At 43.6% G+C, this 47058-nt stretch carries 37 protein-coding genes, 1 pseudogene and 1 CRISPR repeat array; of the genes and pseudogenes, 22 read left to right on the top strand and 16 right to left on the bottom strand.

What is annotated here, in order from left to right; translation table 11 throughout:
* The first annotated feature begins 16 nt into the window (after positions 1–16).
* Positions 17–635: a CRISPR direct-repeat array (repeat unit 37 nt; unit sequence GTTTCCAACTAATCCGATTTAACCCAATCGGTAGGGA).
* Between the two features lie 445 nt (positions 636–1080).
* Together AC5JM2_RS06840 and mnmG are read right to left on the bottom strand one after the other, a co-directional pair.
* Complete coding sequence (locus AC5JM2_RS06840; RefSeq protein ID WP_495834152.1) at positions 1081–1593, bottom strand: hypothetical protein; 513 nt, start codon at positions 1591–1593, stop codon at positions 1081–1083.
* A gap of 385 nt (positions 1594–1978) precedes the next feature.
* Complete coding sequence (gene mnmG, locus AC5JM2_RS06845) at positions 1979–3898, bottom strand: tRNA uridine-5-carboxymethylaminomethyl(34) synthesis enzyme MnmG (RefSeq protein WP_495834153.1); 1920 nt, start codon at positions 3896–3898, stop codon at positions 1979–1981.
* Positions 3899–4083: 185 nt separating this feature from the next.
* Here mnmG and AC5JM2_RS06850 point away from each other — a divergent pair, with 185 nt between their 5' ends.
* The 10 genes from AC5JM2_RS06850 (at position 4084) to AC5JM2_RS06895 (ending at position 16867) form a co-directional block, all read left to right on the top strand.
* Positions 4084–4962, top strand: coding sequence for a D-alanyl-D-alanine carboxypeptidase family protein (locus AC5JM2_RS06850; protein ID WP_495834154.1), 879 nt, complete (start codon positions 4084–4086; stop codon positions 4960–4962).
* 96 nt (positions 4963–5058) lie between these two features.
* Positions 5059–6426, top strand: coding sequence for an ATP-binding protein (locus AC5JM2_RS06855; RefSeq protein ID WP_495834155.1), 1368 nt, complete (start codon positions 5059–5061; stop codon positions 6424–6426).
* Positions 6427–6481: 55 nt separating this feature from the next.
* Positions 6482–7057: a TIGR04376 family protein gene (locus tag AC5JM2_RS06860; protein ID WP_169268718.1), complete on the top strand. Its 576-nt coding sequence runs from the start codon at positions 6482–6484 to the stop codon at positions 7055–7057.
* A 1023-nt stretch (positions 7058–8080) separates the two neighbouring features.
* Positions 8081–9229, top strand: coding sequence for a glycosyltransferase family 2 protein (locus AC5JM2_RS06865; protein ID WP_495834156.1), 1149 nt, complete (start codon positions 8081–8083; stop codon positions 9227–9229).
* 77 nt (positions 9230–9306) lie between these two features.
* Positions 9307–11097 (top strand): ABC transporter ATP-binding protein, encoded by a 1791-nt coding sequence (locus AC5JM2_RS06870; protein WP_495834157.1) that lies wholly within the window; start codon positions 9307–9309, stop codon positions 11095–11097.
* Between the two features lie 18 nt (positions 11098–11115).
* A complete protein-coding gene (locus AC5JM2_RS06875; RefSeq protein ID WP_495834158.1) occupies positions 11116–12330 on the top strand; it encodes a glycosyltransferase family 2 protein in 1215 nt (404 codons plus the stop codon).
* Positions 12327–13673, top strand: a complete 1347-nt coding sequence (locus tag AC5JM2_RS06880; protein ID WP_495834159.1) for a glycosyltransferase family 2 protein — start codon at positions 12327–12329, stop codon at positions 13671–13673. The genes AC5JM2_RS06875 and AC5JM2_RS06880 overlap by 4 nt, the downstream gene beginning before the upstream one ends.
* A gap of 2 nt (positions 13674–13675) precedes the next feature.
* Entirely contained in the window at positions 13676–14698 is a 1023-nt protein-coding gene (locus tag AC5JM2_RS06885; RefSeq protein WP_495834160.1) for a glycosyltransferase, read from the top strand.
* A gap of 71 nt (positions 14699–14769) precedes the next feature.
* The gene (locus AC5JM2_RS06890) at positions 14770–15534 is read left to right on the top strand and encodes a class I SAM-dependent methyltransferase (protein WP_495834161.1); all 765 of its coding nucleotides are present in this window, start codon (positions 14770–14772) and stop codon (positions 15532–15534) included.
* A 1-nt stretch (position 15535) separates the two neighbouring features.
* Positions 15536–16867, top strand: a complete 1332-nt coding sequence (locus AC5JM2_RS06895; RefSeq protein ID WP_495834162.1) for a glycosyltransferase family 4 protein — start codon at positions 15536–15538, stop codon at positions 16865–16867.
* Between the two features lie 210 nt (positions 16868–17077).
* On the opposite strand, the gene AC5JM2_RS06900 is transcribed toward AC5JM2_RS06895, so the two are convergent.
* The gene (locus AC5JM2_RS06900) at positions 17078–18595 is read right to left on the bottom strand and encodes a beta-barrel domain-containing protein (protein ID WP_495834163.1); all 1518 of its coding nucleotides are present in this window, start codon (positions 18593–18595) and stop codon (positions 17078–17080) included.
* Positions 18596–18698: 103 nt separating this feature from the next.
* On the opposite strand from AC5JM2_RS06900, the gene AC5JM2_RS06905 reads away from it, so the two are divergent.
* Positions 18699–19097, top strand: coding sequence for a four helix bundle protein (locus AC5JM2_RS06905; protein ID WP_495834185.1), 399 nt, complete (start codon positions 18699–18701; stop codon positions 19095–19097).
* Between the two features lie 13 nt (positions 19098–19110).
* On the opposite strand, the gene AC5JM2_RS06910 is transcribed toward AC5JM2_RS06905, so the two are convergent.
* The 6 genes from AC5JM2_RS06910 to AC5JM2_RS06935 all read right to left on the bottom strand — a co-directional run bounded on the left by AC5JM2_RS06910 (position 19111) and on the right by AC5JM2_RS06935 (position 25624).
* Positions 19111–22065, bottom strand: coding sequence for a peptidase domain-containing ABC transporter (locus AC5JM2_RS06910; protein ID WP_495834164.1), 2955 nt, complete (start codon positions 22063–22065; stop codon positions 19111–19113).
* Positions 22066–22203: 138 nt separating this feature from the next.
* Positions 22204–23022 carry a peptidylprolyl isomerase gene (locus AC5JM2_RS06915; RefSeq protein ID WP_495834165.1) on the bottom strand — a complete coding sequence of 273 codons (819 nt, stop codon included), beginning with the start codon at positions 23020–23022 and terminating at the stop codon, positions 22204–22206.
* A gap of 536 nt (positions 23023–23558) precedes the next feature.
* Positions 23559–24170: a calcium-binding protein gene (locus AC5JM2_RS06920; RefSeq protein ID WP_495834166.1), complete on the bottom strand. Its 612-nt coding sequence runs from the start codon at positions 24168–24170 to the stop codon at positions 23559–23561.
* A 149-nt stretch (positions 24171–24319) separates the two neighbouring features.
* Positions 24320–24565, bottom strand: coding sequence for a glycosyltransferase (locus AC5JM2_RS06925; RefSeq protein ID WP_495834167.1), 246 nt, complete (start codon positions 24563–24565; stop codon positions 24320–24322).
* Between the two features lie 30 nt (positions 24566–24595).
* On the bottom strand, positions 24596–24844 hold the full coding sequence (locus AC5JM2_RS06930; protein ID WP_495834168.1) for a hypothetical protein: 249 nt from the start codon (positions 24842–24844) through the stop codon (positions 24596–24598).
* 54 nt (positions 24845–24898) lie between these two features.
* The gene (locus tag AC5JM2_RS06935) at positions 24899–25624 is read right to left on the bottom strand and encodes a calcium-binding protein (protein WP_495834169.1); all 726 of its coding nucleotides are present in this window, start codon (positions 25622–25624) and stop codon (positions 24899–24901) included.
* A gap of 403 nt (positions 25625–26027) precedes the next feature.
* On the opposite strand from AC5JM2_RS06935, the gene AC5JM2_RS06940 reads away from it, so the two are divergent.
* Positions 26028–26309, top strand: coding sequence for a hypothetical protein (locus tag AC5JM2_RS06940; protein ID WP_495834170.1), 282 nt, complete (start codon positions 26028–26030; stop codon positions 26307–26309).
* Positions 26310–26438: 129 nt separating this feature from the next.
* Here the strand turns inward: AC5JM2_RS06940 and AC5JM2_RS06945 are convergent, their stop codons facing one another.
* Positions 26439–26702, bottom strand: a complete 264-nt coding sequence (locus AC5JM2_RS06945) for a hypothetical protein (RefSeq protein WP_495834171.1) — start codon at positions 26700–26702, stop codon at positions 26439–26441.
* A gap of 331 nt (positions 26703–27033) precedes the next feature.
* On the opposite strand from AC5JM2_RS06945, the gene AC5JM2_RS06950 reads away from it, so the two are divergent.
* The 4 genes from AC5JM2_RS06950 (at position 27034) to AC5JM2_RS06965 (ending at position 30468) form a co-directional block, all read left to right on the top strand.
* Complete coding sequence (locus tag AC5JM2_RS06950) at positions 27034–27957, top strand: DNA polymerase III subunit delta' (RefSeq protein WP_495834172.1); 924 nt, start codon at positions 27034–27036, stop codon at positions 27955–27957.
* A 647-nt stretch (positions 27958–28604) separates the two neighbouring features.
* Positions 28605–28862, top strand: coding sequence for a reverse transcriptase N-terminal domain-containing protein (locus AC5JM2_RS06955; protein WP_495834173.1), 258 nt, complete (start codon positions 28605–28607; stop codon positions 28860–28862).
* Positions 28863–28874: 12 nt separating this feature from the next.
* Entirely contained in the window at positions 28875–29828 is a 954-nt protein-coding gene (locus AC5JM2_RS06960; RefSeq protein WP_495834174.1) for a reverse transcriptase domain-containing protein, read from the top strand.
* A 28-nt stretch (positions 29829–29856) separates the two neighbouring features.
* On the top strand, positions 29857–30468 hold the full coding sequence (locus AC5JM2_RS06965; protein ID WP_495834175.1) for an HNH endonuclease: 612 nt from the start codon (positions 29857–29859) through the stop codon (positions 30466–30468).
* 237 nt (positions 30469–30705) lie between these two features.
* On the opposite strand, the gene trxA is transcribed toward AC5JM2_RS06965, so the two are convergent.
* Entirely contained in the window at positions 30706–31023 is a 318-nt protein-coding gene (gene trxA / locus AC5JM2_RS06970; RefSeq protein ID WP_210619209.1) for a thioredoxin, read from the bottom strand.
* 151 nt (positions 31024–31174) lie between these two features.
* Between trxA and fabG the strand changes: the two genes are divergently transcribed.
* From fabG to AC5JM2_RS06985, 3 genes are all read left to right on the top strand, one after another.
* Positions 31175–31939, top strand: a complete 765-nt coding sequence (gene fabG, locus AC5JM2_RS06975; RefSeq protein ID WP_495834176.1) for a 3-oxoacyl-[acyl-carrier-protein] reductase — start codon at positions 31175–31177, stop codon at positions 31937–31939.
* A gap of 184 nt (positions 31940–32123) precedes the next feature.
* Positions 32124–32966 (top strand): YaaW family protein, encoded by an 843-nt coding sequence (locus AC5JM2_RS06980; protein ID WP_495834177.1) that lies wholly within the window; start codon positions 32124–32126, stop codon positions 32964–32966.
* Positions 32948–34384: an O-antigen ligase family protein gene (locus AC5JM2_RS06985; protein ID WP_495834178.1), complete on the top strand. Its 1437-nt coding sequence runs from the start codon at positions 32948–32950 to the stop codon at positions 34382–34384. Before AC5JM2_RS06980 ends, AC5JM2_RS06985 begins: the two co-directional genes overlap by 19 nt.
* Before the next feature lie 371 nt (positions 34385–34755).
* Here AC5JM2_RS06985 and AC5JM2_RS06990 read toward each other — a convergent pair whose 3' ends face one another.
* From AC5JM2_RS06990 to AC5JM2_RS07005, 4 genes and pseudogenes are all read right to left on the bottom strand, one after another.
* Entirely contained in the window at positions 34756–36249 is a 1494-nt protein-coding gene (locus AC5JM2_RS06990; protein WP_495834179.1) for a protein kinase domain-containing protein, read from the bottom strand.
* Between the two features lie 69 nt (positions 36250–36318).
* Positions 36319–36624, bottom strand: a complete 306-nt coding sequence (locus AC5JM2_RS06995; RefSeq protein ID WP_495834186.1) for a hypothetical protein — start codon at positions 36622–36624, stop codon at positions 36319–36321.
* Positions 36596–36994: an amidohydrolase family protein gene (locus AC5JM2_RS07000; protein ID WP_495834180.1), complete on the bottom strand. Its 399-nt coding sequence runs from the start codon at positions 36992–36994 to the stop codon at positions 36596–36598. Before AC5JM2_RS07000 ends, AC5JM2_RS06995 begins: the two co-directional genes overlap by 29 nt.
* Positions 36976–37331: pseudogene (locus tag AC5JM2_RS07005) on the bottom strand (glutamine synthetase); the annotation flags it as partial. The pseudogene AC5JM2_RS07005 and the gene AC5JM2_RS07000, both read right to left, overlap by 19 nt.
* A 393-nt stretch (positions 37332–37724) precedes the next feature.
* Here AC5JM2_RS07005 and glgP point away from each other — a divergent pair.
* Positions 37725–40298, top strand: a complete 2574-nt coding sequence (glgP, locus tag AC5JM2_RS07010; RefSeq protein ID WP_495834181.1) for an alpha-glucan family phosphorylase — start codon at positions 37725–37727, stop codon at positions 40296–40298.
* Between the two features lie 31 nt (positions 40299–40329).
* Here the strand turns inward: glgP and AC5JM2_RS07015 are convergent, their stop codons facing one another.
* Positions 40330–41118: a DUF429 domain-containing protein gene (locus tag AC5JM2_RS07015; RefSeq protein WP_495834182.1), complete on the bottom strand. Its 789-nt coding sequence runs from the start codon at positions 41116–41118 to the stop codon at positions 40330–40332.
* 274 nt (positions 41119–41392) lie between these two features.
* Here AC5JM2_RS07015 and AC5JM2_RS07020 point away from each other — a divergent pair, with 274 nt between their 5' ends.
* A complete protein-coding gene (locus tag AC5JM2_RS07020) occupies positions 41393–43597 on the top strand; it encodes a caspase family protein (RefSeq protein WP_495834183.1) in 2205 nt (734 codons plus the stop codon).
* Between the two features lie 197 nt (positions 43598–43794).
* Positions 43795–47058: nSTAND1 domain-containing NTPase (locus AC5JM2_RS07025; RefSeq protein ID WP_495834184.1), on the top strand; the 3264-nt coding region annotated here is incomplete at its 3' end.

A 47058-nucleotide genomic window follows, 5' to 3' on the forward strand; every position in this document is an offset into this window, starting at 1 on the left:
CGGTGCAGTAATCAAGGTTTCCAACTAATCCGATTTAACCCAATCGGTAGGGTTTCAGTGCGGAAAAGGTGTCGGTGCAGTAATCAAGGTTTCCAACTAATCCGATTTAACCCAATCGGTAGGGTTTACACTGGGGGGGGTATAAAACCTCTGAGGGTGAAGTTGTTTCCAACTAATCCGATTTAACCCAATCGGTAGGGATTTACATACCATTTAGTCTATTGTCAGAAGCTTATCGTTTCCAACTAATCCGATTTAACCCAATCGGTAGGGAACAAATCCAGCAAAATGTTGGTCAGATGCTTGGCGTTTCCAACTAATCCGATTTAACCCAATCGGTAGGGAAGCAAATGACTAACAATAAGGAAGATCAAGCAAAGCGTTTCCAACTAATCCGATTTAACCCAATCGGTAGGGCTGCAATTATAGCCTCTGTTAAAGCTGTAATTGCGTTTCCAACTAATCCGATTTAACCCAATCGGTAGGGAATGGTTGTCTATTACCTCTCCTAGCACTTCAATTTTAGTTTCCAACTAATCCGATTTAACCCAATCGGTAGGGAGAATCGAAGCTGGTATTGGAATGGATCTACAAGAACGTTTCCAACTAATCCGATTTAACCCAATCGGTAGGGAGTTCGTCTAGCAGCCCTTATCCAGTAAGGATTCCAGCCGCCAAATCGACGCACCTCTGAAATGATTATACATCTTCGAGAAAAATTGGTCAAACCACACACCTCAAACCCGCTCCCTGTAAGCAATCGACGCACCTCAACGAAAAATATAGGCTTTCGGGGTTTTCCCGAGGTGCGTCGATGAACGACTCAAAATCCCCCCCAATCTCCTCAAACTTAGATAACACAAGAGTTCACCAGAGGTTAGGGAGATTCTGAAAACTTTGTCAATACTTTAGATCATATCCTTATACTTACCCACATCACTTGACCCACCCCGGTTTTGGCAACAGGCAAAACTGGGGTGGGTCAAATCAGCGTGGAACATTAAGATCTGATAATCCCCAAACTGTTAGCGAAGCGGGACGCAGTCCATTCTGGCGACTGACGCCTTCGTACTTTGTTAATCAATCCGCCAACTGTACGCACTTCTGTATGTGCGGCTGCAGTAGGCTTTGCTGGAATGATTTGAAAACGAAACGATTGAAGAGTCCAGAGTTTGCTACCCAAACAATGCTAGCAGCGGCTAACCCTGCGGTGACTCCCATCAAAAGCGCTATGCCTCTTCTGCGTTTTGATTTTTTGACTCGTTTTTTTATTAATTTGGGAACCCCTGAAGTCCCGACTCCAACTGGATTCAATGGATTGTTTCTAGGTTGCGCCCCTTCGTGTATAAGGCTAATGAGTGTTTCTGGGATTGCACTTGGCGGCGTTGTAACTGTTGGTATTTGAGGAATCTCTTTTTGAGGCAATGGTGTTTGGGAAGGCAAGCGCTCAGAACGATCCAAAATGAGATTAAGATCAGCGAAGAGTTCATCCATCAAGCCATCAGCATAGGTTTCTATGGACCAGGGTTCGTTAGCGATGAATTCTTCGGATTGTTCTGGAAGAATGAGATAGGTATTGGCGTTTTGTGACATGGCGTTCTTGACTACTAACTCCTAGCAAGATAATTATTGTTCCCCCTGTGTCCGCGAATAAAAACCTGAGATGAAACCCCTCGAATCTCTCGTGTTAAAACAGTTACCAGTTATCAGTTATCAGTTACCAGTTACCAGTTACCAGTTACCAGTTATCAGTTACCAGTTATCAGGTAGGAAACGGACTCGTCCACCCCTTGTTCACTGTTTACTGTTCCCTGTTCCCTGTTCCCTGTGAAATATTACGAGTAGATTTCAGGTAGATTTGAGATTCTAATTTAATATGTAGACTTTGAATGATGTCACGGTGTTAATGTCATGTCATCTATCATACTAGTCTCTTGAGATTTCACCTATAACTATACTCGCTCTTTTGGAATTGTTTTCAAGCCAACACCGAAAATTCCTTCCGAGATTTGGTTTTATGCAATTCTAGATAAATTAATAAAGCATTCACATCCGCTGGATTCACCCCACCAATACGAGCTGCTTGCCCTATTGTCAATGGTTTCACCTTGGTCAGTTTTTCCCGCGCTTCTTTAGAAAGAGTTTCAATCGCTTCGTAATTTAAGTCTGCAGGTAACTGGCGGTGTGCTTGACGGGCAATTTGGTCAATCTGATTTTGTTGTCTTTGCAGGTAGCCAGAATACTTGATGTCAATTTCTGCACCTTCTTTTTCCGCACGTTCAAGATTGGGGTTTCCCAGTCCGTATGTGTTGAGATCTACGTAATGAAATCCCGGACGCCGTAACAAGTCAGCTAGGGTAATTGAGCCTTTGATTGCTTGTTGGGTGGTTTGGGCGATCGCCTGCCCAATTTCATCATGTTCCTTCACCCGTGTCCCGTACAACCGTTCTTTTTCCGCTGCAATCTTTTCTTGCTTACGAGTAAAAAGTTCCCAACGTCGGTCATCAATTAAGCCGATTTCCCGTCCCAATGGTGTCAACCGCTGGTCGGAATTATCGGAACGCAGTATCAATCTATATTCAGACCTGCTGGTGAGCATACGGTAAGGTTCCCGTAAGTCTTTGGTACACAAATCATCAACCAATGTACCGATGTAACTTTGCTCACGGGCAAAAACAATCATTTCCTGACCGCGAGCAAAGCGAGCAGCATTAATTCCAGCAACAAGCCCTTGAGCTGCTGCTTCTTCGTATCCTGTTGTGCCGTTAATCTGTCCTGCGCAGAACAGCCCTTCTACCTTTTTCGTCATCAGCGTGGGATAACACTGAGTCGCAGGTAAATAATCATACTCCACTGCATAAGCTGGGCGGAGCATAACGCACTTTTCCAACCCAGTCAGACTCCGTAACATGTGGAGTTGCAAATTTTCCGGCAATCCTGTAGAAAACCCTTGAATATAAAGTTCAGGAATATCTCTTCCTTCAGGTTCAATAAAAATTTGGTGGCTTTCTTTATCAGCAAAGCGGACTATCTTATCTTCTATACTGGGACAATAACGTGGTCCTTTGGCATCCACCCATCCGCCGTAAACTGGTGAAAGTTGCAGATTTTCCTGAATCAGGCGATGAGTTTCCGGCGTCGTGCGGGTGATATGACAAGGAAGTTGTTCCCGTTCTACCCAAACTTCTGGGTCAAAGCTAAACCAACGGATATCTTCATCCCCTGGCTGTGGTGTCATCTTACTATAGTCAACAGACCGCTTGTCTACCCGTGCCGGGGTTCCTGTTTTCAGTCTTCCTGTTTCAAACCCCAAGCGATTGAGAGTTTCCGTCAAACCAACAGCAGCAAATTCTCCAGCGCGTCCCGCCTCCATCGACTTGTTACCAACCCAAATCCGTCCTCCCAAGAACGTCCCCGTCGTCAAGATAACTGCTTTGCACTCAAACGCCACACCAAAATATGTTTGAACACCAACGACTTCATCGTTTGCGCCCAACACCAAATCTGTGACCATTCCTTCGCGGATAATTAAGTTGTCTTGGTTCTCGACAATAGCTTTCATTACCGCTGCATATTCTCTTTTATCTGTTTGAGCACGCAACGCCCAAACAGCTGGTCCTCGCGAAGAATTGAGAATCCGCTTTTGCAAATAAGTCCTATCTGCAACCTTGCCAATTTCCCCACCGAGTGCATCCACCTCGTGAGTCAACTGGGATTTGGCTGGACCACCCACTGCTGGGTTACAGGGTTGCCAAGCAATTTTATCCAAGTTAAGTGTCAGCAGCAAAGTTCGACAGCCGAGGCGTGCGGTAGCAAGGGCGGCTTCACAACCAGAGTGACCTGCACCGACGACGATGACATCATAAGCGTCTTGGAATTCAATAGTGTGCATGGTCATACTTTAAACAAGCATATAGTCAATTTCAATATTAGCTGATACAGTGCTTGCATCGCTGAAAACTGAATATGAAAATGTCAGATAAATCACTTTGTTCTATCTACGTTTTTTTGTTGTTAGTAGAGTGATATACAGCTAATATAGCAACCTTAATGAGGGTATACCTACCGAGCGCGAATATGAAAATGAGAAGTTTTTTAAAGAAGGCATTTTTTTACATTCTGATTGCTTTTCTTTCTTGTGCATTAGTCGCCAGTCATGGAATAAGCCGCGACAAGTTAATGGCAGAGGTTCCAAATCCGAAAAATTGTATCACAACTCCATCTTTAGAGAATAACAGAGTGTTAACTCAATCTTGTACAAATCTTCCTCAAACACTCATCTCTCCAACTCCTATAGCGCCATTTACTCCCAACCAAAACTTAACTGAAAAAGAGCGATTTTTATCAGCCGTTACAAATAAGTTACTAACAATTCCGACTCCCCATACATTTGAATATGTACTATTACGCGCTTATGGCTCAGTATTTGTCAACCAAGATCCGCAAATTAAACTGCCACCAAAAGTTCTCTTTACTAACGACCAGGAAACAAAACAATTTCAATCGACTTTAACACTAACTCAAGTGAATAATACGAACCAGTGTTATTTACAAAAGTCAGCAGCAGAAGCTTTCAATCAAGCACGTTCACAAGTACAAATCCCTTTAAAATCAGGTTATGGTGCTAGTGATTGTAGTCGCAGTTTTGCCACTAATTTGAGATTTTGGCAAAAATATGCAAATAATAAGACTTTAGAACAAGTGCGTCAAGGAAAAGAAACAAAAATCCTTGGTCTAGTTGCACCACCTGGAGCATCACAACATCTTTGGGGCTTAGCTATTGATTTGAGAGTCACAAGTCTTGCACAGAAACAGGCTCTCAATCAATATGGCTGGTATCAGACTGTAGAGAATGATATACCCCATTGGACTTATATAGGTTTACCACCTGAGAAATTGACTGAGTTTGGGTTTCAAAATAAAGTTGTAGAAAATGTTACTTATTGGTTAACACCACTATAATTAAAATTAAGCTTTGTTAATTCATAAAATGGTCAGTACAAAAGTGTCATGTCGCCAAAATCGATGCAGAAATAACCTGATAAGATACTAGCTGTTGTGGAACACGAGAGAGAACGACTAAAAATACTTTATCAGTATGAAATACTCGACACGCCTGCCGAAGAAGACTTTGATGATTTGACTAAATTAGCAGCACAGATTTGTCAAACCCCAGTGGCGTTGATTACTTTTGTAGACGCATACCGACAATGGTTCAAATCGAAGGTTGGTATGGAAATTACGAATGCCCCACTTGAGGCTGGTTTCTGCCCGTTGACTGTGCAAAAAGGTGATACGTTAATCATTCCAGATACTTTAGCAGATCCACAATTTGCCAAGAATCCAGTCGTTGTCTCACCACCTCACGTTCGGTTTTATGCAGCAGTACCCCTGATCACAAAAGAAGATTATTCCATAGGAACACTCTGTGTACTCGACTTTGTACCGCGTCAACTCGAACAAAAACAAATTGAAGCACTACAAATTCTCACCCGTCAAGTGATGGTGCGATTGGAGGAAGGGCTTTTGACTCGTCGGATGACTCAAAAAACTCAGCACTTAGAGCAAAGTTTAAAAGAACTCACTCACACACAAACCCAACTGATGCACAACGAAAAAATGGTCAGTTTGGGTCACCTAGTTGCGGGAATTGCGCATGAAATTAACAATACACTCAATTTTATCTATGCTAATTTGCCTCACGCCAATCAATACACACAAGATTTGCTGAGCTTAATTAAACTTTACCAGAAATACTATCCCCATCCAGTGGTGGAAATTGAAGCTGCAACAACGGCGATTGACTTCAACTTCATTGAGGAAGACGTATCCAAACTTATGTCTTCAATGACAATTGGAGCTGAGCGCATTCACCAAATTGTCTTACAATTGCGGAACTTCTCACGGGTCGAGCAAGCCGAAAAAACAGCGGTGAATATTCACGAGGATCTTGAAAATACATTGTTGCTCCTTGGACACCGCCTAAACGGTAGATTAGATTATCCGAAGATTACAGTTATAAAACAGTACGCTCACCTGCCTGAAATAGAATGCTATCCTGGGCAGTTGAACCAGGTGTTGATGAATATTCTGACTAATGCAATTGATTCCCTTCGCAGCAATCTCAAGTCAACGATAAACGACCAGCCTACCTTTGACTGGAATCCATGCATTTGGATCACAACGGAAGCTTTAGACTCTGATTATGTTGTGATCCAAATTGCTGACAACGGAGGAGGTATGACACAGAAGACACGCGAAATGATTTTTGACCCATTCTTTACTACAAAACCTGTCGGTTACGGTACAGGTTTGGGTTTGTCGATTAGCTACCAAATTATCAACAAGTGTGGCGGACAATTGACGTGTGTTTCAGCACCAGGACAAGGTGCTAAGTTTGTCATCAAAATGCCAATTCGTGCTTGAATTTCCTTAATCATTATTACAATGAAAGAAGCACCTAACCTCTGGAGTTCTAGCAGTGGGCTTATTTGACGATTTTAATCGGTTTTTGGAAAACCGTTTGGAGGAATTCTTGCGCAATAATCCGCATTTGGAGCTAGAAGCGCTGTTGGAGCAGCTGCGCGAGCAAGAGGAAGACACGTTGAAGCTGATTGCAGATTTACAATTGCAGGAGAAGCGATCGCAAGAGCAAATTCTCTCCACTGCTCAAGAAATCCAAAGGTGGCATATCCGTGTAGAAAAGGCAAAATCTCTGAATAGACAGGACTTAGCGGCGGCTGCAGCACAACGAGAAGCCGCACTCTTGCGCGAAGGAAACCAGCTTTGGGGACAAATGCAAGGAGTGAAAGAACGCATCACCCAAGCCAAGGAACTATTGCGCAAAATTCAACAACGGCGGCAGGAAGTGCAAGCCAAAGCAGCCCAAGCTCAAACAGCCCGTGCTAAGACGAAGGCGCAGCAGCCCTCAGAAACTAGCGGTTGGTGGGGTGCCACTAGCGGCTCTTTTAGTGGACATGACGATTTAGAGGAGAAGTTTCGCCGCTGGGAAACTGAGGAAGAGTTAGAACAAATGAAGCGAAAGATGGGGAAATAATCGGAAAAACACTCGTAGAGCTGTTGTTGGTTGGAGCAATTACAGTATCGGAGTAAAAAGCCCATCCCCTTTTAGCTTCTTCGTCGTAAGCCCCACACCATAGCTGAAAGCTTGGTGCTGGGATATAAGGCGGGGGATACTGGATTTCACATCCGTTCCGTCTCAAACACTACAGGACGTATCAAAGCGCGTAGACCTAGCTTTTAAGCGTTTTCTTGCTGGAGGCAGTAGCGGAAAACGTAGTGGACGCCCACGTTTTCAAAACTCTGCGCGCTACCGTACTTTGAGGATTGAAGGACAAGCTATAACTGTCGAAAGAATAGAGAAAGACTGGTTGTTCTTATCAGTTTCAAAGCTAAAAGGTTGGCTGAAGGTAGGTTTACACCGTTCTTTAGCGGATGGGTTCATTCTCAAAAACATGTTGCTTACCAAGAAATCTGATGGATGCAGTGTTGCATGAGCAAGATTACTTGGCAACTTCAGAAGGGACTAAGCTACCTTCCTTAAAGTCATTCAGGAAATCTGAGAAACGGCTAGCGCTAGTTTCGCGACGCAAAGAAAACAAGACAAAGGGCACTAAAGCGCGTCTAGAGACTGGAGATGTTGGGTTTCACTCCGTTCAATCCAACCTACCGAATAGTAAGGATTTTGAGAATTCGCCAACAGTATCCTTTAACGCAAATGGAGAGGTGGGAGGATGTCAACACCTGTATTTCTTTTTAACTTTTATGATATTAGTATTACTATATATAGCAATCCGTGCAGGAGTTGTAAAACTATTTGTTGAGGTGGGGAACGCTTAATAGGGAACGCTTAACAGGGAAGAAGAATGTACGAATGTGCTTTGTTTTTTCACAAATGAAATAGGACTGCTATAGTATACATATCTACCTCGCGCCTTATAAGTAATATTGGCGTTAAAAAGTATTTTTTGTTACCAGGAATCAGTCAAGTATTTATCTAGTGTGGGTTTCAGCCTATGTTGTTAACCCCTCAGTGGTCATTTGCAATAATCAGAAAAAAATGAAGATTGATTTCTCCTTGGTATCTGTGATCATTCCCGCTTACAACGCAGAGGCTTTCATTGGTCAGACATTGAAATCTGTCTTATCTCAAACTTACAAAAACATTGAAGTTTTAGTTGTTGATGATGGTTCACTAGATAGAACTGTTGAAATTGTAGAATCTTTTGCTGAAAAAGATAGCCGTGTCATTTTAATTAAACAAGCAAATGCAGGGGTAGCGGCGGCTCGTAATTTAGCCATTGAAAAATCTAAGGGTGAATATATCGCTCCAATTGATGCTGATGATATTTGGTATCCCCAAAAACTAGAAAAACAAGTGCAATGCATGTTAAAGGCAGACCAATCTGTAGGATTAGTTTATGCCTGGTCAGCGTTTATTGACGAAGAGAATAAAATTATTGGAGAATACACTTCTTTCTATTATCTGAATATTCCCAGCATAGAGGGATTTGTTTACCCAGCGATGATGTTCACGAACTTGATAGGCAACGCTAGTGTTCCTCTAATTCGCCGTTCTTGTTTTGATAAAATTGGCTTTTACAACTGCAAGCTTAAAGAGCAAAATGCTCAAGGTTGTGAGGATTGGGATATTTACCTGCGTATTGCTGAATGTTATCAATTCCGCGTGGTGCCAGAGTTTTTAATTGGTTACCGTCAGGTAAAAGGAAGTATGTCTAAATCTTATCAGTCAATGGCAAAGTCTTACGATTTGGTCATGGCAAATTCAAAGAAACGGCATCCAGAAATTCCTATTTATATATACAATTGGTCTGCAAGTTCTTTTTATACTTACGTTTTAGATAGAAGTCGAGAACATGGAGACTATTGGAGTACTTTAGTTTGGCTATACAAAGCTATAAAATTAGACTATTCCCCGCTTTTACAAACGTGGGTGTATAGATGCTTTTTTATATGTATTCTGCAATTCGTAGCTAAACCTCTAACATCTTTGATTTTGCCAAAGCATTTTTCTTGGTTACAGGTTCAAGAAAAATTTAAGTACCATAAAGATACAGATATCAATCGAGACACTACACCTGCTGAGATCCAGAAAAAAATACACAAGCCCCAACAAATTCCCTGGAAACCACACGCCAGAATTAGGTGGCGAAGATGGTTATATATTGTGCAGCTTTGTCAGAATTGATCTGAGAGTGAAAACACCAAAGTTACTTCAACAGTTAGTTCATCATTTATTAAACCTTCGGACAAAAAAGTTACATCATGAAAGCGAAGGTAATTAAAACGTTATTGCCATTACTAAAACTATATCCTTGGGCAATTCCAGCAATTGTCACTTTAGGGATATTATCCTCTCTTGCTGAAGGATTGGGGATTAGCTTATTTATTCCGCTTCTACAAAGTTTGGATACAAGCACTCAAACAGCTAGTAGCAATTTTTTAGTCAGGTATCTCAATCGAATATTTATAGACGTTTCACCTAACAGCCGTCTGATAATTATTGCTTTGTGTGTTGTGGGTAGCATTGTTTTGAAAAACTGCCTGGCTTATGGCAACGGAATTTTGTTTGCTTGGTTAAATTCGCGAATTGGTCATCGATTGCGTTCGGGAATTTTTCAGCAATTTTTGAGTGTCAGCTATAGTTTTTTAGAAAGTAACGAATCTGGGAAGTTGATGAATATTCTGGCTAGCGAAACATGGCGAACTAGTCAGGCTTTAGCAACTTTTGTAGGATTAATTATCACGACCTCCACGATTACTGTTTATTTGGTTATTTTGTTGCTTATTTCATGGCAACTTACTCTACTCGTTTCTATTTTGATGGTGCTAATTTCCCTAGGTATCCAGTTTATAACGCGTTCTGTAAAAACCTTGGGTGAACAAGCAGTAGAGGCTAATTCTACTCTTGCTACCCGAATGTGGGAAGGGTTTGCCGGGATGAAGGTGATCCGAGCTTTTGGGCGTGAATTTTATGAGCAAGAGCGTTTTAACACGGTATCAAAAAAGGTAAGTCGTACTTTTTTTAAACTCGATGTACTCTCTGGCTCTGTCGGTCCTTTTTCTGAAGTTTTATCGGTTATTCTATTAATGTGTATTTTGGTAATTGCACTGTTGCAAGACCGAAGTTATCTACCTACTTTACTGACTTTTATTTTTATCCTCTATCGCTTACAGCCGCAAGTGAAGCAGTTAGATAGTGCGCGTGTTGGTTTGATGGCTTTGACAAGTGCTGTAGATGAAGTCATGTCCCTTTTAGACGACTCTGATAAACCTTATATCCGCTCTGGTCATATTCCCTTTAACAGTTTGAAGCAAGGAATATATTTAGAAAGAGTAAGCTATAGTTACAACTCTGAAGAAAAACCTGCCCTGCAAGATATTTCAATTTGTATTCCCTCAGGTAAAACCACTGCTATGGTAGGTCGTTCGGGTGCAGGTAAATCAACATTAATTGGCTTAATATGCCGTTTTGATGATGTGACATCCGGAAAAATTTATATTGATGATTATTCCTTACAAGAATTACAATTAACTGACTGGCGCAATCAAATTGCCATTGTTAGTCAAGATGTCTACATGTTTAGTACAACAGTGCTGGAGAACATTGCTTATGGTCGGTTAGATGCTACAGAAAACGAAATTATTGCAGCTGCAAAACTGGCGAATGCCCATGAATTTATTAGTCAACTTCCCCAAGGTTATGACACGAAGGTGGGCGATCGCGGACTTCGCCTCTCTGGAGGACAGAGACAACGCATTGCCCTAGCCCGCGCTATTGTCCGCAACCCACAAATTCTGATTCTGGATGAGGCAACGAATGCTCTTGATAGTATTTCCGAACACTTGATACAAGAAGCCCTCAACACCCTCAGTCAAAATCGTACAGTGATTGTCATCGCCCATCGTCTATCTACCATTGAACAAGCCGATCAGATTATTGTGCTAAACGAGGGACAAGTTATAGAACAAGGTAATCTTCAACAGTTACTCTCGCAAGACGGAATATTTACTCAACTTTATAACTTGCAATACCGCAATGCTCAGACTTTTTGAAAGCTAGATAAGCGTTTTATGCCCTACACCATCATCGAAATTGAAGTCACCCAACCTTTCCCTACTATACTACTAAAGGAAAGTGATATAGGTATTGGGTTGATTGTGCGACGTAAAGATAAGCCCATCGGCTTTTTAATGCAAGCACTACCAGTAAAAAGCGTGCTTTTCCCAGAAGATTTAGCGCAATTAATTACCAAAGAAGTCGGAACTAAACTACTTCAGGAAAGTATACGAGAAGAATTGATACCTCCTGCTGTCAATTTGGTTGAGTTTCCATCACTTACAGTCGCAATTTGTACTAAAGACCGTCCGGAAAATTTGGCTCGCTGTTTACAATCTTTACTAAATTTACAAACGTCAGTTTCCAAATTAGAAATTTTGGTAATCGATAATGCTCCTTCTAATGAACGCACCCAAGAATTGGTAGCATCATTACCAGGCATACACTACGTTATTGAACCAAAACCAGGTTTGGACTTTGCACGAAATCGCGCTTTGCACTCAGCAACCGGTGAGCTTTTAGCTTTCCTCGATGATGATGTCGTTGTAGATCGGAAATGGCTAAAAGGTCTCATGGAAGCATGGGCAGAAAATTGCGATGCTGCTGCTTTTACAGGACTGGTGTTACCTTATGAGTTAGCTACAGAAGCGCAAATTTTATTTGAACAAAGAGGCGGCTTTCGTCGCGGCTTTGAGAAAATTCGCTATGGTCAAGTTTTAGCTGGGAATCCCTTGCACCCCTGTGGAGCAGGAATCTTCGGCGCAGGTTGCAATATGGCTTTTCACCGAGAAATTTTACTCAAATTAGGCGGCTTTGATGAGGCTCTTGATACAGGAGCACCCCTTCCAGGCGGTGGCGATTTGGATATTTTTTATCGGATAATTCGAGCAGGTTATCCACTCGTATACGAACCTCAATATTTGGTGTTTCACCAACATCGTCGGGAATATGAAAAACTGCTTCGCCAATATTGGACTTGGGGTTTGGGCTTCATGGCTTTTGTGGTTAAGTCCTACCAAAGTGATCCTGGACAACGTTCTCAGTTGCGCCGTCTTGTCTGGTGGTGGATCAAAGACCAGTTGAAGCAATTTAAAGATAGTTTGAGGAGCCGCCATGTCTTACCTCCAACAATGATTTTAGCTGAATTTTGGGGTGGTATTTTGGGACTATTAGGGGAATATCCCCGCTCTTTAAGGCGTATTGAGCAAATTAGGAGGAAATTTTCGTGACTACTTTTGCTCCCTATAAAATTCTGCACATTAAGCTGAGTGAAGGTATCCCCACACTAACTGCTGAAGCAAAGTATCAAGGTATATATGCGGTTTTTTGGTGGTATGACATCCCCCTTGGTCATCAGGAAATTCCAGCAAATGAGTTGCCAATGTCTGCACACTCACTGTACAACCTGGTTGTGCAAACGATTACTCCAGCAGTGGGCGATCGCCTTTTAGACCACGGTTTCAAAGCACCTTTACCTGTCATTTCTGAAAATCCTTCACGGGATACACCTGTTGATTTTCACGCTTTGATGGCATTGCAGCAACCGCTCAAGCAACTGCAAGAACAGTGTTCACAGCCTGTAAGTGGTTCTGTTTCCGTGATAGTCTGTACGCGCAACCGACCAGAACAGTTAGCGCAATGCTTGCGATCGCTTTCATCTTTGTCTCAACGTCCAGAACAAATCTTAGTTGTAGATAATGCTCCTGCTGACGATGCTACACGTCAGGTGGTTGCCCAAATGTCCGGTATTGAGTACATCTTAGAACCCCGTCCGGGGCTAAGCGTAGCCCGTAATACTGGTATCCGCCACAGTACAGGCGACATTATTGCCTTTACTGATGATGATGCGATCGTACATCCTGACTGGAGCATGCGATTGCAGCAAGGCTTTAATGACTCTAAAGTTATGGCTGTTACTGGGTTAATGCTACCCGCAGAACTAGAAACAGAAGCACAATTAATTTTCCACAAAGGTTCTGCTGGTCCCGGTTGGGGATACCGCGCCCTCACTTTTGACACTCAGTTCTTTGAGGAGATGAAGCACCGAGGTGTCCCCGTTTGGCGTATTGGTGCAGGAGCGAACATGGCGTTTCGGCGCAAGGCTTTTGAGCGAGTAGGGTACTTCGACGAACGGCTCGGAGCAGGCGCTTCCGGATGTAGTGAGGATTCAGAATTCTGGTACAGAATTCTCGCTGATGGCTGGATTTGTCGCTATGAACCAACAGCTGTCATTTACCACTACCATCGCAGTGACTTAGATAGCTTAAAATACCAAGCATATCAATATATGCGCGGTCATGTGGCAGCACTTTTAGTGCAGTTTGCTAACTACAAACATTGGGGCAATCTGCGTCGGCTGTTGATCGCTTTGCCTAGGTACTATGCAAAGCAGCTTTTACGCGAGATCAAAAGAGGTTTTAAACCCAGGCACAGTTCACTATTGTCGGAGATTGCCGGTTGTCTAGCTGGAGTCAAGTTCTACATTGACAACAAGAAGGCTCCAGCTTGGCACGTGCTCCCCAATACACCAAATCATCACCAGAATACAGAGAAAATCAAGTTAAAAGCATAAGCATGTCTAATTTATTACCCCAAGAAATTGATAATTATGTATCTATCGATCTGGTTATCTGTACCTACAATAATGCGGCGCTACTGGATCGAGCATTAACAGCAATTTCAGAACAGCAAGTTCCAACTAGCGTTAAGTGGACTGTTCTAGTAGTCAATAACAACTGCACGGATGAAACCTCACAAGTTGTGGACAGATATATCCAATCTCAGAAAATACCATACCTGTCTACAGTCTTTGAACCAAAGCAAGGTTTGAACCATGCACGCCATTGCGGTGTTGAGAACACCACTGGTGATTGGATTGCTTTCGTTGATGATGACTGTATGTTAGACGCAGACTGGGTAGCCGAGGCAGCCAAATTTGCCTTCTCACATCCTGAGTGCGGCGCGTTCGGTGGCAAAGTCATTTTAGATTGGGAAACACAACCTCCGGCTTATGTGTTGAAGTATGGATACTCATTTGCCCAACAGGATCATGGCATGAGTGTTACACAACCTAATTGTTTAGTAGGTGCGGGATTAGTGATTAACAGAAAGGCAATTTTAGATACCCAGTGGTTGAACAAGCAGTTTTTGAGCGATCGCATCGGTAAAAAGCTGGTATCTGGCGGAGATGTCGAAATTGTTTTACGAATCCGCAGTGCTGGATATGATATTTGGTACAATCCTGCCTGTAAATTAATGCACTTCATTACCGCCAGACGTATTGAACACAAATACCTTATTAATATCAACTACGGTCTAGGTATCAGCCAGCTAATGAGTAATACTTTAGTCTGGCATAGTTCATATTTTAGTTGGTTGTTTGAGTCAGTATTTTCAACTTTTCTATCTTGCCTTGATGTCCTCAAGCAAGCTTTAAAAATAGCAGTGGGACGTGGCTATATGGAGGGCGTAGAAATTCCCATTGTCTGGGCTTTTGTACGCGGCAAATGGGCAGGAATAGTAAGAATTATTTGCATGGACATGCAAGAACGCCGCTCCTTATTAGGAGCCGCTAAATTAGCATCCTCAAATAATTAAAAAACCAAACACATTTTGCCTGAATTACCCAATTCTATGTCCAAAATATGAAATCAAAAAATCTTAAAAATATGCTCACTGTATCACAAAAATTCAATCAAGCTGGCAAAGCACCTTTAGGAGAATTTCTCGCTTGTAATCCTTTTCCTGAACCCTTAACGATAGGTTTCTTTTACCGGGAAAAAATGCGTGCTATTCACCGCATAACTCCTGATAAATCTTTTCAAGACATTCTAGAAGTTGGGGGTGGTCAAAGTGGTTTAACTGCTTTGTTATATCCTCAAGCACAAATTACTAACATAGATTTCAATCCCGAATACGCTCAATCACCCTGTAATCAGCAGGAAAGAGTACGCTTTGTGTGTGGTGATGCAACTGCTTTACCTTTTGCAAATCAGTCCTTCGATGCTGTGACAATGTTTGACCTTTTAGAACATGTACCAGACGATAAAAAGGCAGTATCAGAGGCTTTGCGAGTTTTGCGTCCTGGTGGTTTTCTCCTAATTAGTACTCCCAATGAAAACTGGCGGTTTCCCTACTACAAATTAATGAAATCTATCTGCCCTAGTGAAACAGATATTATGGCGGAATGGGGTCATGTCCGACGTGGCTACACTTTAACAGAACTCAAGGCTTTAATAAATTTGCCATGTCAGCAGTCTGCCACTTTTATCAATCCTCTCACGGTTTTGGGTCATGATATTGCATTTTCCAGCTTATCTTATCGTTGGCGTAAATTGTTATGTAGAATGCTTAGCCCGCTGACATGGATGAGTTATTACTTGCACAAACCACATTTCAAAGGTACAGAAACTGCGTCAACTTGGCAAAAATAAAATGAACACCCAGCCACAACCAGCGATCGCTTTACTACATTGGGGCGACTTAATTGAAGATTTTTTGGATAGCATTGGTGTTTCTTTCGAGGCGTTCTGCAAAGAGATGACAGGCGGCTGGTTGTTCGGATACATTGAGGCTTTGAAGCTGGCTGGTGTGCGGACAGTATTGTTTTGTATTTCCGCTCATGTCACTGAACCGATGCGCTACATTCACGCGCCTACAGGTGCGACTATCTGTGTATTACCAGTTCCCAAGATTTATCAAGTTATTCGTCGTCCGATGCTTAACCCCTATGGATGGACTGTTAAGGATGTTTTCGGGGATGTGCATGGAGTTCGTCAGCGCTTGTATGCAGTGCTAAGGGATGTAGCTCCTTACTTGGCTACACCATTAATCGAACTAGCCCGTGAACTGCGACGCGAAGGTTGCCAAGCTATTCTCTGCCAAGAGTACGAATATGCTCGCTTTGACGCTTGCGTATTGTTGGGGCAATTGATGCGTTTGCCAGTGTTTGCCACTTTCCAAGGAGGTGACTTTCAACTCTCGCGCTTGGAACGTCCTTTGCGCCCTCTCACAATACGGGCTTGCGCTGGTTTGATTGTGGCTACCCAAACCGAGGTGCAGCGGGTACAGTCCCACTACGGTGTACCATCTGCAAAACTGGCACGGATTTTTAACCCAATAGATGTAGCGAATTGGCAGGCAATTGATCGTGCTGAAGCTAGGGCAGCGCTAGGCATCCCACACGATGCTCAGGTAGTAGTATGTCACGGACGCATTGATATACACCGCAAGGGATTGGATATTTTACTAGAAGCATGGGAACAGGTTTTGCGTGATAGCTTCGCTGCTGCGCGGAGCGCAGATCGCCCTGAACGAGACTTGCGACTGGTGCTTGTAGGAACAGGTACTGATGCAGACAAGTTGCGCCAACGTATTGCCCAGATGCAACTGTCGGGGGTGATGTGGAGAGATGAGTATGTGCGCGATCGCACTACAATTCTACGTTATCTGTCGGCTGCTGATGTTTATACTCTCTCTTCTCGACATGAAGGTTTTCCCGTAGCGCCTATCGAAGCTATGTCCTGTGGTTTACCCATAGTAGCAACTGATGCGCCTGGAGTAACCGATATCCTGGAGGGTGGCGAAGCGTCGGGGGGGTTAGTGGTACCGCGTGGCGACTCAATGGCGCTCGCTTTAGCCCTCGCTCGTGTCCTCGACAACGAAACTTGGCGACACGAACTCAGCAAGCGTGCGCGGTGTCGGGCAGCGGAGTGCTTTTCCCTTGAGGCAATTGGCAAGCAACTGCGTGACTTTTTAATGAGTTGAGGAATCTGAGGTGACTGACAGCACCCTCCGGGTATCTCCTAACTAATACCATTTTGGATTTTGGATTTTGCGAAAAGTTTGAGCGGAGGTTTCCTCCGCTCAAAGCTTTTCAAGACGGATTTTGGATTGTAAAAGACTTACTGGTAATCGCTTTTAGCTTTTCATCTGTCGCATTCTTTTTTCAAATTGGTATAAGACAGTGCTATTGTTTCACCGAATGAACTTCAAGCTTTCAGCTTTTTGCATAAAGAAATCAGTGAAGATACTCATAATAGTGCGCTGACGCAATTTGATATTAGCATTAATTGACATACCTGATTGCAGTGGGAGTTGACGGTCATGAATCAACACTGTTTGTCTATCCAAGCGCACTTTTGCAGGAAAACGGTAGAAATTATAAACTTGGTCTGGAGGTAAAGCATCTGAACCAATTGAAATGAGCTCGCCCTTGATATCACCATACTGTTGGAAAGGAAACGAATCAATTCTCACATCGACATTCTGTCCTTCTTTGACAAAGCCGATGTCGCGGTTGGTGATGTAGACTTTGGCAACTAAGTTATCTTTAGGAACAATTTTCAGAATTGGTTCGCTAGAGTTAACCACAAATCCTGGAGTCTTGGCTTTGAGTTCAAAAACAGTGCCCTCCACCGGAGAGGTTATTTTCTGATATTTCAAGGTAGATTGCGTCTGACTTATTTGGCTGTCAATCTCGTTGATTTTTTTTTGGTTTTCTAGAATTACCTTGGTAAGTTGGCTGTCAATTTCAGCGATGCTCTTGTCATTTGCCGTCATTCGTGACAGTATGTCTTCTTTGGATAAAGCCTCAGTATTACGAAGTTTTTCTTGTGCCTGAGTAATTGCTAACTTTAATTGCTGCTGTTCTCTCGTCAATCGGACAACCTCTGCCTGGGATTTGAGAACTTCCTGCCGCTGTGTCAAGAACCTCATCCGGGGTAACGCGCCCGCTTTCATCACCGGTTCCATATCGTTGAGAATTTTTTGATTAATTGCCAGCACATCTTTAGCACTGGCTAACTCTAACTGGTTTTGGCTCAATTTATCTTGCGTCTTTTCCTTTTCTAACTGAGTGTCAGCCAAGCGCGAACTGAAATCCAACTGGCGACTTCGCAAGCGCAATTGTTGATCTTGAGTTAGAACAACTCCTGTAGTAGAACCGTTTAACTGCGATCGATAAACCTGATTTTCAGCAACTATTGCGGCGCGACTCTGGGTTAAGGAGGCGATTTCTGGTCGAATTTTGAGTGTTGCCTCATGGTTGAAGATTGGTGAGACACGCTGCGTGAGATGGCGGCGGTAAAATTCGTTTTCTTGCAGTAAGGCGGCGCGATTTTTTTGGAATGATATAAGCTGTGCCTGTGCCGTGGTTTGTTCTAGGCTAATCAGCAGTTGACCTTTCTTGACTTGCTCACCATCTTTAACGTGAATCAGCTTGACAACACCACCAACAGGAGCCTGAATATCGGTGACTGCACCTTGTGGTTCTAGCTTACCACTAGCGGGAATTGCCTCATCAATTTTAAACACCGATGCCCAAATGACTGTAAAAATGGTAACACCAGTAATTCCCCAGGCGATAGTTCGTGACCAAATAGGAGATTGTTCTAGAATAACAGGCTGGTCAAATTGAGGGAGGGAGGGAGGGGAAGAGGGGGAGGGAGGGAGTGAGGGTGTAGGGGAATTAGCTTTTCCATTATTAATGCTCATATTTTGCCTTGTTTTTATGAAGAGTAAGTGTGGAATTGAGGAAGTTATCTTGATGAATTTAAGAATGATGCGTACAGTAGAATTTGTTAAGAATGAAATAAAAATGATAAGAACATCTATAAAAAATCAGAATGATTTAGAGGTTTATAACTTAGCATTTGAAGGAGCCATGAAAATTTTTGAATTATCTAAAAAGTTTCCTGTTGAAGAAAGATATTCTATGACTGATCAAATTCGTCGCTCGTCACGGTCTGTCTGTGCTAATTTAGCGGAAGCATGGCGTAAGCGTATGTATGAAGCTGCATTTGTAGCCAAGTTAACCGATTCTTCATCTGAAGCAGCCGAAAGTCAAACATGGATTGAATTTGCTGTTAAATGCAATTATTTAGATGTTGAAGCTGGACGAGAACTCTACAAAATCTATAATTCAATTCTCGATATGCTAGTTTCAATGATTCACAACTCACATCAATGGATCATCCCTCCCAATAACAACAAATAACTCCCTCTTTCCCTCACTCCCTCCCCCCTGCCTCTTGTTGCTGATACAAACAGTAGTAATAACCTTTGAGCGACATTAATTCTGCGTGGGTTCCCTGTTCCACCACTGCGCCTTGATCCATCATCAGAATCACGTCGGCATTGCGGATGCTACTTAATCGGTGAGTTATAAAAAACACTGTAATGTCTTTGAAGGCTGACGCCAAGTTGCGGCAGACTTGTGCTTCTGCATTGTAGTCTAAAGCGCTTGTGGCTTCATCAAGGATAAGCAATTGGGGATTTTGCAGGACGGTGCGGGCGATCGCAATCCTTTGTCTTTGTCCCCCAGAAAGCCCTGAACCCCGCTCACCCACAGATGTGTTGTAGCCGTTGGGCAATGACATGATAAAATCATGAGCATAAGCAATCTTGGCAGCAGTAATAATCTCTTCATCACTAGCATCAGGATACGCTAAAGCAATGTTTTCTCGCACTGTCCCGTCAAACAACAAGGTATCTTGTAGCACCATCCCAACCTGACGCCGCAAAGAATAAAGTTCCACTTTGCTGATGTCGTAACCATCTATCAAGATTTTCCCTGACTTGGGTTCATAAAGTCTTTGTAGCAATTTTAGCAGTGTACTTTTCCCAGAACCACTTTGACCGACAACGCCTACAAAGGAACCAGCAGGGAAATCTAGGTTAATGTTGGTCAGTTGCAAAGGAGCATTTGCACGAAAGCCGAAGGAGAGATTTTCGTAGCGGACGTTCCCTTGAATGGCAGGCATAAGGATATTTTGACGTTCACCTTCTGTTTCTTGGGGTGAGTCGAGAATATCGCTGAGACGTTCTAGAGACAGGGCAGTTTCTTGGAAATTTTGCCATAGTTGCACTAAGCGTAGCAGAGGGCTGGTGACATAGTTGGAAATGATGCGAAAAGCGATGAGTTGTCCTAAGGTGAGTTGCCCGTTGAGGACAAGATATGCTCCCACCCACAGCACCAATAGACTGGAAAGTTTATTGAGGAAATTGCTTAAAGAACCAGCAGTCGTTTGAGTAGAAATAGTCTTGAAGCCAGCACTGATATATCGGGCGTAGCGTTCTTGCCATTGCCAACGCGATCGCATCTCCAAATTTTGCGCCTTGACTGTCTGCATCCCCGCCATCACTTCCACCAAGTAGGAGTGTGTCTCGGCGTTGCGTTCGGCTTTTTCATGCAACTGTCGCCGCATGACTGGAGAAACCAACAGGTTTAACAAGGCAAACAGCGGTACTGTTGCCAGTGCGACTAAAGACAGCAGCCAGCTATAAATCCCCATCACAAAGATGTAGATCACTGAAAACACCGCATCCATCACCACCGTTAAAGCCGTACCTGTCAAGAAAGAACGGATGTGTTCGAGTTCATTGATTCGCGTAGCCAAGTCGCCCACGGGACGACGATCAAAATAAGATAAGGGCAGACGCAACAGGTGATTAATGACTTCAGAACCTAGCGATAAGTCAATGCGGTTAGTAGTATCCACAAACAAATGAGTGCGGACATTAGTGAGTACCGCTTCCACCACCGACACCACAATCAAAAAGATACCAAAAACTGTCAGGGTATCGGGGCTGTTACCAACCAGCACTTTGTCGATAATCACCTGTGTCACCAAGGGATTCACCAATCCAAAAATTTGCACCACGATAGAAGCAATTAGCACTTCAATCAATACCTTACGGTGGCGACGTAATGCAGGCACAAACCACGAAAGACCAAACCGCGACTTAGGCGTTTCTTTTGTCGGTTGCAGCAGCAGCACTTCGCCTGCTTGTCCCCAGGTTTCGGCAAAGTCTCGTGATTTGCGGCGTATCAGTCCCATTTCGGGAACCGCGATTAATAATTCCTGGTTGCTGGTTTTGTAGATGATGGCAAAACTATCTTGCCAGGAAATCATCACCGGAGGTTGCAAGCGGCTGACAGCAGATGCGGGAATCTTGACTATTTGGGTTGTCAACCCCATCAACTCTACTACTGCAGCGCAAAATTGCAGAGATATACTGCTGCTGTGTTCATACTGTTTTGTCACAACCCGTCGCAGCATATCTCGGCGGAAAGGAATATTAAAATACTGACTCAACATTTGGAAACATGCCAAGGATGCATCCACCGGACCTCGTGCCCGAATATAGGGGTATTTTGTCCCTTTAGACTGCTTGGCTGATTCTGGTTTTGTGGCAATCTCTGGGGCGTAAGGAATTTCTCCTAGCCAAGAATCTGCTGTTATTAGCGTTGCTGGGCTTTCTGGTAGTGCTGGGAACAAAGATTTGGGTAAACCCACCAGACGCATAGTTGCGTTGAGGTACAGTTTGGGGTTGCTATCCAACTCTAAACAGCTACCTACCGGAAACTCAGCCAGAGAATCACTGCTAACCAGCCACAGCCGTTGGGGGTCTAATGGCCTTTTGGATACTTTCCCCGCACCAAGTGTGAGCACAATAGCATCTTCCCAAGCAGTTCGCGATAGTCTAACTAAATCAGTTTTGCCATCAGCCCGCCGACTCAGTTCTTCGCCCAACAATTCATGCACTTCTACTAAAGCTGCATTTTGGTGCAACGCCTTTGCAAAAGCCGACTCCTGCTTGAGGAGACTGAGAAAATCGGCGATCGCGAGATTAAAGCAAATTACTTCTGTGGAGGCGATCGCTGTTTCACAAGCTACAGCCCGCACATGACTCACCCAACCCACAACTTCTCCTGGTTGCAGCAACTTCAAAGTGTCAGGTTTTTCTGTGCGCTTGTCGAAGCCTAAGAGGCGGGCTTGTCCAGAGTAGATAATGCTAATCTGCTCAGGCATAGCTTCCCGTGTTGCTATCACTTGTCCCATGCGATAGCGTAAAAATTGTACTTTTGTTAATAGATTTTCTAATACATTCTCAGGTAGATGTTTGAAAGGAAATACATCTGTAAAAAATTCTTTAATATCAATAGAAGTATTTGTGATCATATTCAACACGAATTTTTTAAAATCTCTCTTTATACCAATTTGAAAAAAGAATGCGACAGATACACAGTTTCAAACCCTCGTTATCTTAAGCTTTCTTAATTTTGAATTTTGAATTGGTATTACTACCCCTGCTCGCTTCTAGGCGGCGATGCTCCCTCCGGGAGGTGCGCCAGGTGCGTTCGCAGATTTTGCCTGTGGTTGTTTGCGAGTTGTTCCCATCCAAGCTTTGTCTGCATCTGGCAATTGGTTAATTTGTTCTTGCAGCCAGCCTTCAAACAATTCCCGTAACAAACGCTGGCGCATAAATGCGTCTAACTGTACGGGAATAAATTTTTCTAAGCGTACAATCACGAAACACTCACTAAAGGGCGCGGGATGCCAAAGTTGTCCTGGTTGACTGACTTGGAGTTGCTTTGCTAAACCTGGGTGTAACGTCCCTAATTCAACAGGTCCAATGAGTCCGCCTTTTTCTGCTTCTGGTCCAGTGGAGTAGTTGTGAGCAAGTTCTGCAAAGCTTTGCTCACCACCTAGAATGCGAAAATACAGCTCTTGGACAACGCCTGCGTCTTGGGTTCTAATCATGGAATATATAACTTGATCAAGCTGCTTTTTGCGCTGGAGAAAGTAAGATTCCAGTTTGTGTCCCCAAGTCGCCCGCTGGAATTTCTCAATTCTTAATCTGCGGGTTGCTAATGCTTGGAATTGAGGATGGTTAATACCGTAACGTTTGAGCCATGCTTCGTGTTCAGCGGCGCTATTTATTTGATGCTGTTTTAAGAACTGCTGACAAGCGGCAGCTGTTTCTTCTCGGGTGCAGGTTATGGATGCAATGGCACCTTCAATAATCATCTCCCGCAACAGTTGTGGCAGCATCTGATATTGAATGAGCAGAGGAATCAGTTCCTCACCAGTCATAGTCTGATTACCAATTTCTAGCGCATAACCCATATCCTGCATGACTCCTTCATAATGTAAATTTAACTGTTGCTTGTTGTCTTTTTAATGACTTTTTAAGGATTTGCTGGTGAATCAAGCGATTTTTTACAAAAACTACAATCTTTGTCTAAATACAGCCACTGTTGGTCAATAAGTGGTACCATATTATCTATAAAGTCAGCTCTTCCTTACAAAGGTGTGAGTTGATGTGTATTTAGGTAAGTTTTGGTTCAATCAGAGGGTAAACCTCTGATTTGAACCTTTCTAGACCTGTTAAAAGTTTATTGGCAATTCTCTGTCGCTGTGCTTCAAGTTAAGATTCAAGAGAAAAAGGTTGGGTATCCCTAAATCTTTTTTACTGTAAAACAAGTGTATAGTGTGTAACTCTTGATATCGTCACAGAATTGCATACTTTCACTATTACCCAGGAAATTTATTTCTGAACGCATAGTTAGGATGAGTACAAATAGTGTAAGGAAAATCCATTGTAGAAGCGCGGCGATCGCCGCGCCCCTAGGTTGTCAACCTAATGAACAGAAGTTGACATCAACATGGCCTTAAACCAGAGCAATATCGAGACTGGTTAAGAAACCAGCTGGCTTGTTCTCAATGGTAGCGAATTGAGTTCCTTGGAAGGACAACGCACCATTGTTGGAGTTGTAGCTAAACTGGCTGGTGGAACTCGCGCCAAACCCAGATTTAGAAATTTGGATTTTGTCGCCCTCCACGTAGCTAAAGTCTTTGATGATGTCAATGCCTTCAAACTTGGAGTTGAAGACAAATTTATCTGCGCCAGCACCACCCCAGAGGTGGTCGTTACCATAACCACCTTCTAAGGTGTCGTTGCCTGCTTCACCATATAGCTTGTCATTGCCAGAACCACCGTTGAGGTAGTCATTACCGTTGTAACCATACAGGGTGTCGTTTCCGGCTTCCCCGTAGAGTTTGTCGTCACCTGTCCAACCGTCTAGGGTGTCGTTGCCGTACCAACCATACAGGGTATCGTTGCCAGCGCCGCCATCAATGTAATCGTCACCGTACCAGCCATCTACGTAATCGTTGCCGCCCTTGGCGTAAACCTTGTCATTGCCACCCTTGGCGTAAATTGAATCAGCGTACTCGGTGCCATTGAGTGTGTCGTTGTACTCAGTACCGTTGATGATCGCCATGTGAGTTTCTCCTTAAAAATGTGACGTTAATGTGTTACTAGGTAAGTTGCGGTTCAATGAGAAGTAAGCTTTCGATTTGAACCTTCATTTATCTATTCACTCCTAGTTCGAGTATTTACGCAACTCTCTGAAAATCTTTACATTCCTTATCATTTTTGATTCAGCCATTGCAAATGCTGTGGCAGTAATTGAGCTAAGGCATAATTTTCTTGGATAGTTTTTCTTGCCTTAGTTCGTATTGAGGACATATAGTCCGGATGATTGAACACTTCTTCTAAGCGCTCAGCAATTTCTTGGGGAGAAAAAAAGTCTACCAACAGTCCATTACTTCCATCTTTGATAACTTCCGTGACTGGAGAAGTTTTATACCATAAGTCCTGTGGACTTGCCCTCAAGGGCGCGGTAGCGTCTTTGAAGAAGAGGGTTCAGTCTTGTGTTGTGCCTGATAAGAAATCCAGCAAAGTGCCGTAATAAATAACTATCACAACGACTATGGCTTTTGCCGCTATCTGCAAATTGGACATTTGTGTAGCAGCAAAAGCCTTGGCTTGTATGAAGATTGGGGTAGTGACAACCATAATTGTTCCCTTTGTTGCTATTTGTAGAGGCGCAGCGATCGCCAAGAGCAGTGAGTTTCCCCCAATCTGCCTTTGGGCGGCTCCTGGAGGGAGCAACGCTGCGCCCCTAGGTTGTCAACCTAATGAAGTGAAGTTGACATCAATAGCCTTTTAAACCAGAGCAATATCGAGACTGGTTAAGAAACCAGCAGGCTTGTTCTCGATGGTAGCGAATTGGGTTCCTTGGAAGGACAACGCACCATTGTTGTAGTTGTAGCTAAACTGGCTGGTGGAACTAGCGCCAAACCCAGATTTAGAAATTTGGATTTTGTCGCCCTCCACGTAGCTAAAGTCTTTGATGATGTCAATGCCTTCAAACTTGGAGTTGAAGACAAATTTATCTGCGCCAGCACCACCCCACAGTACGTCATTGCCATAACCACCTTCTAAGGTGTCGTTGCCTGCCTCACCATACAGGGTGTCATTGCCATAACCACCGTTGAGGTAGTCATAACCGTAGTAACCTAACAGGGTATCATTGCCGTCACCGCCGTAGAGATGATCGTCACCGTTCCAGCCGTCTAGGGTATCGTTGTCTGCCTCACCATACAGGTAGTCGTTACCGTCGCCACCATTGAGGTAGTCATTGCCAGTCCAGCCTAAGAGAGTATCGTTGCCAGCCTCACCATACAGGGAGTCGTCACCTGTCCAGCCATCGACGTAATCATTGCCAGCGCCAGCGTAAACGATGTCATTGCCACCCTTGGCGTAAACGATGTCATTGCCAGCTTGGGCGTTGATGGAATCATTTCCGTCAGTACCATTGATTACAGGGTAGAATTTTCCATTTTGCCAGGTACCGTTGTCGTTATAGGGAGTACCGTTAATAACAGCCATGAGATTTTCTCCTTAAAAAATGTGATTTTGACGTGTAACTAGGTAAGTTGTGGTTCATTCAGAGCTAAGCCCGTGATTTGAACCTTGATTTACTTATCGGAGGTTGTTCGGAGTTTTACGCAAATCTTCAAAAATTTCTTTTGTCTTTTACGTAATTTTCCTTGATCCCTCATTTACTTATTCAGGGGTTGTTTGGAGTTTTACGCAAATCTTCAAAAGAAATTTCTTTTATCTTTTACGTGATTTTCCTTGATCCCTCATTTACTTATTCAGGGGTTGGTAGAACAATTACGCAAGCTTTGAAAAACATTTACATTTCTTGACAAAATTTTCCTATGGAGCACACGAATGCCAAGTTGCTACTTTAAGCGGTAATAAACTAAGCTTTCTTCACTGATAAGCTATGCCCAAATTTAATTACAATCAATTGATAGCGCCATTTCCGGATTTGAGGCAAAATCTTTACAACTGTTTTGAGCAGCATACTGACAGTATTATGGATTTGCTTGATCCTAAATCGGGGAACACGAAGCGCGAGTTCTATCGCCGAGTTATCATTAAATCCCTGCAGAATCCAGGAAAATCACCTGGTCGAATCCAAGGTCAGGTTCAACCGAGTTGGATTAAGCATCCAGGAGGGAATAACAAGTCAAAATTTACACCTAAAACATCTGCTACCGCGTAAATTTATTTAACTTGGAGTTATTTTTATCTGTTCCAAAATTGACTGAGATGATTTGTGCTGTGATTTTTTTGTTCGCGAAACTATTCCGCGAACCCTTATGATTTGTCCAAAGTCCAAAAACTAGTACCCTTAACTTTTTGTTTCAGATTTTTGTAATTCTTCAACAGAATCCGAAATTGTAAACGAAGGTGAATTATCAAGCAGGATTTGTTGGGGTGATGCTTCACTTGCATGACTTAAGTAGGAGCCAAAAAGCTTATCGTAATTAGAAGCAACAGCTAAAAATGTCCCACCTAAAATATATATAGGAAGAGGTAAGTTAAATTCTTTAACCCAATCAAACAGTTCTGCTACAGCAAACAGTACCAAAAAGCAGGCTAGCCAAACTCTCATATTTTTACCCCTGAAATTTTAACAACTTTATTAATTTTGACGCTCCCACACATAAGTGAAAACATGGCATTTTGCTGGTTGTCATCAACAACGTGCTTCAAAATATATCTATTATAAAGATATCAGCCTGAAAACCCAAAACGAATGTAACACAAAGCACATCGAAAAATGACTGATAATTCCGCACAAGATACAAACACTACTACCGCCTTCCGACGTTCATAGCGCGGAGTGATTCATCTGTCCAACCAATCCAAAATCCCAAATTCCCAAGAAAGCGGATTTCACCACCGAACCAGTCCAAAATCTAAAATCTAAAATCTAAAATTGAATGACTGACGCATTTGCACCACTTGTAGGACAACAGCAAGCAGTGGAATTACTGCTACAAGCCGTAGTAAAAAAACGTATTGCTCCAGCATATTTGTTTGTTGGTTCAGATGGTGTAGGACGGAGTTTAGCAGCACGGTGCTTTGTGGAATTGCTCTTCAGTCCACATCAAAACCGCGTGCGTCAAGGAAACCACCCAGATTTGTTGTGGGTGCAGCCAACTTATTTGCATCAAGGACAACGACTGACAGCAACAGAAGCAGCAGAAAAAGGACTTAAGCGCAGAGCACCGGCTACAATTCGCTTAGAACAAATTCGGGAAATTACTGCATTTGTGAGCCGTTCGCCGTTGGAAGCACCCAGACAAGTGGTTGTGCTAGATCAAGCAGAAACTATGGCGGAAGCTGCAGCAAATGCTTTGCTTAAGACTTTGGAAGAACCAGGACAGACAACGCTGATTTTAATCGCGCCTTCAGTTGAGTCTGTATTGTCAACGTTGGTGTCGCGCTGTCAGCGAATTCCTTTCTATCGTTTGGATGCAACTGCAATGGCTCAAGTTCTGACACAAACAGGGCATGAGGAAGTTTTGCAGCATCCAGCAGTGTTGAGCGTTGCGGGTGGTAGTCCGGGAGATGCGATCGCATCTTACCAACAACTGCAAGTTATTCCCCCTGAACTACTCAAAACCCTGACCAAAGTCCCTTCATCTTACCGTGAGGCTTTGCAATTAGCTAAACAAATTGATAAAGATTTAGATACAGAAGCTCAATTGTGGTTAGTTGATTATCTGCAACAATTTTACTGGCAGCACAAGCGTCAACCAAGCATGATTCAACAGTTAGAACAAGCTCGCAAATCTTTGCTTTGCTATGCTCAGCCGCGCCTTGTTTGGGAATGCACACTTTTATCATTTGTCATTCATTAGACTTGGTGGGAGTTGTAGGGAACGGTGCGATTCGTTTAGCCTAAATAAGTAGGAATACTTAGGGACGGCTAGCAAGGATAAATAGGGAAAAATCCCGAATAGAACCTTGACAACTGAGTGACCATGAGGGTGTAAATCCCTCCCCTGTAGATGCCAGGTGAAAGCATATCCCCTACGGTAGCGACTAGCCATCAATCCGTAAAGCGGGGATAAAAGCCCTTCCACACTCCTAGTCTAAGGTAGTGCGGGGTAAGCAAAGAGCCTAGATGGGTGTAGTAATACCCCACATCCGAGTAAAGCAATAGCTTGAATCCACGCTTGGAACCATCGATAACGACAACCAGCGAAACGGACTGATTAGCTGGAATCAAAAGATTAAGGATAAGAGGCTGGCGATTCGTTCCTCGACCAGCAGCATCTCCAAATAAACCCGGTGGATAGTGGAACTCTAAGGACTCATAGAATGGTCATTCGGAACGAAGTAACCCCCCGTATGCTCTCAGAGAGGTCGAATACTCTGAGTAGGTGCTAACCGTATGCTGCGGGGTGGTGGGATTGAGTCAGAAGCAAACGCCTTGCTGTAATGCAGGGATACGCTGACGGACTCACGGTAATAAGGAAAGAAATAGCAGTAAGTAGCAGTAGATATGTCTAATACGCTGAACAATCAGACGGTGGAATGGAACCAGGTGAACTGGCGCAAGCTAGAACGTCGGGTTTTTAAGCTGCAAAAACGGATATTTCAAGCCTCTAATCGTGGTGATTTGAAAGCAGTTCGCAGACTCCAAAAGACTTTGATGAGATCTTGGTCGGCAAGAATGCTGGCAGTGCGTCGCGTGACTCAGGATAACCAAGGTAAAAAGACAGCCGGAGTAGACGGAGTTAAATCACTCTCGCCCGTCTAAAGGTTGAAACTGGTGAAAAATCTTGAGCTAAAAGGAAAGTCCAAACCCACCAGACGGGTATGGATAGATAAACCAGGAACAGACGAAAAACGTCCTCTTGGTATTCCCACGATGTACAACAGAGCTACTCAGTCGCTAGTAAAGTTGGCGCTTGAGCCGGAGTGGGAAGCTAAATTTGAGCCTAATTCCTATGGCTTCCGACCAGGACGTTCATGCCATGACGCGATTGAAGCAATATTCAACGCAATTAAGTCAAAAGCCAAATATGTGCTGGATGCTGATATTGCTAAATGCTTCGACCGTATCAACCACGGGGAACTACTCAAAAAATTGAATACATTTCCGACCCTACGCCGCCAAATTAAGGCATGGCTCAATTCGGGAGTGATGGACGGTAAACAACTGTTCCCCACATCTGAGGGTACGCCACAAGGGGGAGTCATTTCTCCTTTATTAGCTAACATAGCCCTCCACGGAATGGAAGAACGGATTAAGCAAATAGCAGATACCCTACCAACGCCTAGAGGTCGTAGTAAAAGGGGTAACCGTGAATCCTTAAGCCTAATCCGTTACGCCGACGACTTCGTGATAATACACGAAGATTTAACCGTTGTCCAAAGATGTAAAGAAATAATCTCTAAGTGGCTAGATGGCATAGGACTTGAATTGAAACCAAGTAAAACACGCCTTGCCCATACACTGCATAAGCACGATGGACAAGACGCCGGGTTCAACTTCCTGGGGTTTAATGTCAGGCAGTACCCAAAAGGAAAATATAACACAGGTTGTAATCCTCACGGGAAACCACTTGGATTCAAGACATTCATCAAACCCAGCAAAGAAAAAGTAAAGAAACATTATGATCACATCACACAAGTAATAGACCAGCATAAAACTGCTCCACAGGCAGCGCTGATAGCCCATTTAAACCCAATCATCAGAGGGATATTACAGCACTCAAGTTAGCAAAGAGACATTCTCTACGCTAGGTCATATGGTATATCTGAAACTAAAAAGCTGGGGACAATTCCGACACCCCAACAAATCGGGTACCTGGGTAGCCAACAAGTATTGGCAAACCATAGGTAATAGTAACTGGGAATTCGCAACCAGGCAGGAAGGCAAAAACCCCCTGCGGTTACTTAAGCATAGCGAAACATCAATCATCCGCCATGTGAAAGTTAAAGGCGAAGCTAGTCCTTATGATGGCGACCTAGTTTACTGGAGTTCAAGAATAGGTAAACACCCCAAAGTCTCTCATATGGTGGCAACACTACTAAAGCGACAGAAAGGCAAATGCGCCTATTGCGAAATGCATTTCACCAACGAATCGGTGATGGAAGTTGACCATGTCATTCCTAAGTCGAAAGGCGGAAAGAATGAGTACAAAAACTTACAACTACTTCACCGACATTGCCACGATGAAAAGACTGCCAGCGATGGAAGTCCCGGCAACAAATCTGGCTGCAATAGCGCCAAGCCTAAGCCCGTCAAATCGGGTAACAGAGGTATCAATGACAATGACCTTATTGCTGAGGAGCCGGATGAGGTGAAAATCTCACGTCCGGTTTTGAAGACGAGCGGTTCTCGTGAGGGAATCGCTTAGTTTAACCTTAACAGGGAACGCTTAACAGGGAACAGGGAACAGATCTATTAGCGATTTGTTAAATCAGTAACTATATATACTTCCGTACACCTCTACAGCCTTGTATCATGTCCGGCTGATAGTTCTAGAAAAAAGATATCTGTGCAAAAGTTTGAAATTCTCTTTCTCCCTACACCCCTACACCCATCTTCAAGCTAGTAGAGACGTTACATACAACGTCTCTACCTTCAAAACCAATTAAATCGATGTCGTTAAACGTTGGACTAACTGCGGTGTTTGCAGCACACCCTCAATCCGGTCTACTGGCTGACCCTGCTTAAATAGTACCAGCGTTGGTAGAGCATAAATTTCATATTGACTTGCTAATTCTGGATATTTTTCAGTATCAATTTTGACAATTTGTATGCGCCCTTGGAGCTGAGCGTTAACTTGCTCTAAAATTGGAGCCATCATATGACAAGGTCCACACCAATCGGCATAAAAGTCCACCAAAACTGGTACATCAGCACCAGAAAGCATCTCTTCAAAGCTGTTGAATTGTTTTTTAGTAGCCATGTGACACTCACCACTTTTCTACTGTTTAACTATTTGATTTTTCAATGGTAGTTCTCAAGAGCGGTTATCTGTAAAATCCTAGATTGTTTTTATTGTTGACGCACAATCACTTTATGATAATTAGCGCTACGGATCATAAAGAGGAATATTTATGGAACTATTGCCAGAAAATTTGCAACTTTTGCGTGAAAAGGTAGTTATTGTTACCGGTGCTTCACGGGGTATTGGGCGGGCGATCGCATTAGAATTAGCGGAACTAGGAGCCAATATCGTCGTCAATTATGCCAGTTCCAGCAATGCCGCCGAAGAGGTTGTCGATACAATAACAAAAGCCGGAGGAAATGCCATAGCCCTTCAAGCTGACGTTTCTCAAGTTGATCAGGTAGAAGCGCTAGTTAACACTGTGACGAAAAAGTTCAATCGTGTCGATATCTTGGTTAACAACGCTGGTATCAATCGCGACAACCTGCTTTTGCGAATGAAACCGGAAGATTGGCAAGCTGTGATAGACCTAAATCTAACTGGTGTTTTCTTATGTACTCGTGCAGTCAGTAAAATTATGCTCAAACAACGTTCCGGGCGAATCATCAACATTACCTCTGTCGCCGGACAAATGGGTAACCCCGGACAAGCCAACTACAGCGCCGCCAAAGCAGGCGTCATCGGCTTTACTAAAACCATCGCCAAAGAATTTGCCTCTCGCGGTATCACCGTCAACGCTGTTGCTCCTGGTTTTATCGCCACAGACATGACAAGCAATATCAACGCTGAAGAGATTATTAAATATATTCCGCTAGCTCGTTATGGTCAACCGGAAGAAGTCGCCGGAATGGTGCGCTTTCTGGCTGCCGATTCCGCCGCTAGTTACATCACTGGACAAGTTTTTAACGTTGATGGCGGAATGGTGATGGCTTGACACTTACTCGGCTCATCCAATTTCGCTGACCTCATTTCAACCCTTGTGGGTATGTCTTCAGCCCATTTACGCATTCTAAATTTAACAAAAGAAAGGACAAGGGACACGATAGACGACTCATCAGTCCAAAAAGCTAATAGTAGAATAAGGTACAGAAAAGCTGTATGGAACGGAGGAACGGAAATTGGATGAACTAAGGGTAGCACTAGAGCTAGCAAGCGACGAAGAATTGCAAGATCTAACGGCAATTCTGTTTAGTCGTAAGTTTAATCCTCTAGATTATGTTCACACACCGGAACCTATAGAAGTGCAAAGCAAAGGTCGCAAAGCTTGGCTAGATGCACTAGAGCAACGCTTTCGTTTTTTGGCAGCAGATGGGATCACAGTTCTGCGGGGACGCAGCCGTCAGGTGACTTACCGACAAGCGCTGATTCAAGTGTGTAAATATTTGAAAATGCCTTATTCTAGTCAACTGACAACAGTTGATTTAGAAGCTGAGGTATTTCTGCACCTGTTGGGGCAGGTATGGAGAAAATTGCCAGAAAAAGATAAGCAAAAATTGACTGTGCGGATACAACGTCAGCTCGCAAAAGCAGAATTAACAGAACCGCTACCACTGACATTGCAGCGAGATCCCTTGGGGTTACTTCTCAAAGGCGGTAGCGCGCTTGCTGTCACCTCTGTTCTCCAGCCAGTGTTGCTCAAACAAATTGCCCGTCAATTTGCGACGCACTTTGCCACATATCAAGTTGCCAAAGAAGCGGTGATTCAAGGTTCTGGAGCAGCAGCAAATCAGTTTCAAAATTATGCCACACTGCAGATGGCAAAGCAGGGTATGACTGTTAATGCCGCTCGTTATGGAGTCACTCGCAGTGTGTTTGCCTTTTTAGGACCAGTGATGTGGAGTTGGTTTATTGCGGACTTGGGGTGGAGAGCGATCGCCACTAACTACGGTCGAATAATACCTACCATATTTGCCTTAGCTCAAATTCGTCTGACTCGTGCTGAATGTTGGGAACCTGCTTGAAAACAGCTTTTCGTCATCCCAACCCTAGTTTGCAATCTTCTTGGAACTATGCCCAACTGGGACTACTTGTCTTCCCATTGCTTCCGTTTCTCGGCGCTGTGGGTATAGTTTTAGCAATCTTGGGAGGTTGGTTCACTCAATACCGCGCAATTATTCGCCGTCCCCTCCACTGGGGGTTTGCGCTTTTGAGTGTGTTCATGATAATCACCGTTGGCTTTGCCTACGATAAAACGGCGGCTTTCCTGGGTTTATTTAATTTCCTACCGTACTTTTTAGTTTTCGCTGGCTTTAGCACGCTTATTCAAACGCCTGTACAATTGCGGCAAATGTCTTGGATTTTGGTGCTTGGTTCTCTACCAGTGGTGATTCTTGGATTTGGCCAGTTGTTTTTAAACTGGTCTTCTAAAATAAGAATTTTGTGGTTTGTCGTGGAATGGGAAATAGAACCTGGAGGACAACCAATAGGTCGCATGGCTTCCGTATTCATGTACGCCAACATCTTTGCTGGTTATCTGATGATAGTTTTCATCCTAGGGATAGGGTTGTGGGTGGAAAGCTATCGGCGGATGAGAAGACGGACAGACAAGGGGAAAGAAGAGGGAGAGAGGGAGAGAATGAGAGAGGGAGGGAGAGAGAGAATGACAGAGGGAGGGAAACTTCCCACACTCTCTCCCTCCCACACTCCCTCACTCCTTGACTCTCCTCGCTTCGCCTTCTTCTTCTTGACGGTGGCGATGATTGCCATTTTTGTGGCGTTGATTTTGACTGACTCCCGCAATGCTTGGGCGATCGCTATTTTTGCTTGTTTAGCTTATGCGGTTTACGAAGGTTGGCACATTCTTGTGGCTGGTGTTGCGGGTATCATCGCCAGCGTGCTTTGTGCTGCTTTTGCTCCTTTGGCTATAGCTCAATTGTTTCGTAAGTTTGTTCCTGCTTTCTTCTGGGCACGTTTAAACGACCAACTGTATCCTGATAGACCAATCGCCTTACTTCGCAAAACACAGTGGCAATTTGCGTTGTCTTTAACTCAGCAACGTCCTTGGACAGGTTGGGGTTTACGCAATTTTACTCCTCTGTACGATGCACAGATGCATATTTGGTTAGGACATCCTCACAATTTGTTTTTAATGCTATTTGCTGAAACTGGTTTTCCCACGACTCTTTTATTCTGTGGCTTACTCGTTTGGATATTTCTTGGGGGTGTCCAACTGTTGCAAAAGTTAAAATCTGTCGATCAGGCAGAAGATAAATTGATATGTTTCAGCTATCTTCTGGTATTTCTCAGCTGGGTGTTATTCAACACAGCAGATGTCAGCTTATTCGATTTTCGCCTCAATACAATCTCGTGGTTATTGTTTGCTGCTATTTCTGGAGTTGTCTATCGCCATAAGCATTACCAAAGGCTTGCGGTGAAATAAAAACTTATTATACATAGCAGTTGCCAGGTAGATTAGGACATGAACTAATAAGAAAATACGGACACCACCAGACCATCAAGCCTATTCCCCGTTCCCTGTTTCCTGTTAAGCGTTCCCTGTTAAGCGTTCCCTGCTATAGCTCATTGCTCACTGTCCAGAGTTTTCCGAAGATACACTGTTGTTTATAAAGTTATACGTTCATAAAATTACTCTTATACGACTGTGACCGTGTATGTGGCTCATCCCGCATTTCGTCACGTTCGCTGATTGTTGGGAAGATGTAGGAATACCTTTTTGTAGTGTTTTCCTGCATGACGGGCATCTCTTGTAGATGCCCTTATTTTTTTAAGAAGAACTCAGACGTGAAAGTGTCAATGATTAATTCTGCGAGCGTTCGCCCCAGGGGATTTGATCTGACTTGTGATTTTATGAATGCGTTCTTTAAATTTTTGTGCTTTTTGCTCATCAGGAATTTCTGCCATCAAAGTTTCTAGAAGTTGGGCTGGAGTTAGCTTCGGGTATTGGTTTAAAGCATCTTTGATAAGAATAACGCTAGCAAAAGGACCAACAAAACTAATTAGTTCTCGCCGACAACGATCTAAAAATTCCGGATCGCTAATTGCAGGATAGTTTCCAAGGGGTTGGTGTAAACTATTAGGATTTGCAAGTTTTGCTGAGTTAGGTTCAACAGCAAGTTGGAGGCGATTTCTAAACTCTTGTGCTTTTTGTGGATCAAAAATTTCCCTAGCTAGCGCTTCGGTAAATTCCTTTTGGGCTATCTGTGGGCTTTGGTTTAAAGTGTTTGTCATCAAAATGCTGGCGATAGGGCCAACAAAACTAGTTAATTCTCGCCCGACAAACTCTAAAAATTCTGGATTGAGAGAGACTGGTGTTTGTGTATGGAATTTAGTATTTGTTTCGCTGTTTTGCTTTTCCTGCCCGTGTGTAGTGTTAGTTTGAATTTGCGGTGTTTTCGGTAACGGACTCGAAACCCCACCAAGTGATAATGATGAGTTATTATCATTAAGTTCAATCAAAACTTCTTTTGCTGATTGGTAGCGCTCTATTGGTACTTCTGCCAACATTTTTTCTAGTATGCGAGCTAGAGAGTCACTGATATTGACATAGGAGCGCCATTGCCAGTTTAGAGAACCATCCATCAACACATGTGGCATTCTTCCAGTCAAAAGGATAACCGCAGAAACAGCAAGTGAGTAAATATCACTTGAAGGGTAGGAACATCCTATACGCAGCTGTTCTGGTGCAGAGTAGCCAATTTTCCCTACTACTGAATTCTGAACTGAGTATTGGTGATTTGGAGATTGGGCTGATAATATCTCGGTCAATTTCTCCTTAACCACCCCAAAGTCAATCAGCATGGGTTTAGATTCGTTATGGCGAAGCATAACATTTTCCAGTGAAATATCCCGGTGAAGAATCTTGCGATCGTGGATATATTCCAAAACTGGCAACATATCTAGTAGCCATGCTCTGACTTCAGTTTCGGAAAATGGTCTACCTTTGTTATGAAGACGTTCGGATAAAATTTGTGCATAATTTTTACCATTAATATATTCTTGGACGATAAACAACCGCTCGTTCTCCGTCAACCAAGCCAGAAATTTGGGAATTTGGGGATGTTGAATTTGGTATAAAACTTTAGCTTCCCGCTCAAATAACTCTCTTGATTTACGAATAATCTCTTTTTTGGTGGTTGCAGGTACAAACTCTTTGAGAACACAGGCTTCATCAAAACGCTGAGTATCAAATGCTAAGTAAGTTCGTCCAAACCCCCCTTGTCCAAGAATCTTCTGAATCAGATAACGATTATTGATTAAAGTTCCTGGGTTTATTTCTGCAGTCATTTTAAGTTCTTATTTTAATTATGAATACGATTTTTGATTTCATAGGGTTAGAAATTCAAAATTATGCATTCATTTTAGAAAAACAACAAAAAAAGTGACCAAAACTAGGGGTGTAGGGGCAAACGCACCTAAATTAGTCTTGCCAAAAACTTTTTTATATCTTATTTGGTGTCCTTGTTTGGGCAGTACAACAAACCCTGCATCCCCAGAAGCGATCGCATGCAGGCGGCTCCCTGCCGGAGCATCGCGAAGCCGCGCGTTGAGTGCATCTGCCGTTCCATTGTAGCGACTGGCGTATTCGCGTAAAATCCCATGAGCTATCTTCATTCCTTCCTTTGCAGTTATATCAGAATCTTGAATTGCTTGCTCTAGCACTTGTCCCAAAATTTGAAGCCCCCAGTTTGCTCCCAAATAATACAACTGGTGGAATTTGGTGAGCATCGGATGAATACATCAGTTTCGTGGTAGGAGTTAACTCTAATAATTGTCGCATTGCTTCCCGCATTCCGGATACACTCAAAAATGGTATTGCCAAACCAAAATCTAGATAAACCTGGGGATAAACAGAAGCCAAGTAACCAGCTTCTTGCATGTAAGGATATGAAGCATGGAGAAGAACAAGGGGAACATTGCGATACTCAGGTAATTCTAGGATAGGACGCAAATAGAGGGGATTTGCAAAACGCAAATCTAAATCTGGATCGCCAAAGCCAGTGTGTAATTGCCCAGAAAGTTGCGAGGACACAGCGCCCAAGGCTGCCCATGATGTACCATGTTTCCCATCACACGGGCATGTCCAGGAGAATAAGGCAAAGGTGTGAGGCTAGACCAATCTGGAACTAATCTGATTTCGCCTACCGGACCTAGACCAGTTTCGGGAACAACAGCATCGTACATCACAGGAAGCCCTTGTTGTCCTGCGGATATACCCACACCATGTTCAAAATAGTGGGACAGCATTCCCCATGAACCGCTTTGCCACGAATGATGTTGGCATTGTCGCACCACAAAATTCGGACAAAATAAATACCAGCATCTTGAAGAGATTTTTTAACTTGCTCAAATGTATGGTTTTCAGTCATAGAAAGGGCGTTGAGTGGTCAGTTAGCAATAAAAAATATTACCATTATAATTTCAGTAATTCTCAAGGATGTATCCTCTAAACCCTTGAGCCACTCAGGCTTTGTCGAAGCTGTTCACAAAAATCTAAAATTATTGAAAGATACTCATTATCCTTAGTACATTTGCGGGGATCATATATGAAAATGATTAAGTTTTTCTGTATCCAAGATATGGTAATGAGCAAGGCATAGTGTTTGAAATACCCTTGATATCAGCTTTAGCGACAAAACTGAGAGAACTTTTCACAGCTTAACAATGTCATCGTAAGTTTACAAACATAGTATAAAGAATTGGTTGGATAACAAAAATACAGTCAACAATAACTATAGCCAAAGCTATAGTTTCGCTAACCTATGCAGCCGATTCGCACTTTTAATGTTTCCCCTTCACTACCGCAGCGACTTGAGCCACTGCGGAAGCTGGCATATAACCTGCACTGGGATTGGAACGTTGAGACGAAAGACTTATTCCGACGTTTAGATCCTGATTTATGGGAATCTAGCCGTCATAACCCGGTTTTGATGCTCGGTACCATTAGCCAAGCGCGTCTGTTGGAAGTTGTGGAAGATGAAGGCTTCCTGGCACAAATGGATCGAGCCGCGCGCCAGTTAGAGGATTATTTGCAAGAGCGTACCTGGTATCAGAAACAAAGAATTGGTCATGCCTCAGATGACAAAGGACAAGAATATTACGCCTATTTCTCGGCTGAGTTTGGGCTTGTAGATTGTTTGCCTGTCTATTCTGGAGGCTTGGGAGTTCTTGCTGGGGATCACCTCAAATCTGCTAGCGATTTAGGGCTACCTTTGGTTGGTGTGGGCTTACTCTACCAGCAAGGCTATTTTGCTCAATATCTGAATGCTGATGGTTGGCAGCAGGAACGCTACCCAATCAACGACTTTTATAATATGACTTTGCACCTGGAACGCAATCCTGATGGCTCAGAATTGCGGATTGAGGTGGATTATCCAGGGCGTACTGTTTATGCTAGAGTTTGGCGTGTACAAGTGGGATCAGTTCCCCTGTATATGCTCGACACTAACATTGAACCCAATAATCCTTACGACCACAACATCACAGACCAGCTCTACGGTGGCGATATCGATATGCGTATCCACCAAGAAATTATGCTGGGTATCGGTGGTGTGCGAATGCTAAAAGCCCTTGGATACAACATCACCGCGTATCATATGAATGAAGGTCACGCGGCATTCTCTGCCCTAGAACGTATCCGCATTCTTCTTCAGGAACAGGGGCTGAATTATCCCCAAGCCAAACAGGTGGTGGCTTCCAGTAATATCTTTACGACTCACACACCAGTACCAGCGGGAATTGACTTATTCCCCCCAGACAAAATGTTGTACTACCTGGGACATTACGCTGATGTCTTTGGCTTAGATAAAGAGCAATATTTAGCTTTGGGACGCGAAAATAGTAAAGATTCGTCTGCGCCTTTTAGTATGGCGGTTTTGGCACTGAAAATGGCAACATTCTCTAACGGTGTGGCACAACTGCATGGTGTGGTGTCACGGCAAATGTTTAAGGGTTTGTGGCAAAATGTGCCAACAGAGGAAGTGCCGATTAAAGCAATTACGAACGGCGTTCATGCTCGCAGTTGTGTTGCTAAATCTACACAGGAGTTGTACGATCGCTATCTAGGACCAAGCTGGTCATCCGCACCGACTGATAACCCTTTGTGGGAAAGGATGGACGCGATCCCCGATGAGGAGTTGTGGCGTAATCACGAGCGCTGCCGCTTAGATATGATTGTCTATGTGCGGGAGCGTCTGGTGAAGCATTTGCGAGACCGTGGTGCTTCTGCCTCAGAAATTGCCTCTGCACAAGAAGTTCTTGATCCCAAAGTTCTCACCATTGGCTTTGCCCGTCGCTTTGCAACCTACAAACGTGCTACTCTGTGGATGCGGGATGTTGAGCGAATTAAGCGGATTTTGTTGGCCAACAAAGACCGTAAGGTGCAGTTTGTGATCTCTGGTAAAGCACACCCCAAGGATATTCCTGGTAAGGAACTTATCCGCGAGATCAATCACTTCATCGACGAACAGGGTTTGCAAAAGCAGATTGTGTTTGTCCCGAACTACGATATTTATATATCTCGGTTGATGGTTGCTGGTTGTGATATCTGGTTAAATACTCCGCGCCGTCCACGGGAAGCTTCTGGTACAAGTGGGATGAAGGCAGCTATGAATGGTTTGCCGAATTTAAGCGTACTAGATGGTTGGTGGGATGAAGCTGATTATGTTCGTACTGGTTGGGCGATTGGACATGGGGAAATGTATGATGATCCCACTTACCAAGATGAAATAGAGGCAAATGCTTTTTACGATTTGCTGGAAAATGAAGTTGTTCCTCTGTTTTACGACCGAGATGTTGATGGTTTGCCTCGTCACTGGGTTGACAAAATGAAAGATGCAATCCGGTTAAATTGTCCGTTCTTTAACACGGCACGGATGGTGCGAGAATATGCAGAACGCGCTTATTTCCCAGCAAGCGATCGCTTCCACATTCTTACTGCTGATAAATACGCCCCAGCTAAAGAATTAGCTGCTTGGAAAGAGAATCTCACTGCACACTGGTCCGACATCAAAATCAAAGATGTTAACGTATCCTCAGGAGCAGATATTGAAGTTAACCAAATTGTTAACGTCAAAGCCAAAGTTGATCTGGCAACTTTGACAAACAAGGATGTACAAGTGGAACTGTACCAAGGTGCCATTGATGCTGATGGCGATATTGTCAACGGTGTCCCTGTGGTCATGGATTACCAAGGAGAAGATCAGGATGGCTTAAGTATTTACACTGTAGAAATTATGTATAACATATCTGGTTTACAAGGGCTGTCCTTACGAGTCTTGCCTGACCACAAATACCTCTCCAGTCCTTATGAGCCAAGGGTAATTGTTTGGGCATAGTCAAGAAGTGAAAAGTCAAAAGTAAAAAGAATTACTTTTGACTTTTTGAGGGGACGACAATGTAACCTGTAGTGCGATCGCCCAGAACCAGGTTACGTTGCTCCCCCCAAAACCACCAGTATGCAGCGACATAAGCACAGATGAGGCTATCGAGTTTGTCTTCAACTTGTTTAAGGGCTGCGCCTGTGGTGGGAATTTCGGGAAGAAACGTATCTCCTGCGGAGACGCTGAGCGAACGCGCAGCGTGTCCGGAGGACATACCGCCCAGACGCAGAGAAAACAGAGGGGGATCGAGAGAGGGTAAGATTTGTGTGATGTAATTGTAGAGTTTGATGAGTTCGAGGCGGCGATCGCTCAAGCGTCCTTTTTTATATTTAAGAATTCGTTCTAAACCAAATAAATTAACTATGGCTGGATGAGGAAAAACTTCTATTTGGTATCTGCCTGGTTTTTGTGGTTCGATAGTTGGTGCGTGGGCGAAACCACGGACTTCTAATTCTAAGCCAAAGTTGACTGTTCTTTCTGCAAAGGGCAAGCCGAGATTTGCTGGATAGCATCCAGCGTGATATTTGCCAAAGTGTTTGTGGGTGAGTTTGTCGGGTAAGCGACTTCCAGTAGCGTTGGGAATGAGAGTGGGTGCGTCTACACCGATGATGGCGGGTTGTTCTGGTGTAACGCAAGTATCAATCCAGGTTAAGATGTCTGCAATAGATTCTTTGCGGTCTATATCTTGTATTTGCAGTTTTCCATCTATTAATTCTAAGTAGGATAAGCCGCTGGGTTGGGATTTCCAGCCTAAGTCAATTCCGAGAAATTTCATTGTTGTATGAATTGTTTCCTCCTTAGTCTTTGACATATAGCAGGGAACGCTTAACAGGGAACGCTTAACGCTTAAGAAGCAATAAAAATGTACCTAGCTTCGTCAAAAATCAAATACGAGTCCTATAGTACTTCATTCAGTAATGAGATATGAACACTCACTTGATTCCTGCATAAGTCAGCCTTGGTGACATCTAGTAAGAACTATGGAACAGTTCCATTGACTGCTCTTGTTTTGGAATGATTCTGGAAGTTCTTAGAAGGTGCAGCCTTATATGATTCAACAAAGTGCAAAATCTAGCTCCAAATTCTTCGCTTTATTGATTGGGGTTGATTGCTATTTACCGAACATGCTACCACAAGGAGGTTTTTACAGCAGTCTTACTGGTTGTGTGCGCGACATTAATCATGTCGAATCTTTCTTAACAAACGTACTGCAAGTACCCCCAGCAGATATTCTTAAACTCACAGCTTCCAACTCTGAGAGTCCCAACATACCGCAAGAGCCATCCGAGCAGCTACCTACATATGAGAATATTGTAGCCAAATTTAAGCAACTCACTGATTTAGCTCAACCTCAAGACCAAGTCTACATTCACTACTCCGGACATGGTGGACGTTCGACAACAATTTATCCTGATCTTAAAGGAAGCTACGGGGTAGATGAATCACTTGTCCCTACAGATATTGGTAATTCAGAAGCTCGTTATCTTCGTGATCTAGAGTTGGCAAAACTTCTACAAAATATGGTAGATAAAAAGTTAGTGGTCACGCTGGTTCTGGATAGCTGTCATTCTGGAGGAGCAACACGAGGAGAAATTAATGATTCTAATATTCGCGGTTTAAATAAGAATATTATAGATACAACGCCACGACCAACACAAAGCTTAGTTGCATCAACTGAAGAATTGATCCAAAACTGGCAAGGATTAACACAGGGACAACAAAACACTCGCAACGTAACTACAGCTAGTGGATGGTTACCTGAACCTAAAGGATATGTTTTATTGGCTGCTTGTCGGGATAATGAGTCTGCTTATGAATATGCTTTTGATGGTAAAGAAAGGAATGGTGCGTTAACTTATTGGTTATTAGACTCTCTACAGAAGCTGGGGAATGATTGTACTTTAAAGGTACTGCACGATCGCATCCTCGCCAAAATAAACAGTCAGTTTCAACAACAAACACCAATGCTGCAAGGAGAAGGCGATCGCTTAATCTTCGGCGGTAAATCTACAAACTCACAGTCTGCCATTCTTGTCAAGAAAGTAGATGTGGCAAAGAATCAGGTACTCTTGCAAGCAGGCGAAGCACAAGGTTTGCGTAAGGGCGCGGAGTTTGCTATCTATCAATTAGGCATAAGCGATTTTTCCCAAACTGATAAACGAGTCGCACTGGCTAAAGTTGTAGAAGTGGGTGCAGAAGAATCTATTGCTGAAATTACCAAAATCCTGCGTCAAGAACAAGCAGGTAATAACTTGCGTCTTTATGTTCCTCCTTCTAAAGCGGGTAATTCAACACAGCAAACCCTCAGTGAAGGAATGATTGAAGATGGTGCTTCTGCTATACTACTGTCTCCTAGCGTCAAACTTGTCCGAAAAGTACGCCTGTTGCCTCCTTTAGAAAATCAGCAACTACCAAAAGAAATAGATTATAAAGAAGCATTGACAGCAGTCAAAGCCGTTAAAGAAAACGTAGAAGGCAATGGTTGGGTAGAGTTCTTATCTAGCGATCAACCGAGTGATGAACCTGTCACCTATCAGGTATCTGTCAACGCTGAAGGTGAGTATGAAATTCTGGATGCAGGTGGAGAATTAATTAATTTGCGCCCTCTACTCAAAGTAGACGAACACAATGCTGCAGCTAGTGTCGTCAACCGCTTAGTGCATCTTTCCAAGTATCAAGCGACTTTACAACTAGACAACAACGATCCTATATCATCATTTGCAGGAAAACTAAAAGTTGACATCTGCCTACCAGGAGAAAACAGAGGTGAATTACTGCCATTAAATGCTCCAGGTAACGTCCCAACCTTTGACGTAGATGAATATGCAATACTGCGTATCCGCAATGAATCAACCAAAGTTCTCAATATTACCGTACTGGCAATTCAAGCTGATTGGAGTATTTCCCAGCTACACCCAGAAGGTGCTGGTGCCTTTGAACCGTTAGATCCGGGCAGGGAGAAACTGATTCGCATCCATACAAGCCTTTCTGAAGGTTACAACGAAAGTGCCGATGTTCTCAAAGTTTTTGCCACAGTTGGTGCAACGAATTTCCGGTGTCTTGAACTACCAGCACTAGACAAACCTCGTAAAGGAACACAGGTATTTAGAGCAACTAACCCACTTGAAGAATTATTAGCAGCAGTTGCGAGTGAACAACCCCCAAATAGAGATGTCAGTGCTGCGGCTTATCCCAGTGACAAATGGACAACGGAACAGGTGAAACTGGTGGTGAAGAAGATTGTTAATTGTTAAATAGCTAACGGCTAATTTGTTCTATTGGCTGTTAGCTGTTTAATAGTAGAACTTAGGCATAAGAGATCCCCCAACAGAGTTAAAAAGGGGGCTTTTGAGATTCCCCCCTTTTTTAGCAGGGCTACGGGGGATCAAGGTTTCGGGTTTTCAGTGCGTAAATCCTCAATAGGCTAGCTCTAAAACCTTTTCCAGATACCATGAACAACAACGCCCAGATCAAAACCATTTTAATTCTGGCAGCAAATCCGACAAGTACCTCAAGGCTACGACTTGATGAAGAGGTACGGGAAATTGATGAAGGATTACGACGCGCTAACAAACGAGCAGAATTCAAGTTAGAGCAAAAATGGGCGGTACGTCAGCGTGACTTTTACCGCGCCATGTTAGATTATCAGCCGCAAATTGTTCACTTCTGCGGACATGGTGGTGGGCAAGATGGTATTGTTTTGGAAGATGAAACAGGACAGCCTGCATTAATCTCCGCCGAGGCGCTGGGAAGCATGTTTAAGCTGTTTGCTACTAAAGGAGTTGAATGTGTCCTTTTAAACGCTTGTTACTCCCAAATGCAAGCAGAAGCAATTCGCCAACACGTCAATTATGTGATTGGTATGACTCAGACAGTAGGGGATAAAGCAGCTGTTGGTTTTGCGGTGGCGTTTTATGATGCCATAGCAGCAGGGGAAGAGGTGGAATTTGCCTATGAACTTGGCTGTTCTCAAATGATTGGTTTTTTGGAACAGCAAACTCCGCTACTAAGAAAAAAACAGTTAATTACCCCCATAGTACCCCAAACAGAAGTTATTCCTCCTAACCCCTATCAAGGATTGTCTGCATTTGGGGAAGAAGATGCAGCATTCTTTTTTGGACGTGATACATTTGTAAACAGCTTAGTGCAAGCAACTCGCTCTCAGTCGTTGGTAGCAGTGATTGGTCCAAGTGGGAGTGGCAAATCTTCGGTGGTGTTTGCTGGACTGATTCCACAGTTGCGAGGTGAAGGAAATTGGCTCATTGAGTCTTTGCGTCCTGGTAATCAACCATTTTATCAGCTTGCTTCTGTATTCGTGCGTCAATTAGAACCACCAGAAATTGGTGAGACTCAACTATTACGTTCAGCGGCTGAACTAGCAGCAGATATACAGCAGGGTAAAGTGACCTTACAGCGGGTAGCGTCTCGTATTATAGAACGTAACTCAGATAAACGTTTTCTACTGTTTGTAGATCAATTTGAAGAACTCTACACCCTTTGCCAGAAGGAAGAACAAGAACGCTTTACTGATATGTTGCTCGAAGCTATCCATCAGAAAAGTTTAACATTGGTTTTTACTTTACGCGCTGACTTCTACGGCTATGTTCTCTCCTACCGCCCGTTTCGGGATGCATTGCAGGAGTTTACACCCCAACTAGTAAGTTCCATGAGTCGGGAGGAACTACAAGCAGCGATCGCCCTACCAGCCCAAAAGCTGGAAGTGCAATTTGAGGAACAATTACAAGAGCGAATCTTGGATGATGTGGGACTTGAACCGGGCAATTTACCACTGTTGGAATTTGCTCTTACCCGATTGTGGTCAAAGCAGGAAAACCGATTGTTAACTCACCAAGCATATACTGAGATTGGCGGTGTGAAAAAGGCATTAGCTAATCATGCCCAGCAGGTTTATAGTCAACTTAGCCAAACAGAGCAAAAGCAGGCACAGCGAATTTTTGTACAATTAGTGCGTCCGGGGGAAGGAACGGAAGATACTCGACGGCTGGCTACCCGCAAAGAAGTTGGGGAAGAGAATTGGGGATTGGTAAGTTATTTAGCAGGATATCAAGCCCGTTTAGTTGTTACGGGACGGGATGACAAGTCAGGAGAAGATGCAGTAGAAGTTGTGCATGAAGCGCTGATTCGGGAATGGATAACTTTGCGAGAGTGGATGAATGCTAATCGTCAGTTTCGCGTTTGGCAGGAACGGTTAAAAGTTGCAATGCTGGAGTGGAAAAATAATAACCATGATTCTGGGGCGTTGTTGCGAGGTGTGCCGTTAACTGTAGCAGAAGATTGGTTGCAAAAACGTTCAGATGAAATGACGCAGGAGGAACGAGACTTTATTCAGGCTAGTGCCAGTCAACGGGTTCGGGAGAAACAAGAACGCGATCGCACCAGGCAACTAACAATTATTGGACTCAGTAGCTTTTCTGCGGTAGCTCTAATTTTAGCAGGCGTCGCTGGTGTGGGCTGGAGGAATGCTGCCATCAGTCAAATTAATTCTCTTACGACTACTTCAGATGCGCTGCTGAACTCAGATGGGGCAAAAGCCTTAAAAGCCAGTTTAAAAGCTGTTGTGCAAATGCAACATACACCCTTGGTAGATGCTAATACCCGCACACAGGTAGAACTGACATTACTCAATACAGTTGACAATGTCGCAGCCCCAAACACCTTAGGAGGACACGCAAACTCGGTTAATGGCACGAGCTTCAGCCCGGATGGCAAAATCCTGGCAACTGCGAGTGGTGACAACACGGTGAAACTGTGGGATATCGCCACGCTTAAAGAAATTAAAACCCTGACTGGACATACAAACTCGGTTAATGGCACCAGCTTCAGCCCGGATGGCAAAATCCTGGCAACTGCTAGTTTTGACAAGACGGTGAAACTGTGGGATACCGCCACTGGTCAAGTAATTAAAACCCTGAGTGGGCATACAGACTCGGTTAATGGCACCAGCTTCAGCCCGGATGGCAAAATCCTGGCAACTGCTAGTTTTGACAAGACGGTGAAACTGTGGGATACCGCCACTGGTCAAGTAATTAAAACCCTGAGTGGGCATACAGACTCGGTTAATGGCACCAGCTTCAGCCCGGATGGCAAAATCCTGGCAACTGCTAGTTTTGACAAGACGGTGAAACTGTGGGATACCGCCACTGGTCAAGTAATTAAAACCCTGAGTGGGCATACAGACTCGGTTAATGGCACGAGCTTCAGCCCGGATGGCAAAATCCTGGCAACGGCAAGTGTTGACAACACGGTGAAACTGTGGGATACCGCCACTGGTCAAGAAATTAAAACCCTGAGTGAACATACAGACACGGTTAATGGCACCAGCTTCAGCCCAAATGGCAAAATGCTGGCAACGGCAAGTAGGGACAAGACGGTGAAACTGTGGGATACCGCCACTGGTCAAGTAATTAAAACCCTGAGTGGGCATACAGACTCGGTTAATGGCACCAGCTTCAGCCCGGATGGCAAAATCCTGGCAACTGCTAGTTTTGACAAGACGGTGAAACTGTGGGATACCGCCACTGGTCAAGTAATTAAAACCCTGAGTGGGCATACAGACTCGGTTAATGGCACGAGCTTCAGCCCGGATGGCAAAATCCTGGCCTCTGCTAGTGGTGACAACACGGTGAAACTGTGGGATACCGCCACGCTTAAAGAAATTAAAACCCTGACTGGACATACAAACTCGGTTAATGGC

The organism is Brasilonema angustatum, from assembly GCF_059505445.1.

Bases quoted from the DNA above. Each gene is read 5' to 3' on its own strand.
- AC5JM2_RS06840 (WP_495834152.1), bottom strand. From the start codon at position 1,593: ATGTCACAAAACGCCAATACCTATCTCATTCTTCCAGAACAATCCGAA.
- mnmG (WP_495834153.1), bottom strand. From the start codon at position 3,898: ATGACCATGCACACTATTGAATTCCAAGACGCTTATGATGTCATCGTC.
- AC5JM2_RS06850 (WP_495834154.1), top strand. From the start codon at position 4,084: ATGAGAAGTTTTTTAAAGAAGGCATTTTTTTACATTCTGATTGCTTTT.
- AC5JM2_RS06865 (WP_495834156.1), top strand. From the start codon at position 8,081: ATGAAGATTGATTTCTCCTTGGTATCTGTGATCATTCCCGCTTACAAC.
- AC5JM2_RS06870 (WP_495834157.1), top strand. From the start codon at position 9,307: ATGAAAGCGAAGGTAATTAAAACGTTATTGCCATTACTAAAACTATAT.
- AC5JM2_RS06875 (WP_495834158.1), top strand. From the start codon at position 11,116: ATGCCCTACACCATCATCGAAATTGAAGTCACCCAACCTTTCCCTACT.
- AC5JM2_RS06885 (WP_495834160.1), top strand. From the start codon at position 13,676: ATGTCTAATTTATTACCCCAAGAAATTGATAATTATGTATCTATCGAT.
- AC5JM2_RS06890 (WP_495834161.1), top strand. From the start codon at position 14,770: ATGCTCACTGTATCACAAAAATTCAATCAAGCTGGCAAAGCACCTTTA.
- AC5JM2_RS06895 (WP_495834162.1), top strand. From the start codon at position 15,536: ATGAACACCCAGCCACAACCAGCGATCGCTTTACTACATTGGGGCGAC.
- AC5JM2_RS06900 (WP_495834163.1), bottom strand. From the start codon at position 18,595: ATGAGCATTAATAATGGAAAAGCTAATTCCCCTACACCCTCACTCCCT.
- AC5JM2_RS06905 (WP_495834185.1), top strand. From the start codon at position 18,699: ATGATAAGAACATCTATAAAAAATCAGAATGATTTAGAGGTTTATAAC.
- AC5JM2_RS06910 (WP_495834164.1), bottom strand. From the start codon at position 22,065: ATGATCACAAATACTTCTATTGATATTAAAGAATTTTTTACAGATGTA.
- AC5JM2_RS06915 (WP_495834165.1), bottom strand. From the start codon at position 23,022: ATGCAGGATATGGGTTATGCGCTAGAAATTGGTAATCAGACTATGACT.
- AC5JM2_RS06920 (WP_495834166.1), bottom strand. From the start codon at position 24,170: ATGGCGATCATCAACGGTACTGAGTACAACGACACACTCAATGGCACC.
- AC5JM2_RS06935 (WP_495834169.1), bottom strand. From the start codon at position 25,624: ATGGCTGTTATTAACGGTACTCCCTATAACGACAACGGTACCTGGCAA.
- AC5JM2_RS06940 (WP_495834170.1), top strand. From the start codon at position 26,028: ATGCCCAAATTTAATTACAATCAATTGATAGCGCCATTTCCGGATTTG.
- AC5JM2_RS06945 (WP_495834171.1), bottom strand. From the start codon at position 26,702: ATGAGAGTTTGGCTAGCCTGCTTTTTGGTACTGTTTGCTGTAGCAGAA.
- AC5JM2_RS06950 (WP_495834172.1), top strand. From the start codon at position 27,034: ATGACTGACGCATTTGCACCACTTGTAGGACAACAGCAAGCAGTGGAA.
- AC5JM2_RS06955 (WP_495834173.1), top strand. From the start codon at position 28,605: ATGTCTAATACGCTGAACAATCAGACGGTGGAATGGAACCAGGTGAAC.
- AC5JM2_RS06965 (WP_495834175.1), top strand. From the start codon at position 29,857: ATGGTATATCTGAAACTAAAAAGCTGGGGACAATTCCGACACCCCAAC.
- trxA (WP_210619209.1), bottom strand. From the start codon at position 31,023: ATGGCTACTAAAAAACAATTCAACAGCTTTGAAGAGATGCTTTCTGGT.
- fabG (WP_495834176.1), top strand. From the start codon at position 31,175: ATGGAACTATTGCCAGAAAATTTGCAACTTTTGCGTGAAAAGGTAGTT.
- AC5JM2_RS06985 (WP_495834178.1), top strand. From the start codon at position 32,948: ATGTTGGGAACCTGCTTGAAAACAGCTTTTCGTCATCCCAACCCTAGT.
- AC5JM2_RS06990 (WP_495834179.1), bottom strand. From the start codon at position 36,249: ATGACTGCAGAAATAAACCCAGGAACTTTAATCAATAATCGTTATCTG.
- glgP (WP_495834181.1), top strand. From the start codon at position 37,725: ATGCAGCCGATTCGCACTTTTAATGTTTCCCCTTCACTACCGCAGCGA.
- AC5JM2_RS07015 (WP_495834182.1), bottom strand. From the start codon at position 41,118: ATGAAATTTCTCGGAATTGACTTAGGCTGGAAATCCCAACCCAGCGGC.
- AC5JM2_RS07020 (WP_495834183.1), top strand. From the start codon at position 41,393: ATGATTCAACAAAGTGCAAAATCTAGCTCCAAATTCTTCGCTTTATTG.